Below are 55453 nucleotides of genomic sequence, written 5' to 3' on the forward strand. Positions count from 1 at the left end.
GTCGCTCACACATCCTGTGTCCATCTGAGAAATCTGTGGGAGCGGGCTTGCCCGCGAAGAGGCCCTAAAGGCCGGCAGCTTAATCCCTGAGACAATCCGGTCAAGTGCTTAAATATCGACCGATCAGCGCCAGACCGCTCGCCAGCACCAGCCAGGTCACCAGCCGCACGAAGGCTTCGCGGGACAATCGCATGGTCAGTCGACGTCCAATCCACAGCCCCAGCGCCATAGCCGGCAACAGGCACAGCGCTAGCATCAACAAAGGTAGCTCGGCATACACCCCGGCGATGGTGAACAGACTCAAACGCACCACCGTGCTGCAACTGATCAGCGCACTTTGCGTGGCCCGCGCCGCGTCCTTGGGCAGTCGGCTGTTGAGGTAGATCGCATACAGAAAGCCGCCACTGCCGAACAACGCTCCGAACAGCCCGCCCACCGTACCCATCGGCAATGCCCACCCGGCGGACAACTGCGCCGGTCGCGCCTTGATCCACAAGCTATAAACCGCGTAGGCACTGATGAACAGCCCCATCAGCAGCAACAGCAGATCGGACTTGAGGTTAAGCAGGAAAATCACCCCCAGCGTGCAGCCCACCGCCATGCACGGCAGCAGCCGCAGCAACTCCGGTTTCGCCACATCCCGCCGCGACGGCAGCAGATTGCCGAACGCCGCGACGAAATCCAGCAGCACCAGCAACGGCACGATCTTCGACAACGGCATGAACAGAATCAGAATCGGCCCCGCCACCAGCGCCGTGCCGAAACCGGCAATCCCGAACACGATGTAGGCCAGCGCGATGGCCAGTCCGATCACCACCCAGCCCTGCGCGCCCCACGACCATTCGCTCAACAACCCCGCCACGCTCATTCGCTCGCTTCCTTTATAAGCCTGCGATGACTTTAGCCAGCGCCGAGGGTTGCGACTAATATCATCGAAACCGCCAAGCCATCTCGAAAAGGCATGCCTCGTGCTTTCAACCCGTCAATTGCGCTACTTCGTGGAAATCGCCGAGAGCGGCAGCTTCAGTGCCGCGGCCGAGCGCCTGTTCATTGCCCAGTCAGCGTTGAGCCGACAGATCAAGGACATGGAAACCCGCCTGCAAACGCCGCTGTTCGAACGCACCGCGCGCCAGCCTCGGCTCACCGCCGCTGGCGAAGCGCTCCTGCCCCGGGCGAGAAACCTGCTGAATGAATTGAACAAGGCCAGCACTTTGGCCACGGAAATTGGCCAAGGGCAGCGCGGTACTTTGCGAGTGTGCCACTCGAGTACCGTGCCGATCAGTGGCCGGTTGTTGCGCGACATGAGCACTTATCTGGAGCAGCAACCCGGGGTTTCGCTGGACATCGGCACGCTCTCCTCGGAGGCGCAACTTGAAGAACTGGCCGAGGGCCGGCTCGACATCGGCCTTCTGCGCCTGCCGGTGCTGCGCCAGCGCGAGGGCATTCAGATTGTGCCGCTCTACACCGACCGTTTGCTGCTTGCAGTGCCGGCGGATCATCGACTGGCGTTGGCGGAGGCGGTCGATCTGGCGCAATTGAAGGACGAAGCGTTCATCTCCATCCCGCATCCGCAGCGCGGCGGGCTGAGTTATTTGTGCGCCGACCTGTGCATGCGTCACGGTTTCTTCCCCCAGGCTGCTCGGGTGATGTCGCGCAAGACTACGCAATTGCAGTTGATCCAGGCCGGCTTCGGCATCGCTCTGCTGCCGAAATCGATGCAGGACATCGCGCCTGCGGGTGTGAGATTTCTGCCGCTGACCGGCGATTGCCAAAGCACTGTCGCCCTCGCATCTCGGCAAAATCCCACACCTCTGGTGCAACACTTCCTCCAGACATTCACCGGCGAATGCCTTTAAACTGCGCCCCATGATTAAAGATCCCTTTGCAAGACTCGGCCTCGACCGCGAAGTCCTGACCGTCAGCCAGCTCAACGGCCGCGCGCGGGTGTTGCTCGAAGACGTGTTCAGCAACATCTGGGTCGAAGGCGAAATCTCCAACCTCGCCCGCCCGGCGTCCGGCCACGTGTATTTCACGCTCAAGGACAGCGGCGCGCAGGTGCGTTGCGCACTGTTCCGGCAGAATGCGGCGCGGGTGCGTCAGGCGCTGAAGGACGGCCTGGCGGTCAAAGTGCGCGGCAAGGTCTCGCTGTTCGAAGGGCGTGGCGACTATCAGCTGATCCTCGACACCGTGGAGCCTGCCGGCGACGGTGCCCTGCGCCTTGCTTTCGATGCCCTGAAGGAAAAGCTCAGCGCCGAAGGCCTGTTCAGTGCCGAGCGCAAGGTGCCGCTGCCGGCCCATCCGCAGCGCATCGGCATCATCAGTTCGCCGACCGGCGCGGTAATCCGCGACATTATCAGCGTGTTCCGCCGCCGCGCGCCGCAAGTACAACTGACGCTGATTCCCACCGCCGTTCAGGGCCGCGAAGCCACCGCGCAGATCGTCCGCGCCCTGAAACTGGCGGATGCCCGTGGCTTCGACGCGCTGATCCTGGCCCGTGGCGGCGGCTCGCTGGAAGACCTCTGGTGCTTCAACGAAGAAGCCGTGGCCCGGGCGGTGGATGCCTGCGTGACGCCGATCGTCAGCGCGGTCGGCCATGAAACCGATGTGTCGATCAGTGACTTCGTGGCGGACGTGCGCGCCCCTACACCGTCCGCCGCTGCTGAACTGCTTGCCCCGGATTCCAGCCACCTCATCCGTCAGGTCGAAAGCCTGCATCGCCGACTGGTGATGCGCATGCGTGACCGCCTGATGCGCGATCGCCTGCGCCTTGAAGGCATGACCCGCCGCTTGCGCCATCCTGGCGAGCGTTTGCGCCAGCAGGCACAGCGTCTGGATGACCTGGACATGCGCATGCGCCGCGCCTTCGAGCGCCAGCTCAATACCCGTCGCGAACGCTTGATCCGCCTGGAAACCCGCCTCGCCGGGCAACATCCGGGACGCCAACTGGCCCTGTTGCGCCAGCGCCTCGACAGTCTTGCCGAGCGCCTGCCTCGCGCGATCAACGAAGGCCTGAAACGCCGTCGCCTGCAGTTGCAAAGCCAGATGCAGACCCTGCACGTGGTCAGCCCGCTGGCGACTCTTGGTCGCGGCTACAGCATTCTGCTGGATGAGCGCGGCAACGCGATCCGCAACGCCGCGCAAACTCACACCGGTCAGCGCCTTAAGGCCAGACTGGGCGAAGGCGAACTGCAAGTGCGCGTCGAGGACAATCACCTGACGCCCGTCACTCTCTCTTTACTGGACTGATCCATGCCGCGTTTTCTCGCTCCGCTGCTGTTGCTGTGCCTGAGCTTCAACGCCCACGCCGACAGTTACATCACCCGCCTGCTGAACAAACCGGTGCCGGGCGGCGTGGCGGTCGTCGATCTGGGGACAGCTGCGCAAGCGCCGAAAGCCACGTATCAAGGCAAACCGGTGCTGGTGGTCAAGGAACAGAATAACTGGCTGGCGATTGTCGGCATTCCGCTGACCGTCAAACCCGGCATTCAGCAGATCAGCAGTGGTGGCCGTAACCTCAATTTCAGTGTCGGCAACAAGAAATACCCGGAACAGCACATCACCCTGAAGAACACCCAGCAGGTCAATCCGAACCCGGCCAACCTCAAGCGTATCGAGGGCGAGCTGGCCGAACAGATCAAGGCCTACCGCAGTTTCAGCCCGAACACGCCGAGCAACCTGCTGCTGGACAAACCGGTCAACGGGCCGCTGTCGAGCAAGTTCGGCGTGCGCCGTTTCTTCAACGGTGAAGAGCGTAATCCGCACGCAGGTCTGGACTTCGCGGTGCCGGCCGGCACGCCGATCAAGACTCCGGCAGCGGGCAAGGTGATCCTGATCGGCAACTACTTCTTCAATGGCAACACCGTGTTCGTCGACCACGGCCAGGGCTTCATCAGCATGTTCTGCCATATGTCGAAGATTGATGTGCAGAACGGCCAGCAACTGGCGCGCGGCGCGGTGGTGGGCAAGGTGGGCGCTACAGGTCGAGCGACCGGGCCGCACATGCACTGGAACGTCAGCCTGAACGATGCGCGGGTCGATCCGGCGATTTTCATTGGGGCTTTCCAGCCTTGATTTCAGGCTGAAGCCCTTCCAACAGGAATTGCGCACGACGAATGGTCCGCGCAATCCCCACCAACAATTAGTGCCATATCAAGAATAAAATCTCGGAAAAAACCGCTTTCCGGGTATTCCTCTCAATTTTTTTCGACTGCTTGCCATCCTCATCCCCCGCGGTTAGGGTTGAAGGCATGAAAACCTCTCACACCCTCATTCAGCTTCGCCAGCACCGCAGCCTGTGCCTCGTCAGCGCACGACTGCCGGGCTGAATCGCTGCACCTCGTCCCACGCTTTTCCAAGAACGTTCGTTCCACCGGCAGGCCGCCTCTTTTCGGCCCAGACAACAAGGAATTTCCCGATGAGCATGCTCAAAGACCCGTCTTCGAAATACCGCGCGTTTCCAGTGATCAACCTGCCGGATCGCACGTGGCCGTCGAAAACCATCGATGCCGCGCCGATCTGGTGCAGCTCCGACCTGCGTGATGGCAACCAGTCGTTGATCGAGCCAATGGACGCGGTGAAAAAGCTGCGCTTCTGGAAAACCCTGGTGCAGGTGGGCGTGAAGGAAATCGAAGCGTCGTTCCCGGCCGCTTCGCAAACCGACTTCGACTTCGTGCGTACCCTGATCGAAGACGGCCACATCCCGGACGACACCACCATCCAGGTGCTGACCCAGGGCCGTGAAGACCTGATCGAGCGCACCTTCGAATCCCTGCGCGGGGCGAAGAAAGCGATTGTTCACCTGTACAACGCCACCTCCCCTTCTTTCCGTCGCATCGTCTTCAACCAGGACAAGGACGGCATCAAGGCCATCGCCGTGAACGCCGCCAAGCTGTTCGTCAAATACGCCGCCATGCAGCCGGACACCGAGTGGACCTTCGAGTACTCGCCGGAAACCTTCAGCGCCACCGAGCTGGAGTTCGCCAAGGAAGTCTGTGACGCGGTGATCGAGGTCTGGAACCCGACGCCTGAGCACAAGATCATCCTCAACCTGCCGGCCACCGTTGAATGCGCGACCCCGAACGTCTACGCCGACCAGATCGAGTGGTTCCACCGCAACATCAACCGTCGTGACAGCGTGATCATCAGCCTGCACACCCACAACGACCGTGGCACCGGCGTGGCTGCCACCGAACTGGGCCTGATGGCCGGCGCCGATCGCGTCGAAGGCTGCCTGTTCGGCAACGGCGAGCGTACCGGCAACGTCGACCTCGTGACTGTGGCACTGAACATGTACACCCAGGGCATCAATCCTGAGCTGGACTTTTCCGACATCGACGGCGTGCGCAAAGTCGTCGAAGAGTGCAACCAGATCCAGGTTCACCCGCGTCACCCGTACGTCGGCGACCTGGTGCACACAGCGTTCTCCGGCTCCCACCAGGACGCGATCCGCAAGGGCTTCGCCCAGCAGAAACCGGACACCCTGTGGGAAGTACCGTACCTGCCGATCGACCCGGCCGACATCGGTCGCAGCTACGAGGCGGTGATCCGCGTCAACAGCCAGTCGGGCAAGGGCGGCATCGCCTACCTGCTGGAGCAGGAATACGGCATCAGCCTGCCGCGTCGCATGCAGATCGAATTCAGCCAGGTCGTGCAGCGTGAAACCGATCGCCTGGGCCTGGAGATGACCGCGCAGCAAATCCACGCGCTGCTGCACAGCGAATACCTGCAAGCCAACACCCCGTACGCGCTGGTCAGCCATCGCCTGCAGGAAGAAAACGGTAACAGCGCCGTCGAAGTGGAAGTGGCGAGCAAAGGTCAGGGCGAAACCAACCTGCACTGGCGTGGCAAGGGCAACGGTGCGCTGGAAGCACTGGTGGCCGGTCTGCCGATCCCGGTTGAGATCATGGACTACAACGAACATGCCATCGGCGCGGGCACTAACGCCAAGGCGGCAGCCTACATCGAGCTGCGTGTGAACGGCGAACGTGCGGTGCACGGCGTGGGCATCGATGAAAACATCACCACCGCCAGCTTCAAGGCACTGTTCAGCGCGCTGAACCGCTCGCTGAGCCAGCCGGAAGCTAAAGCGGCGTAACTGACCGCTGCAATGCAAAAGGCCCCGGAGTGCGAACTCCGGGGCCTTTTTATTTTCTATCTGATCGTTCCCACGCTCTGCGTGTGAATGCAGCTCGTGACGCTCTGCGTCACTGGGACGCGGAGCGTCCCTTGAGGCATTCCCACGCGGACGGTTCGACGCCTCGACGTGGGAACGATCTAGGTGATCTGGGCTATCAGGTGAACTCGAAGGTGTCCGCATCCAGATTCGCCGGAAACCGCTCGCGGTAAGCCGCCAGCGAAGCCGCTTCCAGAACCACCTTGAACACCCCGTCAGCCTCCCCCGCCGCCAGCAACGTCTCGCCCTGAAAATCCAGCACCTGACTGTCGCCGGTATAGGCAAAGCCCTTGCCATCGGTGCCAACCCGGTTGACCGCCGCTACATAGCACAGGTTTTCGATGGCCCGGGCCGGCAGCAACCGGTTCCAGTGCTGACGCCGCGCGCCCGGCCAGTTGGCGGTATACAGCAGCAGGTCAGTGTCCTGCGCATCACGGCTCCACACCGGGAAGCGCAAGTCGTAGCAAATCAGCGGACGCACCCGCCAACCCTTGAGTTCGAACTGCACCTGGCGTTCGCCGGGGGTGTAGTGATTGTGCTCGCCCGCCATGCGGAACAGGTGACGCTTGTCGTAATGCAGCACTTCGCCGTCCGGCCGCGCCCACAGCAAGCGGTTGCGGTGACTGCCGTCAGCGGCCTGGATGATCACGCTGCCGGTGACGACCGCGTTCAGCTTCGCCGCCTGGGCCCGCAGCCATTTGCTGGTCGGGCCGTTTTCGGCTTCGGCCAGGGTTTCGGATTCCATGGAAAATCCGGTGGTGAACATTTCCGGCAGGATGATCAGATCGGCACCCAGCGCCTGCTCCAGCAACGCGTCGAAATGCTCGAGATTGGCCTGTCGATCATGCCAGGCCAGGCTGGTCTGGATCAGCGCCAGATTCAGATCAGGCAACGCACTCAGATCACGCATAATTTTGCCGCCGCTTCCCGCAGCGTCTCCTCACGTTTGGCAAAGCACAGGCGCACCAGGCGCTGGCCTTCGGGTGGATGCTGGTAAAACCCCGACACCGGAATACTTGCCACGCCGTGCTCGCGGGTCATCCACATCGCCATCTCGACATCGTTCAGGTCAGGGCGAATCTGCGAGTAATCGACCAGTTGGAAATAAGTGCCGGTGACCCGGGTGAAGCTGAATCGCGACGGCGCCAGCAGATCACAGAACAGATCGCGCTTGGCCTGATAGAACCCCGGCAGCTCTTCGACATGTTCCGGATGCTCGGCCATGTAATCGGCCAAGGCGTACTGTAACGGTGTCACACCGCAGAAACTGACGTACTGGTGCACCTTGCGCAGCTCCGCCGTCAGGGCCGGCGGCGCCACGACGTAACCGGTTTTCCAGCCGGTGACGTGATAGGTCTTGCCGAACGAGCTGACCACGAAGGCGCGCTGATACAGCTCTTCATGGGCCAGCACGCTGACATGCGGCACGCCGTCGAACACCAGATGCTCATAGACTTCATCGCTGATCACATAGATGTCGCGATCACGGATCAACGCCGCCAGTTGATCCAGCTCGGCACGGCTGATCAGCGCACCGCTCGGGTTGTGCGGGGTGTTGAGGATGATCATGCGCGTGCGTGGGCTCAGGGCTGCGCTGAGCTTTTCGAAGTCGATGGAGAAATCTTTCAGCCCAAGCTGCACATGCACGCAGCGCCCACCGGCCAGTTCCACCGACGGCTCGTAGCTGTCGTAGGCCGGGTCGAACACGATGACTTCGTCGCCGCTGTGGATAACCGCCTGAATGGCACAGAAAATCGCCTGGGTCGCGCCGGGAGTAACGGTCACTTCATTGTCGGCATCGACGTTGGCGCCATAACTGCGGGCAATCTTCGCCGCAATCTGCTGGCGCAGCGCCGGCAGGCCAGTCATGGGCGAATACTGGTTATGGCCGCTGGCAATGTGTCGACCGACTGCGTCGCGCAGTGCCTGCGGGCCGTCGAAATCGGGAAAACCCTGGGAAAGGTTGATCGCTCCGGTCTGCGCCGCGAGCTGAGACATCTGCGTGAAAATAGTGATGCCGACATTCGGCAGCTTGCTGGTGATCATCGGGGTTCCCTGCTCTGCCCCGGCTCTGACGACGGCGCGGGAGAGCCCGAGGATAGCCCATCCGGCGTCCATAAAAAAAGGGCGCCAAACGGCGCCCTTCTCTCTGTTCGCAGCGACCTTACTTCTTGTCACGGCGCTTCTTGCTGGCCTTCTTGTTGTGCGACATCAAGCGACGCTTCTTGTTGACCTGGCGGTCGGTCAGCGTGTTCTTGTTGCCTTCGTACGGGTTCTCGCCGCCCTTGAACTCGATACGGATCGGCGTACCGACCAGTTTGAGTACACGGCGGTAAGTGTTTTCCAGATAGCGTACGTACGACTTCGGCACTTTCTCGATCTGGTTACCGTGGATCACGATGATCGGCGGGTTCGCCCCACCCAGGTGAGCGTAACGCAGCTTGATCCGGCGGCTGTTGACCATCGGCGGCTGGTGCTCGCTGACCGCGTCTTCGAGAATCTGCGTCAGGCGGCTGGTCGGCCAGCGGGTGACCGCGGACTTGAACGAGTTCTGCACCGAGGCGTAGAGGTTGCCCACGCCAGTACCGTGCAGTGCCGAGATGAAGTGGATATCGGCGAAGTCAACGAAGAACAACCGACGCTGTAGCTCGACCTTCACGAAGTCGCGCTCGCTCGGGGTCATGCCGTCCCACTTGTTGATCGCGATCACCAGCGCACGACCTGCTTCAAGGGCGAAGCCCAGCAGGTTGAGGTCGTGATCGACTACGCCTTCGCGGGCGTCCATCACGAAGATCACCACGTTGGCGTCTTTGATCGCCTGCAGGGTTTTGACCACGGAGAACTTTTCGACTTCTTCGTGGATCTTGCCGCGCTTGCGCACACCGGCGGTGTCGATCAGCGTGTACTTCTCGTCGTTACGCTCGAACGGGATGTAGATACTGTCGCGGGTGGTGCCGGGCTGGTCGTAGACGATTACCCGGTCTTCACCGAGCATGCGGTTGACCAGGGTCGACTTGCCGACGTTCGGACGGCCGATGATGGCAATCTTGATCCCGTCTTTTTCGCTCGGGCCAGGAATGCGCTTGGCTTCCTCGCCTTCGGCGACCACTTCTTCCTCTTCACCTTCCGCCGGCTCGTCATCATCGCGCGGGAAGTCGCTCAGGGCGGTTTCCAGCAGTTGAGTGATGCCGCGACCGTGGGCACCGGCGATCGGGATCGCATGGCCCATACCCAGCGGGGCGAATTCGGCGCGGGCCATTTCCGGGTCGATGTTGTCGACCTTGTTGGCCACCACGTGGGAGCGCTTGTTACGTTTGCGCAAGTGTTCGGCGATCATCTGGTCGGCGGCGGTGAAACCGGCCTTGGCATCTACCAGGAACAGAACCACATCCGCTTCTTCGATGGCCAGCAGCGACTGCTCGGCCATTTTTTCGTCCATACCATGCTCGTCACCGGAGATACCGCCGGTGTCGATCAGAATGTAGGAACGCCCTTGCCACTTGGCCTCACCGTACTGGCGATCACGGGTCAGACCGGACAAGTCGCCGACGATGGCGTCACGAGTCCTGGTCAGGCGGTTGAACAAGGTGGACTTGCCGACGTTCGGTCGGCCCACCAAGGCGATTACGGGAACCATGCGGCTCTCCACTTCGTTATTTCAGAAAATACAAAAGCCGCTGCGAGGCAGCGGCTGGTGCTCGGGGCAACACCCGTGGGTGCTGCAAACCCTGCAGAAGCAAGGCCGCCTGGGGAATTAACCCCAAGCATAGTTGTTACTTGATGGTCAGGGCTTCCAGTTTGCCGCTGTTGCCATACACATAAATCGTGTCACCCACCACCAGCGGACGGGCACGCAGGCCGTCGCTGTCGATGCGTTCGCGGCCGACGAAACGACCGTCCACCTGACTCAGCAGGTGCAGGTAACCTTCCAGGTCACCGACTGCAACGTAGCTGGAGAACACTTCCGGCGCCGACAGTTGACGACGGGCCAGCGAGTCGTTGCTCCACAGTGCAGTAGTGGAACGCTCGTCGACGCCTTCAACGGTGCCCGACGACAGGCTTACGTAGACGTTGCCGAAACCCTGGGCAACACCGGCGTAGCTCGACGCGTCGCGCTGCCAGAGTTGACGGCCGCTTTCCAGATCCAGTGCCGCAACGCGACCCTGATAGCTGGCGACGTACAGGGTACCGCCGGACAGCAGCAGACCGCCGTCGATGTCGACCACGCGCTCCAGTTCCGAACGACCTTGTGGAATCGCGATTCGCTGTTCCCAGACCGGCACGCCGTTGGAAATGTCGAGCGCGACCACTTTACCGGTCGACAGGCCAGCCACCGCGAGGCGGTTGGTGACGATCGGTGCGCTGGTGCCGCGCAGGGTCAGTACGGCCGGCGTGCTGTCATACACCCAACGCTGGTTGCCGGTGGACGCGTCCAGACCGATCAGACGATCGTCCTGGGTCTGAACCACCACCACGTCACCGTTGTTGGCCGGTGGCGCGAGGACTTCGCTGTTGACGCGCGAGCGCCACTTCTCTTCACCGTTGATGGCGTCGAGGGCAACGACTTCACCGCGCAGGGTGCCGACCATGACCAGACCGTAACCCACGCCAACGGCGCCGGACACAGGCAGTTCGAGGTCTTTCTTCCATTTCACGTCGCCGTTGCCGCGATCCAGGCCCATCACGATACCGGTCACGTCGGCCGCGTAGATGGTGTCACCGTCGATCGCCGGCACCAGCATGTTGTAGGTTTCGCCCTGACCGTCACCGATCGAGCGGCTCCACTGCTTGTGCAGGACTACTTCTTCCTTGAAGTCGGTCAGCTCGGCCGGTGGCAGTTCTTTTTTGCTGTTGCTGCTGCAACCCGCGGCCAGAATGGCCAGAGCCAGCAATGCTGCATGCTTCCAACGGATCACGTCACGCATCCCCTTTGGCCAGGTCGTCCAGCTTGATTTGAAGGCCACCGACCGCCGCTTCATCCGACAGTGCCGCCTTGGCTTTTTGATACGCCGCGTTCGCTTCGTCGGTACGGCCCAGCTGCACCAGCAGGTCGCCCTTGAGTTCTTCGCGAGTGGCCAGGAACGACTTGTCGGCATCGCCTTCGAGCAGTTTCAGGGCTTCATCGGCCTTGTTCTGTGCGCCCAGTACCTGCGCCAGACGCTGACGGGCGATCTCGCCCAGCGCCGGGTTGGCCGGTTTGGCAACGATGGCCTTGAGTTCGGTCGCCGCGTCGTCCAGCTTGCCGCTGTCGACCGCGACCTTGGCCACGAACAGGCTGCCGTACTGCGCGTAGGCAGAACCGCCGAATTCGCTGTTGAGCTTGCCGGCCAGATCCGCAACGCGCGCGGCGTCAGGCTTGCCGTCCGGGGTCAGCGTGGTTTCCAGCAATTGCTGATAGAGCACCGAGGCGCCTTGCGACTGGTTGCTCTGATACTTGTGATAAGCCTGCCAGCCGAACACGATGACCAGCGCCAACAGGCCGCCGGTGACCAGAGGTTTGCCGTTGCGTGTCCACCAGTCCTTCAAATCCGCCAACTGTTCGTCTTCGGTACTCGACACCCCAATACTCCTTAATCGCTAAATCGGCTGTTTGGACAGCTTCAACCCTGCACGACGCAGGTGGCCAGGTGTGCAGCGAGCGCATCCCAGGCAATGCTTTGTTGTTCGCCCTGGCCACGCAGGGGTTTGAAACCTACCACTTGCTGGGCCATTTCGTCGTCACCCAGGATCAGTGCGTACAGCGCACCGCTCTTGTCGGCTTTCTTGAACTGGCTCTTGAAGCTGCCGGCGCCGGCATTGACTTGCAGGCGCAGGTTGGGCAGTTGGTCGCGTACACGCTCGGCCAGGGCCAGACCGGCCAGCTCTGCTTCTTCGCCGAAGGCGCAGAGATAGACGTCGACCTGACGGGAGATTTCTTCCGGGATCTGCTCCAGGGTTTCCAGTAGCAGTACCAGACGCTCGATGCCCATGGCGAAACCGACGCCCGGGGTCGGCTTGCCGCCCATCTGCTCGACCAGACCGTCATAGCGCCCACCCGCGCAGACGGTGCCCTGGGCGCCGAGCTTGTCGGTGACCCATTCGAATACGGTTTTGCTGTAGTAATCCAGACCACGCACCAGCTTCGGGTTGAGCACGTAAGGAATGCCGACGGCATCCAGACGGGCCTTCAGGCCTTCGAAGTGGGCACGGGATTCGTCATCCAGGTAATCCGCCATTTTCGGCGCATCGACCAGCACGGCCTGGGTGTCGGCATTTTTGGTGTCGAGCACGCGCAGCGGGTTGGTCTTCAGGCGACGCTGGCTGTCTTCGTCCAGTTTGTCGTGGTGCGCCGAGAGGTACTCGACCAGCGCTTCACGATACCGGCCGCGGGACTCGCTGGTGCCGAGGCTGTTGAGCTCGAGCTTGACCGCATCGCGAATGCCCAGCTCGCCCCACAGGCGCCAGGTCATGATGATCAGTTCGGCGTCGATGTCCGGACCGTCGAGGTTGAACACCTCCAGACCGATCTGGTGGAACTGGCGATAACGGCCTTTCTGCGGACGCTCGTGACGGAACATCGGGCCGATGTACCAGAGTTTCTGCACCTGGCCACCGCCGGTGATGCCGTGCTCGAGCACTGCACGTACGCACGCGGCCGTGCCTTCCGGACGCAGGGTCAGGGAGTCGCCGTTGCGGTCTTCGAAGGTGTACATCTCTTTTTCGACGATGTCGGTCACTTCACCGATCGAGCGCTTGAACAGCTCGGTGAACTCGACGATCGGCATGCGGATCTGCTTGTAACCGTAGTTATCCAGCAGGCGCGAAACGGTGCCTTCGAAATAGCGCCATACCGGCGTCTGTTCCGGCAGGATGTCGTTCATGCCACGAATGGCTTGCAGAGACTTGCTCACAGAAATTCCTTAATTCGTTCGATCAGCCGCGCGCGATAACCGCTGCGTCAGCTTCGACCTTCTCGGCCGCTTTCTCGCGGATCAGCTTTTCCAGCTCGTCCACCAGATTGTCATTCGTCAGTTTCTGCGACGGCTTGCCGTCGATGTAAATCAGGTTTGGCGTGCCGCCGGTCAAGCCGATATGGGCCTCCTTGGCTTCGCCGGGGCCGTTGACCACGCAACCGATCACCGCGACATCCAGCGGCACCAGCAGGTCTTCAAGGCGTCCTTCCAGCTCGTTCATGGTCTTGACCACATCGAAGTTCTGCCGCGAGCAGCTCGGGCAGGCGATGAAGTTGATGCCACGGGAACGCAGATGCAAAGACTTGAGAATGTCGTAACCGACCTTCACTTCCTCGACCGGGTCGGCCGCCAGCGAGATGCGGATAGTATCGCCAATCCCCTCGGCGAGCAGCATACCTAGGCCTACGGCGGATTTCACTGTACCGGAGCGCAATCCACCGGCTTCGGTGATGCCCAGGTGCAGCGGCTGGACGATTTCCTTGGCCAGCAGACGGTAGGCTTCGACGGCCATGAACACGTCGGAAGCCTTCACACTGACCTTGAAGTCCTGGAAATTCAGGCGTTCGAGGTGTTCGACGTGACGCAGGGCGGACTCGACCAGCGCAGCCGGGGTCGGCTCGCCGTATTTCTTCTGCAGGTCTTTTTCCAGGGAACCGGCGTTGACGCCGATGCGGATCGGAATCCCGCGGTCGCGGGCGGCATCGACCACCGCACGCACGCGGTCTTCGCGACCGATGTTGCCCGGGTTGATGCGCAGGCAGTCCACACCCAGTTCGGCCACGCGCAGCGCGATCTTGTAGTCGAAATGGATGTCGGCAACCAACGGCACCTTGACCAGTTGCTTGATCTTGCCGAACGCCTCGGCGGCGTCCATGTCCGGTACCGAAACGCGGACGATATCGACGCCGGCGGCTTCCAGACGATTGATCTGTGCGACGGTGGCAGCGACGTCATTGGTGTCGCTGTTGGTCATGCTCTGCACAGCGATAGGGGCATCGCCGCCCACGGGCACATTACCGACCCAGATCTTGCGCGATTCGCGACGTTTGATTGGAGATTCGCCGTGCATGACTTATTGACCCAACTTCAGGCGAGCGGTCTCGCCACTGGTGAACGGAGCGACATCGACCGGCTGGCCGTTGTAGCTGACCTGCGCGCCACGGGCAACGCCCAGACGCACGGCAAACGGAGGCTTGCCAACGACAGACAGGCTGTCGCCCTTACGCTTGAGGCCGCTGTACAACACTTTGCCGCTGCCATCGGTCACTTGAGTCCAGCAATCGGCGATGAACTGCACCTGAACCTGCCCCTGACCTGCGGCCGGAGCAACGGGCGCTGTCGGCGCGGGTGCAGCGACGGCCGGAGCTGCCGGGGCAGCAACGGTCGGTGCAGGCGTGGCCGGAGCGGCAGGTGCCGGATTTGCAGGAGCAGCAACCACAGGCGCTGGCGTATGAGCCGGTGCAGCCGGAGTAGCGGCTGGCGCTGCGGGTGCAGGAGCAACCGGGGCGTTGGCTGGCGCTGCGGTCTCGGTTTCGGCACCGCTCGATTCAGCCGTGGTTTCCGATTGAGGCAGCGCCAGAGCGGTCGAGCCCTCGGCTTCGCCTTCCGCGACGGCCTGGTCTTCCGGCTCGTCCAGCGGATGAATCTGGGTCGTGCCGTCGGCGCCTTCGACTTCGACGTGCTCCGGGGCCAAGCCAATCAGGTCCTTGGTGCGCTGCGAAGTCTGATCCTGCCACCAGACGAAACCACCGCCGATGACCGCAATCAGCAGCAACAGGCTGACGATACGCAAAATAGTGTGGGAAACCCGCACCGGCTCTTCGATACGGCCCAGCGCGTGGACATTGCTGCCCTGGGAGTCGGTGCCGGTGGACTGGTCGAATTGCTGGACCAGAACGGTCTGGTCCATACCGAGCAATTTGGCGTAGGCGCGAATGTAGCCGCGAGCGAAGGTATGCCCGGGCAACTTGTCGAATGCGCCGGCTTCAAGATTGCTCAGGGAAGTCACGGTGAGGTTGAGCTTGAGGGCCACTTCGGCCAGCGACCAGCCATTGCTTTCGCGGGCCTGGCGCAGGGTCTCACCGGGGTTAACGCGATTCGCTGCTACAACTTCGGGATGCGCCGCTTTCATCATTGCTCCGACAGGTATTGCTGATATTCCGGCGTACCGGGATAGAGTCGTTTTAATTGCAGGCCCGCACTGGCGGCCTTGTCGCGATCTTCAAATACTTTTGCCAACCGAACGGCGAGTAACAGACTACGTGCATTTTGCTCGGAGAGCTGGCTGAAACGGTCGTAATAGTCACGCGCGGGCACATAATGCCTGTCTTCGAATGACAACTCAGCCATTTCCAGCAATGCCCGTGGCTGCTGGCGGTTCAAACGCAGCGCCTTTTCCAGCTGCTGCTGCGCCAGATCACGCTGACCGAGCTTTGCCGCCGTCATGCCGAGGTTCTCGAATACCCGCGAACGCTCAGGATACAGGGTATCGGCGGCCGCCTGTTCAAAACGCTCGTAGGCTTCCTTGTAACGCTGTTCTTCGTAGAGAAAACTGCCGTAGTTGTTGAGGATGCGCGCATCGGCGGGACGGGAGGACAAAGCCTTGCGGAAGTGTTCATCAGCAAGCGCAGGCTCCATTTCGGCCTGGAACACCAGGCCCAGCGCGGCGTTGGCGTCGGGATCCGACCCGTCCAGCTCCAGGGCTTTCTTCAGTGGAACCTTGGCCCGTTCGGTCATACCCTGCTGCAAGTATCCCAATCCCAGCTGCACGTAGGCAGCTCGCGCTTCGTCACGGCCCTTGCTGGTCTTCATCGGGTTGTAGTCGCCCGACAGGACACAACCAGCACACAGGCTGGCCAACAGCAACAGCAGCGCAAAGCGCAGGGACATAGAGATCCTCTCTTAGTTAGTGTTCGCGGCGTTCTGTGCCAGATCGCTGTCGGCGCTCAATTCGCGCACGGCGATGTAACGTTCGCTGCGACGGGTGCGATCCAGCACCTGCCCTACCAATTGACCACAAGCCGCGTCGATGTCTTCACCACGGGTGGTGCGCACGGTGACGTTGAAACCGGCCTGGTGAAGCTGATCCTGGAACCGGCGGATGGCGTTGTTGCTCGGCCGCTCGTACCCGGAATGCGGGAACGGGTTGAACGGAATCAGGTTGATCTTGCACGGAATATCCTTGAGCAGCTCGATCATTTCCACGGCGTGCTCAAGTTTGTCGTTGACGTCCTTGAGCAAGGTGTACTCGATGGTCAGCACACGTTTCTCGCCAAGGGCGGACATGTAGCGCTGGCACGACTCGAGCAGCATCTTAAGCGGATATTTCTTGTTGATCGGCACCAATTGGTTACGCAATGCGTCATTCGGTGCGTGCAGGGACAACGCCAGGGATACGTCGATGTGCTTGGCCAGCTCATCGATCATCGGCACCACACCCGACGTGGACAGGGTCACGCGGCGCTTGGAGATCCCGTAGCCCAGGTCATCCATCATCAGATGCATGGCGGCCACGACGTTGTCGAAGTTCAGCAGCGGTTCGCCCATGCCCATCATCACCACGTTGGTGATGGCGCGGTCGATGGTAGCCGGAACACTGCCGAAGGATTTGTTGGCAATCCACACCTGACCGATGACTTCGGCGGCGGTGAGGTTGCTGTTGAAGCCTTGCTTGCCGGTGGAGCAGAAACTGCAGTCCAGGGCACAGCCTGCCTGGGACGAAACGCACAGAGTGCCGCGTTTGCCCTGGGGAATGTAAACGGTCTCGACGCAGCTGCCGGACGCCACGCGCACCACCCACTTGCGGGTGCCGTCGCTGGAAATGTCCTCGCTGACCACTTCTGGACCACGGACCTCGGCAACAGCCTTGAGCTTTTCGCGCAAAGCCTTGCTGACGTTCGTCATGGCGTCGAAATCATCGACGCCAAAGTGGTGAATCCATTTCATTACCTGACCGGCACGGAAACGCTTCTCCCCGATTGAGTCGAAGAATTTTTCCATTTCCGGCTGGGTCAGACCCAGCAGGTTGGTTTTAACAGTCGATATCGTCATGGATTCACCTTCACTCTTAAGCCAATGCTTAGCGAGTGGTTACTTCAGTAGCTGCGAAGAAGTAAGCGATTTCGCGAGCAGCAGCAGCTTCGGAGTCCGAACCGTGAACGGCGTTGGCGTCGATCGATTCAGCGAAGTCAGCACGGATGGTGCCTGGAGCAGCTTCTTTAGGGTTGGTAGCGCCCATCAGCTCACGGTTGCGAGCGATGGCGTTTTCGCCTTCCAGAACCTGAACGACAACTGGACCCGAAGTCATGAAGGCAACCAGGTCGCCGAAGAAACCACGAGCGCTGTGCTCAGCGTAGAAGCCTTCGGCTTCGGCTTTGGACAGTTGCTTCAGTTTCGAAGCTACAACGCGCAGGCCAGCGTCTTCGAAGCGAGTGGTGATCTTGCCGATCACGTTTTTAGCAACGGCGTCAGGCTTGATGATGGAGAAAGTACGTTGAACAGCCATGGTGTAACTCCAGAAACGGTAATTTGCGAAAAATTAAACCCGCGAATTATACGCGGGTTCTTGGGTATTGCCTAACCTGCGAGGAAGATCAGTCCAATTCATCGGCCCAGAGAGTCTGAACCGCCTCCAATACCTTCTCGCCAACACGACCAGAGGTATTGTCGAAGTCCGGCAGCTCTTTGATCCACTGCTGCAACTCGACGAAATTGACAGAATACGGATCTACACCCGGCTTGGCCTCAGCCAGCTCTTCTGCAATACGTTGAACATCATTCCAACCGTAGCTCATGACAGTCTTACCAGTCAGTGCGGCGCTTCGGCCGCATGGTTAAGCGAATATTTCGGAATCTCGACGGTGATGTCTTCTTCACCGACGATCGCCTGACAAGCCAGGCGCGACTGGGCTTCCAGACCCCAGGCACGATCCAGGAAATCTTCCTCCAACTCGTCGGCCTCTTCCAGCGAGTCAAAACCCTCGCGAATGATGCAGTGACAAGTGGTGCAGGCGCAGACGCCGCCGCAGGCGCTTTCCATCTCGATGTGGTGTTCGTGAGCCAGCTCGAGGATCGACGTGCCGGGTGCAGCGTCAACGACCATGCCTTCAGGGCAGAACTTCTCGTGGGGCAGAAAAATGACCTGCGGCATCAGATATCCTCGATTTCATTCAGATTGCGCCCGGACAGAGCGGCCTTCACCGTCTGATCCATACGACGGGCTGCAAAAGCATCGGTCACTTGCGACAGACGCTTGGTCTGCTGCTCGATGGCGTAACCATCGGTGCCTTTCATCAGTTCGGTCAGTTCCTGCACTTGCAACTCGATGACCATGCGCTCTTCAGCGTCGAGCAAACGCTCGCCATCCGCCTCAAGAGCGCCCTGCACCGCTTCGATCAGGCGCTGGGCATCGACTTGTTGCTCGCGAAGAACGCGGGCGACCTTGTCGTCATTGGCGTGCTGGAACGAATCTTTCAGCATCTTGGCGATTTCGCCATCGGTCAGGCCATAGGACGGCTTGACCTGAATGCTCGCCTCAACGCCCGAACCCAATTCACGGGCAGAGACGCTGAGCAGACCGTCGGCATCGACCTGGAAGGTCACGCGAATTTTCGCTGCACCGGCCACCATCGCCGGGATGCCGCGCAATTCGAAGCGCGCCAGGGAACGGCAGTCGGAGATCAACTCACGCTCGCCCTGTAACACGTGGATCGCCATGGCCGACTGGCCGTCTTTGTAAGTGGTGAAGTCCTGGGCGCGAGCGACGGGGATGGTGGTGTTGCGCGGAATCACCTTCTCCATCAGGCCGCCCATGGTTTCCAGCCCCAGGGACAGCGGGATCACGTCGAGCAGCAGCAGTTCGCCGCCATCGCGTTTGTTGCCGGCCAGGGTATCGGCCTGGATCGCAGCACCGATGGCCACCACTTGATCCGGGTCGATTTCAGTCAAAGGCTGACGACCGAAGGCTTCGGCGACGGCTTCGCGAACACGTGGAACGCGGGTCGAACCACCGACCATGACCACGGCGTGCACATCTTCCAGCTCGACGCCGGAATCGCGCACGGCGCGGCGACAGGCTTTCAGGCTGCGGGCGACCATTGGCTCGATCAGCGCATCGAAGGCTTCGCGAGTCAGCTGAGCCTTCCAGTCGCCGTAAGCAACTTCAACACTGTCAGAATCCGTCAGGGCTTCTTTAGCGGCGCAGGCAGCTTGCAGCAGGCTGCGCTGTGCGCCCGGATCGAGGTCGGCGGACAAACCGGCGCTCTCGATGATCCAGCCGGCAATCGCGTGATCGAAATCATCGCCGCCCAGCGCGCTATCGCCGCCAGTGGCCAGGACTTCGAAGACACCGCCAGTCAGGCGCAGAATCGAAATATCGAAGGTGCCGCCGCCCAGATCGTAAATGGCGACCAGGCCTTCGGCATGCTGATCCAAACCGTATGCCACGGCCGCAGCGGTCGGCTCGTTGAGCAGACGCAACACGTTCAGACCGGCAAGTTTCGCCGCGTCCTTGGTAGCCTGGCGCTGAGCATCGTCGAAATACGCCGGAACGGTGATCACCGCGCCCACCAGCTCACCGCCAAGGGTGGCTTCAGCGCGCTGACGCAATACTTTCAGGATATCGGCGGACACTTCGACCGGGCTTTTCGGGCCCTGCACGGTGTCGATGAATGGCATGTGCGATTCGCCGCCGACAAAGCGGTACGGCAGCTGATCGCCCAATTGCTTGACGTCGGACAGGCCACGACCCATCAGGCGCTTGACCGACAGCACGGTATTCAGGGGATCGGAGGATGCGGCCAACTTGGCCGACTCGCCGACTTCGACGCGATCGGCGTGATAACGCACGGCGGAAGGCAGGATGACCCGCCCTTCGGCATCGGCCAGCGGCTCGGAAAGACCACTGCGCAACGCAGCGACCAGCGAGTTGGTAGTACCCAAGTCGATTCCCACAGCCAGACGACGCTGGTGCGGTTGAGGACTTTGGCCGGGTTCGGCGATCTGCAGTAGGGCCATCGTGATCAGGACTTATCTGTATATCAGGCGTGCGACCGGAGCGGCACTGGGTTAATCGTCGAGGCGCTCTTCTAACTGGCGCACTTCGTAGGTGAGCTTGTCGAGGAACTGCATGCGCCGCATCAGGCGTTCGGCCTGTTCGCGTTGCGCTGCATCATCCCAACAGGCTGCGAAGCTTTCGTTGAGCTCTTCCTGGGCGGTTTTCAGGCGACGCTTGAAAGCCGCGACACCGTCCAGGTCGGCACTGTCCTGCAGATCTTCGAGCTCTTCGCGCCATTGCATCTGCTGCAGAAGAAACTCGGGATCGTGGACGGTGACTTCCATCGGCACTTCATGCCCGCTGATGGTCAGCAGGTAGCGTGCACGCTGGGCCGGACTCTTGAGTGTCTGGTAGGCATCATTGAGCCGAGCAGACTGCTCCAGCGCCGACCGCTGCTCGCGCTCGGAAGCATCGGCAAAGCGGTCAGGATGAACACCGCGCGCCAGCTCACGATAGCGCGTGGCCAACTGCTCGAGATCCAGACGAAAGCCCGGTTGCAGCTCGAATAAAGCGAAATGACAAGGAATACCCACGACAAGCCTCAGATGTTGAAGCTTTCGCCGCAGCCACATTCACCGCGTACGTTGGGATTGTTGAACTTGAAGCCTTCGTTCAATCCTTCCTTGACGAAGTCGAGCTCGGTGCCGTCGAGGTAGGCCAGGCTTTTCGGGTCGATGATCACTTTCTCGCCGTGACTTTCGAACACCTGATCTTCTGCAACCACCTCGTCGACAAACTCCAGCACGTAGGCAAGGCCGGAACAGCCTGTGGTGCGAACACCCAGACGAATCCCTTCACCCTTGCCGCGCCCGTCGAGGGAGCGCCGCACGTGTCGAGCAGCCGCTTCTGTCATGCTGATAGCCATCGTTGACTCCTTACTCGTCGCCAAATCTTGAAAGTCAGATCAAGCCTTTCTTCTGCTTGTAATCGCGAACGGCCGCCTTGATGGCGTCTTCAGCGAGAACCGAGCAGTGGATTTTCACTGGCGGCAGGGCCAGTTCTTCGGCCAGCTGAGTGTTCTTGATGGTTTCAGCTTCGTCCAGGGTCTTGCCCTTCATCCACTCGGTAGCGAGGGAGCTGGAGGCGATAGCCGAACCGCAGCCGTAGGTCTTGAACTTGGCATCTTCGATAACGCCCTGATCGTTGACCTTGATTTGCAGACGCATCACGTCGCCGCACGCCGGAGCGCCGACCATGCCGGTGCCGACATCAGGATCTTCCGCGTTCATCTTGCCGACGTTGCGCGGGTTTTCGTAGTGGTCGATGACCTTTTCGCTGTAAGCCATGATTCTCAATCCTCACTCATCAGGGCCGCTCTTGAGACCCTGCAACTGCGCTGCGTAAACCGCCGCGTCGCTACAGGATCTGTATCCGGCGGCTTCTATATTTAGTGTGCCGCCCACTCGATCTTCGAGATATCGACGCCGTCTTTGTACATGTCCCACAGCGGCGACAGAGCGCGCAGCTTGGTAACGGCCTCGCAGACTTTCTGCGCGGCGTAGTCGATTTCTTCTTCGGTGGTGAAACGGCCGAAGGTGAAACGGATCGAGCTGTGTGCCAGTTCGTCGTTGCGGCCCAGGGCGCGCAGTACGTACGAAGGCTCAAGCGACGCCGAGGTGCAGGCCGAACCGGACGAAACCGCCAGATCCTTGAGCGCCATGATCAGCGACTCGCCTTCAACGTAGTTGAAGCTCAGGTTCAGGTTGTGCGGAACGCGGGCGGTCAGGCTGCCGTTGACGTACAGCTCTTCCAGGTGCTCGACCTGCTTGTAGAAACGGTCGCTCAACGCTTTGATACGGACGTTTTCGGCAGCCATGTCTTCCTTGGCCACACGGAACGCTTCGCCCATGCCAACGATCTGGTGGGTTGCCAGGGTGCCGGAACGCATGCCGCGCTCGTGACCGCCACCGTGCATGGTCGCTTCGATGCGCACACGCGGCTTGCGGCTGACGTACAGCGCGCCGATGCCTTTGGGGCCGTAGGTCTTGTGGGCGGAGAAAGACATCATGTCGACTTTCAGTTTCTGCAGGTCGATTTCGACCTTGCCGGTGGACTGAGCGGCGTCGACGTGGAACAGGATGCCTTTGGAACGAAGCAGCTCACCGATGGCGGCGATATCGTTGACGGTGCCGATTTCGTTGTTCACGTGCATTACCGACACCAGGATGGTGTCTTCGCGCAGCGCGGCTTCGATCATGGCCGGGGTGATCAGGCCATCTTCGGTCGGATCGAGGTAGGTGACTTCGAAACCTTCACGCTCCAGTTGGCGCATGGTGTCGAGGACAGCCTTGTGTTCGATCTTGGAGGTGATCAGGTGCTTGCCCTTGGAGGCGTAGAAATGTGCCGCACCCTTGATTGCCAGGTTGTCGGACTCGGTGGCACCGGAGGTCCAGACGATTTCACGCGGGTCGGCGTTGACCAGATCGGCCACCTGACGACGGGCGTTTTCGACGGACTCTTCGGCTTTCCAGCCGAACACGTGGGAACGGGACGCCGGGTTACCGAAGTTTCCGTCGACCAGCAGGCATTCACTCATTTTTTGCGCAACGCGCGGATCGACCGGGGTGGTCGCAGAGTAATCAAGGTAAATCGGCAATTTCATGGACTATCTCCTAAATCAGGCTGGCTGGCGTGCCGCTAGCTCTCTGGCTGTCATTCGACGGCGGACGCTTCAATCTTGTCCAGGCGCGGCGCCTTGCCATTGCAACGACGCTGATCCTGACGCTGGGCCACTTCCTGCACCTCACGGCGAGTTACGAGGTCGGCCAAGCTGATACCGCTGAGAAATTCGTGAATCTGCAGGCTCAGGTCGCACCACAGGTGATGGGTCAGGCAGGTGTCACCGGAGTGGCAGTCGCCCTGGCCCTGGCATTTTGTTGCATCGACCGATTCGTTCACCGCATCGATCACCTGAGCCACCTGGATGCCCTGCATGTCGCGGGACAACTGGTAGCCACCGCCCGGACCGCGAACGCTGGAAACCAGGTTACTGCGGCGCAGCTTGGCGAAAAGCTGTTCGAGATAGGACAGGGAGATGCCTTGGCGCTCGGAGATATCGGCCAGGGACACCGGCCCGTGTTGCGCGTGCAACGCCAGGTCAAGCATGGCGGTCACGGCGTATCGGCCTTTTGTAGTCAGTCGCATGGACAATTACCACGGAGTTCGGAATGGGCGGGAGTATGCAATTCCCGAGCATTTAAGTCAACTATAAGACCTAGTGCTTTAGTCGGGTTTACCCGCAAAAGAGCGCGCGAATGATAGCAGGGTCTGCGGCCTAATGGCACACCGGTCGGCAGCAGCCCTGCAAGTGCGTCAGTGGAGCTTGGATTCGTCCTTGCCCTTGACGCAGGCGAAGTCTTCTTCACGCAGCTCGGGCAGATCTTTCGCACAGTAATTACTGCCCAGATCCTTCAGCGCGCCGCACATCCCCTCCAGACGTCCGTCCACCGCTTGCAGGTGATCGAGCAACTGGCCGATGGCACGCGCCACCGGATCGGGCATGTCCTCGCTGACACCATAGGCATCGAAGCCGATCTTCTCGGCCATCGCCTTGCGCTTGGCGTCAGCCTCATCATCGGATTTGACGATGATCCGGCCCGGAATCCCCACCACAGTGGCACCCGGTGGCACTTCTTTGGTGACGACAGCATTGGACCCGACCTTGGCGCCAGCACCCACAGTGAACGGGCCGAGCACCTTCGCACCTGCCCCCACCACAACGCCATCACCGAGGGTCGGATGACGCTTGCCCTTGTTCCAGCTGGTACCGCCCAGGGTCACGCCCTGATAGATCGTCACGTCATCGCCGATTTCAGCGGTTTCACCAATCACGATACCCATGCCATGGTCGATGAAGAAGCGTCGACCGACCTTGGCCCCCGGATGGATCTCGATCCCGGTCAGCCAGCGACCGAAGTTCGACACCAGCCGCGCCAGCCATTTCAGATCATTGCGCCAGAGCATCCCGGCCAGTCGATGAATCCAGATCGCATGCATGCCGGGGTAGCAGGTCAGGACTTCAAAAGCGTTACGCGCCGCCGGGTCTCGGTGGAATACGCTCTGGATATCTTCACGCAAACGCTCGAACATCATTAATCCTTCCGCTTAAGAAGCTCGCCACGGGCCGCTTTCTGGGTTTCCGTGAGGATGCCTCGCAAAATATTCATTTCCGCCCGGCTGACCGAGCTGCGTCCGTACAACCGGCGCAGGCGCGCCATCAAGTGCCGCGGCTTTTCCGGATCAAGGAATTCGATGGCCACCAGGGTCTGCTCCAGGTGCTCATAGAACCGCTCCAGCTCATCCATGGTCGCAAGCTCTGCGCTTTTCACGGAGGCCACTTCTTCCTTCTCGATCTTGCTCGGCTGGCCTTGTGCAGCCAGCCACGCCATGCGCACTTCATAACTCAACACCTGCACCGCCGCCCCGAGGTTCAGCGAGCTGAATTCAGGATCGGAGGGGATGTGCACGTGATAGTGACATCGCTGCAGCTCGTCATTGGTCAGGCCGGAATCTTCACGACCGAACACCAGCGCGATCTCCGCGCCCTGCCCGGCCTCCTCGACCACTTTGGTCCCGCACTCGCGCGGATCCAGCAATGGCCAGGGAATGCGCCGGTCACGGGCACTGGTGCCGAGCACCAGATTGCAACCGACCAGGGCGTCTTCCAAGGTGGCGACGACTTGCGCGTTTTCAAGGATGTCACCGGCACCGGAAGCGCGGGCATCGGCTTCGTGATGCGGAAAGACGCGCGGATCAACCAGCACCAAGCGCGACAGACCCATGTTTTTCATGGCGCGCGCGGTCCCGCCGATGTTTCCCGGATGGCTGGTGTTGACCAGGACGACACGAATATTTTGCAGCACGGCGGGCGCTCTCGGACTCGGCAAAGGGGTGCAAATCTTACAGAACAGCCTACCGTTAAGCTATGAAAGCGAACAGCGACCTTCACCTGAAGAAAAGTTCTGATAGAATGCGCGGCTTTCTTTAACAACCTTAGGTGACACATCCATGCAGCCCATGCTGAATATCGCGCTGCGCGCCGCCCGCAGCGCCAGTGAACTGATCTTCCGCTCCATCGAGCGCCTGGATACCATCAAGGTCGACGAAAAAGACGCCAAGGATTACGTATCCGAGGTCGATCGCGCCGCCGAACAGAAAATCATCGACGCCCTGCGCAAGGCTTACCCGAATCACTCGATCATGGGTGAAGAGACCGGCCTGCACGCCGGCACCGGCATCGAAGGCGAAGAATACCTGTGGATCATCGATCCATTGGACGGCACCACCAACTTCCTGCGCGGCATTCCTCACTTCGCTGTCAGCATTGCCTGCAAATACCGTGGTCGCCTGGAACACGCCGTTGTTCTGGATCCGGTTCGCCAGGAAGAATTCACCGCCAGCCGTGGTCGCGGCGCTCAACTGAACGGTCGTCGCCTGCGTGTCAGCGGTCGTACCAGCCTGGACGGCGCTCTGCTCGGTACCGGTTTCCCGTTCCGTGACGACCAGATGGACAACCTCGACAACTACCTGGGCATGTTCCGCGCCCTGGTTGGCCAGACTGCCGGCATCCGCCGCGCCGGTTCGGCAAGCCTGGACCTGGCTTACGTAGCCGCCGGCCGTTTCGACGCGTTCTGGGAGTCGGGCCTGTCGGAGTGGGACATGGCCGCTGGCGCCCTGCTGATTCAGGAAGCAGGCGGCCTGGTGAGCGACTTCACCGGCGGTCACGACTTCCTTGAAAAAGGCCACGTCGTTGCCGGCAACACCAAATGCTTCAAGGCAGTTCTGACGGCGATCCAGCCGCACCTGCCGGCCTCGCTGAAGCGCTAAGCGTTTCGCGAAACCAAAAAAAACACCCTTCGGGGTGTTTTTTTATGGGCATGAAAAAGCACCCCGAAGGGTGCTTTTTTTATAAGCCATCAACCAATCACTGGCCTGGCTCGTTCTGCGACAGGATCAGCTTGCCTTCCTTGTCGACCGGAATCTGGTTGCCCGGATCACGATCCATCCGCACCTTGCCTTCCTTCCCATCCAGCGAATACCGGACGTCGTAGCCCACAACCTTGTCGCTGATGTCATTCACCGTGTTACAGCGAGTCTGAGTCGTGGTGTAGGTATCACGCTCCTGCATACCCTCCTGAACCTTGTTGCCGGCGTAACCACCACCGACCGCACCGGCCACGGTGGCAATCTTCTTGCCGGTGCCGCCGCCGATCTGATTACCCAGCAGACCACCTGCCAGCGCACCGACCACGGTGCCGGCGATCTGGTGCTGATCTTTCACCGGCGCCTGCCGGGTCACCGTCACATCCTTGCACACTTCACGTGGAGTCTTGATCTGTGTTTTGACCGGCTCTACGGCCAGCACTTGCGCATACTCAGGGCCGCTTTTAACCAGGCTGTAGGTGGCAACAGCACCCCCGGCAGTCACACCGACAGCACCCAATACCGCACCAACCAGCAACGACTTGTTCACATGAACCTCCTGACCATCACATGCGGGAACGCGCCCGCGCTTCTCCCAGCCTTGGAGCAAAAAAAAAGACGCGAGTTCAACTCGCGTCTTTTTTGACTGACCGCCGGAAAATCGATGGCCGTTATGGACGGTCGTCGACTTCCTTCTCGGTGTTGGCCGGAGGAATGAGATCTTCAGTGCTCAGGTTCAGCCAGATCAACACCACGTTCGCGATGTAGATCGACGAGTAGGTACCCGCCAGAACACCGATAAACAGGGCGATGGAGAAGCCGAACAGGTTATCGCCACCAAAGAACAGCAGCGCCGCGATCGCCAGCAGGGTGGAGATCGACGTCGCCATGGTCCGCAGCAAGGTCTGAGTCGTCGAGATGTTGATGTTCTCGATCAGCGAAGCCTTGCGCAGGACACGGAAGTTCTCACGCACCCGGTCGAATACGACGATGGTGTCGTTGAGCGAGTAGCCGATGATCGCCAGCACCGCCGCCAACACCGTCAGGTCGAAGGTGATCTGGAAAAACGACAGGATACCGATGGTCACGATCACGTCGTGGATCAGCGATACGATGGCGCCGACCGCGAACTTCCACTGAAAGCGGAAAGCCAGGTAGATCAGGATGCCGCCGAGTGCCAGCAGCATGCCGAGGCCGCCCTGGTCACGCAGCTCTTCACCGACCTGCGGGCCGACGAACTCGACACGCTTGACGGTAGCGGGGTTATCGCCACCGACCTTTTGCAGCGCTTCTGCAACCTGATGCCCCAGTTGCGGGTCTTCACCCGGCATACGCACCAGCAGGTCGGTGGTTGCACCGAAGTTCTGCACGACGGCCTCGTGGTAACCCGAGGTCACCAGTTGCTCGCGCACCTTGGTGACGTCAGCCGGACGCTCGTAGGTCAGCTCGATGAGCGTACCACCGGTGAAGTCCAGCCCCCAGTTCATGCCCTTGTGGAACACACTGAAGATTGCCAGCAAGGTCAGAAATACGGTGACGCCGAACGCAAAGTTGCGGACGCCCATGAAGTTGATTGTACGTAACATGGCAGCCCCTTAAATCCACAACTTCTTGAAGTCACGTCCGCCAAAGATCAGGTTGACCATTGCGCGGGTCACCATGATGGCCGTGAACATCGAGGTAAAGATCCCGAGGGACATGGTCACTGCAAAGCCTTTCACCGGGCCGGTGCCCATGGCGAAGAGGATGCCGCCGACCAGCAAGGTGGTCAGGTTGGCGTCGAGAATCGCAGTGAATGCCCGGCCGAAGCCTTCGTTGATTGCACGTTGCACGGTCATGCCGGCGGCGATCTCTTCACGAATCCGCGAGAAGATCAGCACGTTGGCATCGACCGCCATACCCATGGTCAACACGATACCGGCGATACCCGGCAGGGTCAGCGTAGCCCCCAGCAGCGACATCAGCGCCAGCAGCAACACCATGTTCACCGCCAGTGCAACGGTGGCGATCAGGCCGAAGAAGCGGTAGATGGCGATGATGAACAGCGAGACGAACAACATGCCCCACAGCGATGCATCGATACCCTTGGTGATGTTGTCCGCACCCAGGCTCGGGCCGATGGTGCGTTCTTCAGCAAAGTACATCGGAGCAGCCAGACCACCGGCACGCAGCAACAGCGCCAGTTCGGACGACTCGCCCTGGCCGTTCAGGCCGGTGATACGGAACTGCGCACCCAGCGGCGACTGAATGGTCGCCAGGCTGATGATTTTCTTCTCTTCCTTGAAGGTCTGCACCGGCACGTCTTTTTCGACGCCGTCGACCACTTGCTTGACGTAAGTAGTGACCGGGCGCTGTTCGATGAAGATCACCGCCATGCTGCGACCGACGTTGCTGCGGGTCGCGCGGTTCATCAGATCACCACCGTGACCATCCAGGCGGATGTTCACTTCAGGCGTACCGTGCTGCGAATCAAAACCGGCCTTGGCGTCAGTCACCTGGTCACCGGTGATGATCAGGCCACGCTCGATCTGCGCAGGAGGACGCTTGCCTTCACGGAATTCGAAGGTCTCGGAAGTGGCTTTCGAAGCGCCCGGCTCTGCAGCCAGACGAAACTCCAGGTTGGCCGTCTTGCCGAGGATACGCTTGGCTTCGGCAGTGTCCTGCACGCCCGGCAGCTCAACCACGATACGGTTGGCGCCCTGACGCTGGACGATCGGTTCGGCAACACCCAGCTCGTTGACGCGGTTACGGACCGTGGTCAGGTTCTGCTTGATGGAGTATTCACGGATTTCCGCCAGCTTGGCCGGGGTCATCGCCAGACGCAGCACCGGTTGACCATTGAGATCGGCCGGCACAATGTCGAAATCGTTGAAATTCTTGCGGATCAGCGCACGGGCCTGTTCGCGGGAATCAGCATCGCTGAAGCCCAGCTGAATGGCGCCATTGAGTTGCGGCAGGCTGCGATAACGCAGTTTCTCTTTGCGCAGCAGGCTCTTGACGTCGCCTTCGTAGACTTTCAGGCGGGCGTCGAGGGCTTTGTCCATGTCCACTTCCAGCAGGAAGTGCACACCACCGGACAAGTCCAGACCCAGCTTCATCGGATGCGCAGCCAGGTTGCGCAACCATTGCGGGGTGGTTTGTGCCAGGTTCAGCGCGACGACGTAGTCATCACCCAATGCCTTGCGAACAACGTCTTTTGCCGGCAGCTGGTCTTCAGCCTTGGTCAGACGGATCAGACCGCCCTTGCCGTTCGCAGCCAGGCTCGAAGCCTTGACGTTGATCCCGGATTCCTTGAGCGCGGTGCTCACGCGATCCAGATCGGCCTGATTGACCTGCAGGGCCGTGCTGGCGCCGCTGATCTGAATGGCCGGGTCATCGGGGTATAGATTCGGAGCGGAATAAATCAGACCGATCGCCAGCACCGCCAGGATCAGAATGTATTTCCACAGAGGATATTTGTTCAGCATCACGCCGCCCGTTATGAACGCGGGGCGCCTTGCGCGCCCCGTCGATTGAGTAGAAGTTGGAACCTTAGATCGCTTTCAGCGTGCCTTTTGGCAGCGTGGCGGCGATGGCGCCCTTCTGGAACTTCATTTCCACGGTGTCGGAAACTTCCAGAACCACGAAGTCATCGGCCACTTTGGTGATCTTGCCGGCGATGCCGCCGGTGGTGACCACTTCGTCGCCCTTCTGCAGGCTGCTCAGCAGGTTCTTCTGCTCTTTGGCGCGCTTGGCCTGTGGACGCCAGATCATCAGGTAGAAGATGACCAGGAAGCCGACCAGGAAAATCCACTCGAAGCCGCCGCCCATAGGCGCTGCAGCCGGTGCAGCCGCGTCAGCCATGGCATTAGAGATAAAAAAGCTCATTTAGCACTCCAGTTGCAAATGTTGAATCTTGGGGTCAGAAAACTCAGTCCAAAGGCGGAACGGGAAGCCCGCGTTTGGCGTAGAAGGCATCGACAAAGGCGGCCAATGTACCCTGTTGAATAGCCTCGCGCAAACCAGCCATCAGCACCTGATAATGGCGCAAATTGTGGATGGTATTGAGCATGCTGCCGAGCATTTCGCCGCACTTGTCCAGATGATGCAGATAAGCGCGGGAGAAGTTCTGGCAGGTATAGCAATCGCAGGTCGGATCCAGTGGCGAATCATCATGGCGATGGAACGCGTTACGGATCTTCAGCACGCCTGTATCAATGAACAGATGCCCGTTGCGGGCATTACGGGTTGGCATCACGCAATCGAACATGTCCACACCGCGGCGCACACCCTCAACCAGATCTTCCGGTTTGCCAACGCCCATAAGGTAACGAGGTTTGTCAGCCGGCATCATGCCCGGCAGATAGTCCAGCACCTTGATCATTTCGTGCTTGGGTTCGCCCACCGACAGACCGCCGATGGCCAGGCCGTCGAAGCCGATCTTGTCCAGGCCTTCCAGCGAGCGCATGCGCAGGTCCTGGTGCATGCCGCCCTGAACGATGCCGAACAGTGCCGCCGTGTTGTCGCCATGGGCATTCTTCGAACGCTGGGCCCAGCGCAGCGACAGTTCCATGGACACACGGGCCACGTCTTCGTCAGCCGGATACGGGGTGCATTCGTCGAAGATCATCACGATGTCCGAGCCCAGGTCGCGCTGGACCTGCATCGACTCTTCCGGGCCCATGAACACTTTCGAGCCGTCGACCGGGGAGGCGAAGGTCACGCCTTCCTCCTTGATCTTGCGCATGGCGCCAAGGCTGAACACCTGGAAACCGCCGGAGTCGGTCAGGATCGGGCCTTTCCACTGCATGAAATCGTGCAGGTCGCCGTGCTCCTTGATCACTTCGGTACCCGGGCGCAGCCACAGGTGGAAAGTGTTGCCCAGAATGATCTCCGCGCCGGTGGCGACGATGTCACGCGGCAACATGCCCTTGACCGTGCCGTAGGTGCCCACCGGCATGAAGGCCGGGGTCTCGACGGTGCCACGGGGGAAGGTCAGACGACCACGACGAGCCTTGCCATCGGTGGCAAGCAACTCGAAAGACATACGACAGGTGCGACTCATGCTGTTTCCTCTGGGCCGCGCGGCGCGGGATTACGGGTGATGAACATCGCATCACCGTAGCTGAAAAAGCGGTATCCGTTGTCCACGGCGGCTTTGTAGGCGGCCATGGTTTCCGGATAACCGGCGAACGCCGAAACCAGCATCAACAGCGTGGACTCGGGCAAATGGAAATTGGTGACCAGGGCGTCGACCACATGGAACGGCCGGCCCGGGTAGATAAAAATGTCGGTGTCACCGCTGAACGGCTTGAGCACACCATCGCGGGCGGCGCTTTCCAGGGAACGCACGCTGGTGGTGCCGACAGCAATCACTCGACCGCCACGCTCACGGCAAGCGGCGACGGCATCGACCACATCCTGACCGACTTCCAGCCACTCGGTGTGCATGTGGTGATCTTCGATCTTCTCCACGCGCACCGGCTGGAAGGTGCCGGCGCCGACGTGCAGCGTGACGAACGCCATCTCGACGCCCTTGGCGGAGATCGCTTCCATCAGCGTCTGATCGAAATGCAGCCCGGCAGTCGGCGCCGCCACCGCGCCGAGCTTCTCGGCATACACGGTCTGATAGCGCTCGCGATCCGAACCTTCGTCCGGGCGATCTATATAAGGAGGCAACGGCATGTGCCCGACGCGATCGAGCAGCGGCAGCACTTCTTCGGCAAATCCCAGCTCGAACAGCGCATCGTGACGCGCCAGCATCTCGGCTTCGCCGCCGCCGTCGATCAGGATCTTCGAGCCCGGTTTCGGCGACTTGCTGGAACGCACATGAGCCAGCACGCGGTGGGTATCGAGCACGCGCTCGACAAGGATTTCCAGCTTGCCGCCGGACGCCTTCTGCCCGAAAAGCCGCGCCGGAATCACCCGGGTATTGTTGAACACCATCAGATCGCCGGGGCGCAAATGCTCCAGCAGATCAGTGAATTGACGGTGTGCCAGGGCGCCGCTGACCCCATCCAGGGTCAACAGGCGACTACCGCGACGCTCGGCCAAAGGATGGCGGGCAATCAGCGAATCAGGAAGCTCGAAGGTAAAGTCAGCAACGCGCATGATGGGGTTCGTCTAGCAGGGCCGGAAAGTCTAGCGGAAATATCGAAAATTGACCATGAAACGTGATTGACCAACGGTAGGCACCTCTCTATACTTCGCCGCCATTGAGCCCTGATGGCGGAATTGGTAGACGCGGCGGATTCAAAATCCGTTTTCGAAAGGAGTGGGAGTTCGAGTCTCCCTCGGGGCACCAAAATTAGAAAAGGTCTTGCTTAGCAAGGCCTTTTTTTTCGTCTGTCGGAAAGTGCCGCCGGCCCTCCGGCGAGATCTCACACAGGTTCACCGCATGGAAACGTCACTGGAAACCGTCGCCCTGTTCTCCCTCAAACTCGCGTACGAGGAAGAAGGCCTGAGCCCGATCCTGCGCGATGACATGGTCATGGGTGACTATCAGAAAGACGTGTTCGAACTGCTGGTGCGCCGGGGTGATGTCGAGACGATCCAGTTCAAGATGAACGAGTGCCTGGCGCTGGCGATGGATGCGTTGGGTGGCGTCGAGAAACCGTTGGGGCGGGAACTGCACAAGTTGTCGACCGACTTCAGTCAGGCGCAATCGCTGGAGCAACTGGATCAGCCGCTCCTCGCGCTCAAGGGTTATTTGAAGGACATTCTTTAAGCTACGCAGATGAAGAAAGTGGCGCGCAGCTTCTATTTTGATATCTTGCCGTCCACTCGCCAGAGGCCGGTCAACCGCCTCTGTTATCGCGCACTCGGGAATAAACCAAAATGGATGCTGTGTTGTGCTTGCTGGTGATGGCTGGAACCTGGTTATGGGTGGTGAAGCAACGGGGTGAGTGGAACCTGTTGCTGGCCAACCTTGCCGGCGCCGGCAGCGGCGTGGTTACCGGCATTGTGTTCACGCTGATTTACGACGCAGTCATTGGTACGTCGATGGCGACACCCAATCTGAATCGCAGTCTGGTGGTGTTCCTCACCAGCGCGGGCGTTCTGGCGGGGGTATGGCTGTGGATTGCCAATCGCCGTCAACCCGAACATCCGGTTGCACGTCAGTTGCTCGGCGCGGTGTGTGGCCTGGTCGCCGGCATGGCGACCCTGCTGTTTCTGGCGGTGAATTATTTCCCCCACACGTGACAGGACGGCGTGACTGCTTTGCAGTCAGCGCCGAGCCTTCAACACCCGAATATCCGTCGCAAACCCATCCGCGCCGACAATTTTCTTCCAGCCCACATACTGGAACTCGCCCCGCTCATCGATGTAATCGCCCTTCTCCACCGATCTGCCGCCGACGATCGCCACGCGCTTTTCCTCACCACACCCGCCATCCGACGGCCGCACGGTGTAGATCACATACGGCTTCACATATTGCGTGGCACGAAAATATTGGCCGCAGACTTCATCGACGGTAATCAGCATGGTTTTCAGGCGCGCTTCGCCGTCCATGTCTTCGTGAAGTTTGAGGAAGGAGATTTCGCCGACATCGCTGTAGCCGAGTGAACGGGCGCGTTGGTATTCGGGGGAGTTCTGGTGGGCGATGCGGCCTTGCTCCGCGGCCTGGTTCATTCTGTCGGCGAACTCGGCTTTGCCACGGGCAATCATCGCATCGGCCTCGGCCGCCACGTTTTCGCATTGAGCGAATTCCCGGGAGGCGAGGTACTGGGGCGGCAGGTTCGGGCGGTGCTCATTCATGCTCCCTTGGCTGTTCTCCAGATCGCCCATCACCTCAAAGGCACCGGGCACGCGACCGCTTTGGACGTCGGCCATTTTTTCCTGCATGCGCTGACAGTTGGCGAGGTAATACTTCCAGCTGTTTTCCGGGTGCTCTTTCCAGGCGGCGAATGCCGGAGTCATGGCGCTGGCGAAAGTGATTGCGCACAGCAGGCGTAGAGCAGGGGCGACTATTGACATGAGTAGTCCATTACAGGAATCAGGAAAGTGGCGCGAAGCTACTATTTTGCTATCTTGCCGTCCAGTGTCGGCCCGGGAGCCATGGGCCTGACGAAACTGATTCAAAAGGAGGGGTGCGATGGATGCAGCGTTTTGTCTTTTAGCCTGGGTGGCCATGTGGGTGTGGGTGGTCAAACATCGTGGCACCTGGAACCTGTTCCTCGCCAACCTGCTGGGCGCTGCCAGCGGCATGCTGGTAGGTCTGGTGGTCTCGGAGTTCTACATCGGTCTGTTCGGGTCGAGCCGTCCGCACGTAACCGGTCTGACGACCACATTGCTGGAAATGATGACGACCGCCGCCGCGCTGGTCGGCGTATGGATGCTGGTCGCCCGACGCTCGCAAGTCGAGCCCCTGATTGCGCGGCAGCTGCTGGCAGGCCTTTGCGGCACAGTGGCCGGCATTACCGCTCTGGCGTTTTTTGCGCTCAAGTGATCTGTATCGACACGGCGTGTGAAGGTTCTTGTGGCGCCAGAAATCTATTTTGATATCTTGCCGCCCATCTTTCAGTGCTCGTTATCGGAACGGCGCTGATATCCGGCTTCAGCAGGTTTAAGGAAAGGATCGAATGGAGTTTCTGCGTTTTCTGGCATTTGTCGCGGCCTGGGGTTTCATGTGGCGCTGGGTGGTGAAAAACCGCGGCAGCTGGAATCTGTTTTACGCCAACCTGGTCGGTGTCGCGGGCGGTTTCATTGTTTCGATGGTTGTGCTGGCGATCACTTTTTCATTGTTCCCTTCGGCGCATCGCTACGAAGCCGCGCAGACTGAAAACGTCGTGGCGCAGCGGGAAGCCGAGCCGACCTCGTTGCTGCCGGAAGCCGAGGCGGTTGCGAGCCCTGCTGCGCTGAAAGATGCTCCGGTGTTTGCCGCTATCGAGCCGGACAACAAGCCCTCTCCAGCGGATTCCGCGTTGCTGCCGAATTACGCCAGTCGCGCGCCGAAGACGATGTCGGTGCAAACCGTGATCGACCAGAGTGACGATGAGGGGCGCAAGGCCCTGACGGCGCTGAGCAAAAAACTGCGCGCCGACGCCCAGGGCGACAAATCGATGCTCGCGTATGTCATGTGCAGCCCGTTCGTGACCAGCACATTGCGCTTCCCCGCGTCTGCCCGCTTTGCCGACAGCAAAAGCCTGACACCGCAACGCTTCAAGGATCAGGTTTACACCTTCAGCAACACCGTCACCGCGCGGAACATGAATGGCGACGATGTGAAGTACCGCTTCGACTGCTCCGTACAGGAACAGCCAAGCGTCGACGCGACACCTGCCGAATGGCGCCTGTTGGCGTTGAAGCTGGAAAAAACAGGCTCTTAAGCCTGGTTTAAGGGTTCGAGGCGCTGGCTGCGCTATCATCGCCGGCCTGTGCGCCTTGAGCTTTTCCCCCGATGCCTCCGACACCTGATGACCTGAGCCCGTTGCCCGCTGTTCTGGCCGGGCCGTTGCTGCGACGGCTCGAACCGACGCGCATCGTTCTTTGGCTGGTCGGCAGCCGCGAGCTGTCGTTGACCTTGCGTCTGCAAGGCGTAGGGAACATTCCTCTCGATAGCGGGAAATGCAACGTCATTCCGGTAGGCACCCGGGCGTTTGTTCACCTGATTGACGTTCCGCTGGAAACCGCCCTGCCCTGCGACACCCGCATCGACTACGACCTGTTGATCGATGGCCAGCAGCCCATCGCCGACTGGGCGCCACACCTGCTCTACGACAACGCCACCAGCCCGAACTTCGTCCTGCGCTCGCGCATCGACCAGTTGCTCCATGGATCCTGCCGCAAGCCCCATCACCCGGCCGCCGACGGCCTGCTCTGTGTTGACCGGTTGCTGGCCGCCGAAACCGATCCGCAGCAACGTCCCGCCCTGTTGATGATGAGCGGTGATCAGGTTTACGCCGACGATGTGGCCGGTCCGATGTTGCGGGCGATTCATGCCTTGATCGAGCGCCTCGGTCTGTTCGGTGAACACCTCGAAGGCGCAGTAGTCAGCGACAGCGAGAAACTCTACGAACACCCCGCCAGTTACTACCACCGTGCGGATCTGCTGCCTGCACTCGAGAGCAACGAGACACTGCGCGAGCGTTTCTTCGGCGGGGCGCGCAAGCCGATTTTCACCAGCAGCAGCGCCGACAATCACCTCGTGACGTTTGCCGAAGTCATGGCGATGTATTTGCTGGTGTGGTCGCCAACACCCTGGACACTGGTCAATCCGCAGCCGCCGGCACTGACACCGGAACGCCTCAAACGCTACGCCCTCGAGCGGACCCGCATCGACGATTTCAAGGTCGGCCTCGGCCAGGTGGCCCGGGCATTGGCGCATCTGCCGAGCCTGATGATCTTCGATGACCACGACATCACCGATGACTGGAACCTGTCCGCGCAATGGGAGGAAACGGCCTACGGCCACCCGTTCTCCAAGCGCATCATCGGCAACGCGCTGATCGCCTACATGCTGTGTCAGGGCTGGGGCAACAATCCGGATGCATTCGGCGCAGTGCTGGAGAAAACCCGAGGCCTGAGCGCCAGCGGTGACGACGCCTATCTCGACACAACCGCGCAGGACGAATTGATCGATGAACTGCTGCGCTTTCAGCAATGGCATTTCGTAATGCCAACCAGCCCGGCGCTGGTGGTACTCGACACCCGAACCCGACGCTGGCGCAGCGAAATGGCGCTCAAGCAACCGTCGGGTCTGCTGGACTGGGAAGCCTTGAGCGAACTGCAGCAGGAACTGCTCGACCACCCTTCGGCGATCATCGTTTCGCCGGCACCGATCTTTGGCGTGAAGCTGATCGAAACCGTGCAGCGAGTGTTCAGCTGGTGCGGTTATCCACTGCTGGTGGACGCGGAAAACTGGATGGCCCATCGCGGCGCAGCTCAGGTGATCCTGAACATTTTCCGACACTCACGTACACCGGGCAGTTACGTGGTGCTGTCAGGCGACGTGCATTATTCGTTCGTCTACGAAGTCCTGATCCGAAACCGCAAGGCCGGCCCGCGCATCTGGCAAATCACCAGCAGCGGCATCAAAAACGAGTTCCCGCCGACCCTGCTGGAATGGTTCGACCGCCTCAACCGCTGGCTCTACTCACCACGCTCGCCGCTCAACTGGCTGACCAAACGCCGCCGCATGCGCATCGTTCCGTATGTGCCGGAACACGCCGAAGCGGGTGAACGGCTGTGGAATTCTGCGGGGATTGGTCAGGTGTTTTTCAATCAACAGGGGCAACCGAAAGACATCATCCAGCACAACGCGAACGGCGCACCGAAGACCCGGATGCTGGCGCCGGATTTGTCGGACTACCCTGATTAGAAAAATCTCACGTAGACAGTGAGAAGGATGGCAGGCTCGCCGGAATCAGCTTACAGAAGACCCAGAAACGTCTCGATGAGACTTCGGTGATACTCAGTACGCCGCAGACAGCCCGTCTGTGGCACAACCACGGGCAGGAATCGTCTTGTCATCCTGTACTCGTTTCTGAACGTTCTTTGCATCAAGCGAGGTGTGAAATGGACACTATCAACTACACCACAGCTCGTGCGTACTTGGCTGAAACCATGGATCGCGTGAATGAAGACTGCGCCCCACTTCTGGTAACCCGTCAAAAAGGCGAGCCTGTAGTGATGATGTCTCTGGCCGAATATAACGCGCTGGAAGAAACGGCTTATCTGCTGCGCTCTCCGGCCAATGCCGAGCGCTTGATCAAATCGATTGGCGAAATGCGCGCTGGAAAAGCCAAAGTCAGGCAACTGATTGAAGAATGAAAATCCAGTTCACGCCAACGGTCTGGGAAGACAACTTATGGCTTCAGCAAAACGATAAGACCGGTCTCAAACGAATCAATCTTCTGATCAAAGCGATCCAGCGCCAACCCTTTGAAGGCTTGGGCAAACCGGAGCCGCTCAAGCACAACATGAGCGGCTTCTGGTCACGGCGGATAACTGCCGAGCATCGCTTGGTCTATGCGATCGTAGACGGCGAAATCTGCGTCATAAATTGCAGATTTCACTACTGACCGAGGGATGAGACATGGCTCAGGGAACGGCCCACCCCTCTGACAATCATCCCCACCTCCCGCTCATCAATCGTCAGCGGCGGCAGCAACCGGATCGTCTTGCCGCGAGTAACGTTGATCAGTAGTCCATGATCCCGTGCCGCAATCAATGTCAGGTCGCGGATCGGCTGCTTGAGTTCGATACCGATCATCAGCCCTTGCCCGCGAATCGCCAGCACATTCGGATTGTCCGCCAGCTCTGCACGCAAGCGGGTCAGCAGGCGCTCGCCCTGGACTCTGGCATTTTCCAGCAGGCCCTGTTCCTCGATGATCTCGAGCACGGTGCAGCCCACCCGGCACGCCAGTGGATTGCCGCCGAAGGTGCTGCCATGGCTGCCGGGGGTGAACAGATCGGCCGCCCGACCCCGTGCCAGACAGGCGCCGATTGGCACGCCGTTGCCCAGGCCTTTGGCGAGGGTCATGACGTCGGGAACGATGCCTTCGTGCTGGAACGCGAACCAGCGACCGGTGCGGCCGATGCCGGTCTGGATCTCGTCGAGCATCAGCAGCCAGGCGTGACGGTTGCACAATTCACGCAGGGCCTTGAGGTAGCCGGGCGGCGCCAGTTGCACGCCGCTTTCACCCTGAATCGGCTCGACCAGAATCGCCACGATTCGCTGGCCATGCTTGCGCTGTACCTGCTCCAGCGCCTCAAGATCGCCGAACGGAACCTTGACGAAATCCCCGGGCAAGTCATTGAAACCCAGGCGCACCGCCGGGCCATCGCTGGCGGACAAGGTGCCGAGAGTACGACCATGAAATGCGTTGGCCATGACCACCACCAGCGGCTGTTCGATACCTTTGCGCCAGCCGTACAGACGCGCCAGTTTCAGCGCGGTTTCGTTGGCCTCGGCACCGGAGTTATTGAAAAACGCTCGCTCCATCCCCGCCAGCTGCGTCAGCTTCTGCGCCAGCGATTGTTGCCAGTCGATGCTGTAGAGGTTGGAGGTGTGCAGCAGCAATCCCGCCTGCTCGCTGATCGCCGACACGATGCGTGGGTGCGAGTGGCCGACATTGGTCACCGCCACGCCCGCCACCGCGTCCAGATACTCGCGGCCCGCCTGATCCCAGAGTCGGGTGCCCAGGCCTTTGATGAAGCTCAATTCCAGCGGTTGATAGGTGTTCATCAGGGCGGCGGTCATGTCGGCAAACTCCAGCGAGGTGAGAGGTGCTGGCAGTATGGTTATCCATCTGAACTGGATAAACTCGGCAAAACTTCAATCATTTAAAAGCCTGGTTTGATAATGGATCTGTTCCAGTCGATGAGCGTGTACGTCAAGGTTGTGGAGTCCGGCAGCATGACGGCGGCCGCCTTGCAGTGCGAAATGTCCACGACCATGGTGGGCAATCACCTGCGGGCGCTGGAGCAACGGCTCGGTGTGCAATTGCTGCAACGCACCACCCGCCGCCAGCGGCTGACCGAGTTCGGCAGCGTTTACTACCAGCGCTGCCTGGAAGTGCTCGGCCTGGTCGCCGACTCCGAACGCCTCGCTGAACAGACGCTGGATGAACCGCGCGGCATTCTGCGGGTTACTGCGCCGCTGACCTTTGGCGTCGAACGCCTGGCCCCGGCGCTCAGTGAGTTTTCCCTGCAATGTCCGCAGGTCAAACTCGACGTGATCCTGACCAACCGCCGCCCTGATCTGCTGGAAAGCGGTCTCGACGTGGCCTTCCGACTGGGCCACTTCGACCAGTCCAACCTGATCGCCCGCCCGCTGATCGACTACACCCTGACCGTCTGCGCCTCCCCGGAATACGTGGCCCGACGCGGCATGCCGCTCACGCCTGAGGAACTGCGTCAGCACGACTGTCTGTCCTTCGCCTACCCCGCCGGCGATGACTGGCAATCGGTGGAAAAACAGTGGCGCCTTAGCGGCCCCGACGGAGAAATCATGGTCGACGTCAAAGGCCCGATGCTGATCAACAGCTCCGCCGGCCTGCATCAGGCCGCGCGCACCGGCATGGGCATCGTGATGCTGCCGGACGCACTGGTGGAACAGGACCTGCGCGACGGCAGACTGGTCGTCGTGATGCCTGACTACCAGCCGCCGAACCGCCCGATGCATCTGCTTTACGCGCCGGATCGCTATCGGCTGCCGAAACTGCGTCGCTTCGTCGAATTCGCCATGCAGATGTGGGGCAGACCCTGATCGGATTGAAAAGCCGACGATCATTTTGACAGAGGCTATGATTCAGCTCTCCTTTCCAGCATGGATGCTGCGCAATGCTCACGATTCTGCAAAACACTCCGCTACGGGTTTACCTGATTTTTCTGCTGGTGGTTTATTTCGGCATCAAGTCGTTTTCTCCCCGACGCGAGAGCCGTGCCTCGATGCTGATAACACCCCCGGCGTTTTTGGCGTGGTCGCTGTATTCCCTGAACCTGTCGATCAACCCGGCCTTGTTTTTCAGCACCTGGCTCGGCGCGCTGTTGCTGGGCGGTCTCTCGGCCTGGCTGGTTTTCTCCCGGCGGGGCGTGGTGCTCGACGACTCTGCGACAGGGCTGATCATGCCGGGCACCACAAAAATCCTGATCATGTACCTGATGTTCTTTTCCGCGAACTACTACTTCAATTATCAGCATGACGTGCATCCGGAGCGTTCCGCGTCCCCGGACATGCTGCTGCTCAAAGCCTGCATTGCGGGCTTCATGTGCGGCCTGATCGGCACCCGTTCTCTAAAGCTCTACTGGACGCTGCGTGGCCTGACATCCCGGCGACTACCCGAGAACGCTGTCGCCAATGAATGAGACAAGGCACGCGCGGTGCCTGGTTGCCCTTCACAAATCATCCGGACAAATAATCGGCACCACCGGCCCCTTGCTCCGTGACAACGCCGCCGCGCTCCCCTAAATTAGTCGGCCTGAAAAAGCCCCCAGCGCTTTCTCGTCTCATCTCAAGTTAAAAAAGTAGTGAAATTTCAATGTCCGATTTCAACACCGCTGAATCCGTAGTCACTCTGTCGTCCAAAGCGGAATACGAAAACTCCATCAATCTTTCACAACACATCCCACAGGCGAAGATCATCAGCGAGATGGTGCTGGACGCGTTCCAGTCGAGCCGCGAGAGCGATCAGATCCGCGAACTGCGCGCCGCGATCCGTCAGGCCCACGACCGCTTCGATGACGACCAGGCCTATGAGCTGATGGGCGAACTCAAGCGCCTGAAGGACGCCGAAGCCGCCGACATCGCCGCCCTCGAAGACCTCAGCAGCAAATTCCCGATCAGCCGCATCCTGTCCAGCTTCAAAGACGATCCGGCGTTCCAGGAAATCGTCTACGGCCTGGCCCTCAAGGTGCTGAACCAGACCCATCAGGCGATCAGCAACCCGAGCGGCGGCAAGAGCAAGGCCGCACGCGCCAAGAAAGACGTCGAGGTGTTCAGCATCAGCAAGGACGGCATCAGCGTGACCCTGCCGCTGCGCACACCGCGTTCGCGCCTGAGCGTAGATCGCGAGGCGCTGGAGTTCCTCGGCTTCACCTTCGTCGGTGAAGGCGAAGAGGCGGAAATCGAAGGCGAAACCTTCGTCGACAACGCCGGCACCGAGCACGCGATCAACCGCAAGAACATCATCACCGCGCTGCAACAGCAGACCGCGTTCGACGGTTACAGCATCGCCGCCCAGTAATACCGGCGCTGACGAAAAAGCCCCGCTCTGAACTTCAGGCGGGGCTTTTTGTTGTCCGGTGATCGGCGTTATGCCGACGGATGCACGGCGGCAATCATATCGACTTCGATGGCTGCGTTTTTCGGCAACTGATAGACGCCGACGGTGGTGCGGGTATGGCGCCCGACATCGCCCAACACATAACTGAACACGTCCGAGGCGCCGTTGGCGACTTCGCTGAGGTCGACGAAATCCGGCGTGGACTTCACGTACACCGTGACCCGTAACAACGACCTGACCTTGTCCAGCGAACCGACCGCATCGACGATAAAGGCCAGACAACGCATCGCGCTGATGCTCGCCGCGGCCTGCGCATCCTTGAGCGTCAACTCCTGCCCCACCCGCCCCGGATACTGAATCTTGCCCTCGGTGCGCGGCACCATGCCACTGATGTAAATCTCATCGTGATGACGGATCAACGGCGCGTAATTGCCGCCCACCGTGTTCTCGCCATTGATGTCGTAATTCAGCTCTTTTGCCAGGGCAATGAAGCGCTCGTCGCAGGTCATCCTCTCAGTCATTTCGCCCAGCCTCTTGATCGATGCATGTAGTTGGATCCGAATCTAGGGCTTTTGCCTACCGACCGCAACCTGTCGATTTCTAGCTAGTCGTTTCGGGGGAATGGCTGATTACCCCACCCTTTTGGGAGAGAGTCCGTTCGCGACAAAGGGCGTCGTTTCTCCATCATCCGAGCAACAAAAAACCCCGCTCATCTCTCGATGAACGGGGTTTCTCTTACAACGTTCGAACCTTACGGCGCGTACGTCAGCAGCAGCTCGGTCGGCACCTTGAAGTCCAGGGACATCATGACGCTCAGCGCGGTGATGGTGAAGATCGAGAACACGAACAGCTTGCGTGCCCAGACCGTGTCATCCACCGCCTTGTAGCCGGTCCAGGCCATGTACAGCCAGTACATGCCCATGGCCGCGGCGACGGCGAGGTAGCTCATGCCGGCGTAACCGCTGAAGGTCAGCATCAAGGTCGCCACGAGGAAGGCCAGGATGTAGAGCAGGATGTGCTTCTTGGCCACCTGGATCCCACGCTTCACTGGCAGCACCGGAATCGATGCGGCCAGGTAATCGTTGAAGCGGAAGATCGCGATGGCGTAGGAATGCGGCATCTGCCACAGGCTGAACATCACCAGCAGGGTCAGCGCGGCCATGTCGAAGCTGTTGGTCACGGCCACGTAACCGATCACCGGCGGCATGGCGCCCGACAGACTGCCCACCAGCGTGCCGTGAACCGACTTGCGCTTGAGGTACAGGCTGTAGAAGCCGACGTAGATGATGAAGCCGATCACGGCGAACAATGCGGCCAACGGGTTGGCCACCTTGTACAGCAACGCAACGCCGGCGACACCCAGGACGGTTGCATAGACCAGGGCCAGTTTCAGGGAGATCAAGCCCTGGACCAGCACCCGGTTCTTGGTGCGTTCCATCTTCAGGTCGATGTCGCGGTCGATGCAGTTGTTGAACACGCAACCGGAGGCCACGACCAGGGAAGTGCCGATCATGGCTGCCAGAAACACGGCCAGATCGACATGCCCTTTCGAGGCCAGGAAGAACCCGCCTGCCACAGAAAGCACGTTACCGAAAATGATCCCCGGTTTGGTGATTTGGATAAAGTGCTTGAGCGACATCGGGTTTACCTCACTTCGCCATCATGTAGGTGTGGATGCTGAACATGATCCACAGCGACAGACCGACCAGCAGCACGATCACGATGGCCGTAAAGACGAACGCAATCACGTTGTTACGTTGAGCGATGGAACGGTCCAGGTGCAGGAAGTAATACAGGTGAACGATCACCTGGATCACCGCGAACAGCAGGACGATTGCCAGCGTCGTCGACTTCGGCAGGGTCGGGAACATCACCAGGCCGAACGGGATGACGGTCAGGATTACCGACAGGATGAAGCCGATGGCGTACGACTTTACGCTGCCGTGGCCAGCATCATGGCTGTCATGGGAGTGTGCATTAGCCATTACAGGGTCCCCATCAGGTAAACAACGGTGAATACGCAGATCCACACCACGTCCAGGAAGTGCCAGAACAGGCTCAGGCAGCTCAGACGGGTCTTGTTGGTCGCCGTCAGGCCGTGCTTGTTGACCTGGTACATCATGATGCCCATCCAGATCAGACCGGCGGACACGTGCAGACCGTGGGTACCGACCAGCGTAAAGAACGCCGACAGGAAGCCCGAACGGCTAGGACCGAAGCCCTCGGAGATCAGCAGGTGGAACTCGTTGATCTCCATGGCGATGAAGCCTGCGCCGAGCAGGAAGGTCATGAACAACCAGCCCAGAACCTGCTGCTTTTTACCCTTGTACAACGCCAGCATGGCGAAGCCGTAGGTGATCGAACTGAACAACAGCAGAGCGGTTTCGCCCAGCACGTATGGCAGTTCGAAGATGTCGTGGCCCGACGGGCCACCGGCGACGTTGTTTACCAGTACCGCGTACACCGCGAAGATCGACGCAAACAGAATGCAGTCGGTCATCAGGTAGAGCCAGAAACCGTATACGGTCATCTCGCCCGAGTCGTGGTGATGGTCATCGTGCCCATGGTCATGACCATGGGCGTGTCCAGCATTGGTCACTAAGTTCGACATTGTTTAAGCCTGTTCCAACTTGGTTTCAACACGGGTTGCGGAAGCAGGGATCTTCCCGGCCGCTACCAGACGCTTGTGCTGCTCGGCTTCGATGCGCTCGATCACGTCGACCGGCACCATGTAGCCCTGATCGTCACGTGCTGCGTGGATCACGAAGTAGATGACAGTGCCGGCCAGGCTGGCGATCGCCAACCACCAGATGTGCCAGATCATCGCGAAACCGAACACGGTCAGCAGTGCGCCCATCACCACGCCAGTGGCGGTGTTGTTCGGCATGTGGATCGGTTCGTACTTGGCCGGAGCCTTGTACGCGGTACCGTTTTCCTTGGCCTCGGTGAACGGATCGATGCAGTCTGCTTTTGGCAGTACAGCGAAGTTGTAGAACGGAGGTGGCGACGAGGTCGACCATTCCAGGGTATGGGCATTCCACGGGTCACCGTGTTCGCACATGTTTTCCGGTTTCTTGCGGTCACGCACCGACACGTACAGCTGGATCAGCTGGCAGGCGATACCGACAGCGATCATCACCGCACCGAACATGGCAACGTACAGGTACGGTACCCACTCAGGGTTGGTGGTGGCGTTCAGACGACGGGTCATGCCCATGAAGCCCAGAGCGTAGAGCGGCATGAACGCGACGAAGAAGCCCGAGATCCAGAACCAGAACGCTGCTTTACCCCAGCCTTCGTGCAGCTTGAAGCCGAACGCTTTCGGGAAGTAGAAGCCGAAACCTGCGATGTAGCCGAATACCGCGCCGCCGATGATCACGTTGTGGAAGTGCGCGATCACGAACAGGCTGTTGTGCAGAACGAAGTCAGCACCCGGGATGGCCAGCAGTACGCCGGTCATGCCGCCGATGGCGAAGGTCACCATGAAGCCCAGGGTCCACAGAACCTGGCTGGTGAAGCGCAGACGGCCCTGGTAGATGGTGAACAGCCAGTTGAACAGTTTCACACCCGTCGGGATGGAAATCAGCATCGTCGCCAGACCGAAGAAGGCGTTGACGCTGGCACCCGAACCCATGGTGAAGAAGTGGTGCAGCCAAACCATGAAGCCCAGTACCGAGATCGCGCCCGAGGCGTAGATCATCGAGTGATGGCCGAACAGTTTCTTGCCGGTGAAGGCCGAGATGACTTCCGAGAAAATGCCGAACGCCGGCAGGATCAGGATGTAAACCTCAGGGTGGCCCCATGCCCAGAACAGGTTGACGTACATCATCGGATTGCCACCAAGTTCATTGGTGAAAATGTGGAAATCCATGTAACGGTCAAGGGTCAGCAGTGCCAGGGTAGCGGTCAGGATCGGGAACGAAGCCACGATCAGAACGTTTGCCCAGGTGCAGGTCCAGGTGAAGATCGGCATGTCCATCAGTTTCATGCCAGGGGTACGCATTTTCAGCACGGTCGCGAGGAAGTTGACCCCGGTTAGCGTTGTACCCAGACCCGATAGCTGTAGCGCCCAGATGTAGTAGTCCATCCCCACGCCAGGGCTGTATTGCAGACCCGACAGCGGTGGATAGGCAACCCAGCCGGTCTTGGCGAATTCGCCGACGCCCAGGGACAGGTTGATCAGCACGACGCCGGACACCAGCAGCCAGAAGCTCAGGGAGTTCAGGAACGGGAACGCAACGTCACGTGCGCCGATCTGCAGCGGCACTGCAAGGTTCATCAGGCCGGTGAAGAATGGCATCGCCATGAAGATGATCATGATCACACCGTGAGCGGTGAAGATCTGGTCATAGTGTTCAGGTGGCAGGTAGCCAGGCGAACCCTCGGTGGCCATGGCCAGCTGGGTACGCATCATGATGGCGTCGGCAAAACCGCGCAGCAGCATGACCATGGCGACGATGATGTACATCACGCCGATTTTCTTGTGGTCGACCGACGTCAGCCACTCGGTCCACAGGTAAGTCCACTTCTTGAAGTAGGTGATTGCAGCGAACAACGCCAGACCACCGAGCGCGATCATCGAGATGGTGACCATCACGATCGGCTCGTGGAAAGGGATCGCTTCCCAACTTAATTTACCAAACATCGTTTACTCCTCTGCCCCGGCAGCTGAATGCGAATTCGAGTCCATATCCGTTGCCGCCACTTCTTTCTCTTTCTTCTCGTGCTTCAGCGGCTTGCCCGGTTTCATGCCTTCGTACTTGTCGACGATGGTCTGGAACAGGTTCGGCGTGACCGAGGAGTAGAGCTCGACTGGATTGTTCTGGCTTGGCTTGGCAAGGGCTGCGTATTCAGCGGCTTCAAGCTGTTTAGGTGCCTTTTTGACTTCACTTACCCAGGCGTCGAAATCTTCCTGAGAAGTTGCGATCGCTTTGAATTTCATACCGGTGAAACCAGCGCCGCTGTAGTTGGCGGAGATACCGTCCATTTCAGCGTTGCGGTCAGCGATCAGGTGCAGCTTGGTGGTCATGCCCGCCATCGCATAGATCTGGCCGCCCAGGCCCGGGATGAAGAACGAGTTCATCACCGCGTCCGAAGTGATCCGGAAGTTAACCGGGGTATGCGCCGGGAACACGATCTTGTTGACCGTGGCAATGCCTTGTTCCGGGTAGATGAACAGCCACTTCCAGTCCAGCGCGACCACTTCGATGGTCACCGGCTTGACGTCGGATTCGATCGGACGATACGGATCCAGCGAGTGGGTCGACTTGTAGGTGATGTAACCCAGGGCAATGATGATCAGGACCGGGATGGTCCAGACTGCCACTTCGATCTTGGTCGAGTGCGACCATTTCGGGGTGTAGACGGCGTTCTTGTTCGAGGCGCGGTACTTCCAGGCGAACAGGAAGGTCATGACGATGACCGGCACAACGACCAACAGCATCAGCAGCGTGGCGGTGATGATCAGGTTGCGCTGTTCCAGGCCGACCTGGCCCGTTGGATTGAGCAAGGTCATGTTGCAGCCTCCCAGCAACAACGTGCCGAGCAGCGGCACTAGGCCTAGTAATCTGGGGTACCTGTTTTTACTCATCTCACGACCTCTAAAGCAGCTTGCGCAATGCAGTTGGGTTTTGATCGCCAACACTTCACCCTGCCAAGGGTTGGCATTTTCTTTGGATTGAATAAGGGCTGCCCGTCGCGCGTCAGACGCTCGACAAAACCTGGGACAGCGGTCAGTTCTTATTCGAATTCGTGGTCAAAGGCCTTGTTACAGACCAATTCCATTTGGTGCGGAAAGTTGGAAGGCACCGACACCTGGGTGTCTCGCAAGCCTCTCGGCTGCCCGACACCCGACTTCCTGCTCGCCTCCTTAATAAAGGCTGAACAGTGCCGGGAATTCAGTGCGGGCGATTGTAGATAGGTAGCGCCCTATACACCATGTCTTATCCCGAAATAATTTTTATCGCTCAGAGCAACAATCCATCAACGTTTTTGCAAAAGTGACCCATGTTATCGAAATCGATTCTCAACAAAAACACCAAAAAGTGTACGTCTATCCGCATCAGTTCAGACAGCTCCGTGGGCTTTTTCCCACCGCGCGATTCGCGCAAAGCCCGATATCCCAAGGCTTTTGGCCATCTGTCAGAGTCTGTTAAAACTGCCTGATCCGGCACCCCCGTGCAAAGAACGAAAAACGCCGGAACAGACCAATCCTTTTTTGTAACAGCACTCCAATCCGGGCCGGTGAAACGCGCTGCGACACGGCGCGTGTGACAACATGTCGCACACCTGTCGCACCCTTCCTTGCTGTTCGTCACGGTGTTTTCACACAGACCCTGAAATGCCAAACGCCCCGATTTGCGTCACCGCAAATCGAGGCGTTTGTATTATCGGCGCAGGCGCCGAAAAGTTGATTCAGCGCAATGCTTTTCGGTTACGCGAGGTCAGCAGCGGCACCAGGATCACCACCAGCACGAAGGCCAACAGCGCCCATTGAGCGAGCGACAGGCCGAGAATCGGCGGGTACGGCGTCGAGCAGAAACCGTCGACCTGGAAGCCCAGCGGGAAGATCTTCGCCAGCGGCAGGTCATCGACGATCGGCTGCAACACATCGATGCCGCAGCTCACCGCCGGATAGAACTGGGTATACACGTGATGCCCGGCGACACCGGCCCCGGCGATGGCACAAATCACCACCAGCACCTCGAACACGGTGATGCTGCGTCGGGTGCGCATGGCCGCGCCGATGAACGCGAACAGCGCGATCAGCAGCAACGCATAACGCTGCAGGATGCACAGCGGGCACGGCGCCTCGCCGAGCACGACCTGCATGTACAGCGCACCGCCGATCAGCGCCAGGCAGATGATGCCCAGCAACACCAGATAGCGCCGCTCACGTCCCAATCGAATCGTTTCCTCGCTCATCGCGTTTCCCTTTCATGTCCATGGTTCAGCTGGCCGGCGGCTGCGCTTGCAGTTGCGCCATCAGGCTGATGTTGTCTTCGATATGCCAATTGGCCGCGATGCGACCGTTGTCGATCTGATAGATATCGGTTGCCCGGAAGTCTACACGCTGGCCCTGCCCTTTGAGAGCCTTGAACGTGCCGGTGAAATGCCCGCGAAAGTGCAGATGCACCACCACGCGATCCCCGGCGACGATCATTTGCTCGATCTCGCAGCTCAAGTCCGGCACCGCCGTGCGAAAGAACTTCGACGCCAGCAGCGGCCCGGTCGGCCCCTGCACCCGGCCTTCCGGCGGGGTCTTGTCGACGAACTGCGGCGACAGGGCGGCGGTGGCCAACGCCTCTTCGCCCGTGTTCCAGAAACTGCCGTAACGCCGCGCCGCCAGCTCCATCGCATCGCGCTGGGCCTTGGGCAGGCTCTGATCGACGATCAGGGTCTGGGGTTCGATCAAGGCGGATTCGGCGAACGCGAACGGACTGGACAGCAAGGCAACCGACAGGCCCAACGTGGCCAGGCTGAAACGACGGGAAGAGGCGAAGTGCGACATGGGGGCGATCCTGATCATGTAAACGAACGAGCGCCTATCATCAGCATCGGGGAATAAACGATAAACCGGTTAAGAAACGATTAACCTTTAAACAGAATTTAAGAATCAAGTCAGCGGCGCCCCCATCGCGGGCAAGCCCGCTCCCACAGGTTCGGCGTCGCTCACAGATGCTGTGTACGACATAAATCCTGTGGGAGCGGGCTTGCCCGCGATAGAGGCGACTCGGTCCTGGATTATTCCAGAGCAGCAGCCGGCCCGAAGAACTCATACCGGCTCTGCTTCTCAGGCACACCCAGCGCCTTCAGGTGTCGCTTGATCGCCCCCATGAAACCTTTCGGCCCAAGGAAGTAAGCGTCCACATCACGCTCCGCCGGCAGCCACTTGCCCAGTTGCTCCTCGCTCAACAACCCGACCTTGTCCGCCGCTGGGCTCACGCCGTCATCTTCGGCGTAGCAATAAAAACGCTTGAGCTGCGGATGACGCGCGGCCAGACCATCGATCCAGTCACGGAACGCATGCACGCTGCCATTGCGCGCGCAGTGAATGAAATGCACCGGACGCTCGGTTTCCAGCGCCGCTTCCAGCATCGCCAGCGTCGGAGTGATGCCGACGCCGCCGCTGATCAGTACCAGCGGTTTGTCGCTGGCGGTCAGGGTGAACTCGCCCGATGGCGGGAACAGCTGGATGCTGGCACCGACATGAAGCTGATCGTGCAGGTAATTGGAGGCACGGCCGCCCGGTTCGCGTTTGACGCTGATACGGTACTGACCTTTGTTGGCCAAGGCCGACAGCGAATAGTTGCGACGGATCTCTTCGCCGTCGAGGATCAGCTTCATGCCGATGTACTGGCCTGGTTCGGCCGCCAGGATCGGGCCCTTGTCCGCCGGCTCGAAGTAGAAAGAGGTGATTTCCGCGCTCTCCTCGACCTTGGCCGCGACGATGAACTCCCGCGCCCCGCGCCAGCCGCCGACAGCCTGTTCTTTCTGGTCGTAGATGGCGGTTTCGGCACCGATGAGAATCTCGGCCAGCTGACCGTAGGCTGCGCCCCAGGCGCTCATCACCTCCGGGGTGGCGATTTCTTCGCCGAGCACTTCGCAGATGGCGCGCAGCAGGCAGGTTCCGACGATCGGGTAATGCTCCGGCAGGATCTGCAACGCCACGTGCTTGTTGATGATTTTCGCCACCAGATCGCCCAACTGGTCGAGTTGATCGATGTGGCGCGCATACATCAACACACCGTTCGCCAGAGCGCGAGGCTGGTCACCGCTGGCCTGGTGGGCCTGGTTGAACAGCGGGCGGACTTCCGGATACTCGGAGAGCATCATGCGGTAGAAATGGGTGATCAGCGCTTCGCCGCCGCTTTCCAGCAGAGGCACGGTGGATTTGATGATTGCACGATCCTGAACGCTAAGCATAAGGGTGACTCCTGAGCTTTCTCTAAAAGTGCCTTAGCTATTCCAGTATTCGTGCCAACTATTTTGTTCATATAAATCAATAGCTTGAAAATCATGTAGTCAGATCGACACAAGCACCTCTATAGTCGCTTGGACTACAACGTGTCTCTTTGACTACAGGCCTATGTCCGCCAAATCACTGCTCACCGCCCTGCTCCCACTGGTCTCCGACCTGTCCCGCGAACTGCCCGAAGGCGAGCGCTACCGGCGCCTGCTGGAAGCCATGCGCGCCCTGCTGCCCTGCGATGCCGCCGCCCTGTTGCGCCTCGACGGCGAGTGGCTGGTGCCGCTGGCTGTGGACGGATTGAGTACCGACACCCTCGGCCGCCGGTTCAAGGTCAGCGAACATCCGCGCTTTGAAGTGCTGCTGGCCGGCGAAGGGCCGACCCGTTTCGCCGCCGACAGCGATCTGCCCGATCCGTACGACGGACTGGTCGACGGCCTCGACGATCATCTTGAAGTTCACGATTGCCTCGGCTGTCCGTTGTTCGTCGATGAAAAGCTGTGGGGGCTGATCACCCTCGACGCCCTCGATCCGGAGCGCTTCGAACCGATCGAACTCGACGCCCTGCAAGCCTTCGCCAGTCTCGCATCGGCCACTGTGAATGCCGCTGAACGCATCGAGCGTCTGGCGATTCGCGCTGAAGACGAACACCAGCGCGCCGAGGTTTATCGTCAGGCCAGCGGTCAGCAAAACCGTGAAATGATCGGCCAGAGCAAGGCCCACAAACGGCTGGTGGAAGAAATCAATCTGGTCGGCGGCAGCGACCTGACCGTGCTGATCACTGGGGAAACCGGGGTCGGCAAGGAACTGGTGGCCCAGGCCATTCACGCCGCTTCCAAGCGCGCCGACAAACCGATCATCAGCCTCAACTGCGCGGCGCTGCCGGACACGCTCGTCGAAAGTGAACTGTTCGGCCACGTGCGCGGCGCCTTCACCGGTGCCACCAGCGACCGGCGCGGCAAGTTCGAACTGGCCAATGGCGGCACGCTGTTTCTCGATGAAGTCGGCGAGTTGTCGCTGACCGTCCAGGCCAAGCTGTTGCGGGTGTTGCAGAGTGGTCAGTTGCAGCGCCTGGGTTCGGACAAGGAGCATCAGGTCGACGTGCGCCTGATCGCTGCGACCAACCGTGATCTGGCCGAAGAAGTGCGCAGCGGCCGCTACCGAGCCGACTTTTACCATCGCCTCAGCGTTTACCCGTTGCGGGTGCCGGCGCTGCGTGACCGGGGTCGCGATGTGCTGTTGCTGAGCGGTTACTTCCTGGAACAGAACCGCTCGCGCATGGGCCTCAATAGTCTGCGCCTGAGCAGCGACGCCCAGGAAGCGCTGCTGGCCTACACCTGGCCGGGCAACGTGCGGGAACTGGAGCACTTGATCGGACGCAGCGCGCTGAAGGCGCTGGGCAACTGCAAGGTGCGACCGAAGATTCTCAGTTTGAGCGCGATGGACCTCGATCTGCCGCGCGAGGTTGTGGATAACTCGCCGGCGCCGTCCGAAGCGACTGCCGCTCTGCCATTGATCAGCGGCGACCTGCGCAGCGCCACCGAGCAGTATCAGCGGCAGTTGATCAGTGCAGCGCTTGAGCGCAATCAGGACAACTGGGCCAGTGCCGCCCGTGAACTGGGGCTGGACCGGGCGAATCTGGGGCGGATGGCGAAGCGGTTGGGGATGAAATAAAAGTCCCGCCGTCGGATTGGCGCCGGAATCCCTAAAGCCTGCCGGTTACAAGTCGATAACCCGGCATCGATACCTGCTGGCGATCCGTGCGATCGCCGCTCACCTTTTTCCACAGAAGGTTTTTATGTCTTCCAACAAAGCCCGCGCAGATTCACTTTCGCTTCTGCTGTTTACCTTGCGCAGCGGCAAGCTGATGGCGATCAACCTGCTGAAGGTCAGTGAAATCATCCCCTGCCCGCCGCTGACCAAGCTGCCGGAGTCGCACCCGCACGTCAAAGGCATCGCCACTTTGCGCGGTGCTTCGCTGTCGGTGATCGACCTGAGCCGCGCCATCGGCGAGCGGCCGCTGGAAGATCCGAACGGCGGCTGCCTGATCGTCACCGACGTCAGCCGTTCGAAACAGGGTCTGCATGTGCAGGCGGTGAGCAAGATCGTGCATTGCCTGACCACTGACATCAAACCGCCGCCGTTCGGTTCCGGCGGTTCGCGCGCCTACATCACTGGCGTGACCTCGGTGGACGGCACGCTGGTGCAGGTGCTGGACATCGAAAAAGTCATCCACGGCATCGCCCCGGCGCAGATCGAAATGGCCCCGACCGAGCTGAGCATGGAAGACGCCGAAGTGCTGGGCAACGCGCGGATTCTGGTGGTGGACGACAGCCAGGTCGCGCTGCAGCAATCGGTGCACACCCTGCGCAACCTCGGCCTGCAATGCCACACTGCGCGCAGCGCCAAGGAAGCCATCGACTGCCTGCTGGACCTGCAAGGCACGGCGCAGCAGATCAACCTGATCGTCTCCGACATCGAAATGTCCGAGATGGACGGCTACGCCTTCACTCGTACCCTGCGCGAGACCCCGGACTTCGCCCACCTCTACGTGCTGCTGCACACCTCACTCGACAGCGCGATGAACAGCGAAAAGGCCCGCCTCGCCGGCGCCAACGGTGTGCTGACCAAGTTCTCCTCGCCGGAGCTGACCCACTGCCTGATCGAAGCGGCCAAATTCGTCGCCGCTCAGGGCCACTGAGTCTTGGGCGAGACGTTCTGCTTCCTGATGCGGCGCGACCTGAGCCAGGACGTGCCGGCCATCGAATGGCCGAACGGCATCGAACTCGCCACCTACAGCGCCGAACGTGCAGCCGCCGTGCATGAGCTGATGCAGTTCGGCTACCGCGAAAGCGGTGGTCGGGTGCCAGCGCCGGACGTCTGGCAACAGCAGTTTGAAAACGACCCGGAATACGATCCGGCACTGTGTTTCATCGCCAGCGATGCCGAAGGCGTCATTGGCGTGGCGCAATGCTGGACCAGTGCCTACATCAAGAATCTGGTGGTGCATCCTCGCGCTCAGGGTCGTGGATTGGGTCGGGCGTTGCTGCTTCATGCATTCAAGGTGTTTCAGGATCGGCGCGAAGGGTTTGTCGACCTGAAGGTGCTGGAGAGCAACCAGCGAGCACAGCGCTTGTACGAAAGGTCTGGAATGTACGTGGTTCGCCGGGAACTGGTGCCGGACTGACAGACCGCCATCGCTGGCAAGCCAGCTCCCACAGGTATTTGCGGCGCTCACAAAAACTGTGGGAGCGGGCTTGCCCGCGATGGCGGCCTCAAGACAACTTTTCCCGCTCAGGCATACTCCAACCCTGGCCTGAACCCAAGGATGCCCGAACCATGAAACGCCTCGCCCTCTCCGTACTTTGCCTCATCGCCCCGTTGGCACACGCCTCCAGCCCCGACGCCTGGGCGGCCTACGACAAAACCGTGCTCGCCAGTTGCACCAAGGCCAGCGGCCTGAAAAACGCCAAACCGGTCGGCAACGCCGCGCAATTCGATGACCGCGTCGGCTACACCGCGCTGTTGCTGCAAGGCCAATACCCGCAAAAACACATGAAGGGCCAGCAAGGCACCGAGTTGTGCCTGTACAACAAAAAGTCGAAAACCGCGTTCGTCACCGAATGGGACTCGATCCGCCCGACCGCCAAACCCTGAGCGAATGGCGCACAACTTGCTTCACTCCGGGCCTGTACGGCGGCTTTATGTCGCCGATTCACACCCTGATTGAAGATTGCCCGCTCAATGAATACAACCTTTTCCTGCGTAGGCTGCGGCAAATGCTGCACCGATCACCATGTGCCCCTGACCCTGGCCGAAGCCCGCATGTGGGCGGCTGACGGCGGTCAGGTGATCGTGCTGGTGGAGGCGTTTCTCGCCAACGGCCTCGGCCTGCCGGAGCAGCAGCGTGAACACGCTCAGCGGCGTTCGGCGGTAGTACGCAGCGGAATGTCCGACGCCCATGTGGCAATCACTTTCGCTGCCTACAACGTCGGCCCCTGCCGGAATCTTGACGAAGACAAGCTGTGCCGCATCTACGAGCGCCGGCCGCTGGTGTGCCGCATCTATCCCGCCGAAATCAATCCGCACATTGCGCTGAACCCCACCGCCAAGGACTGTCCGCCAGAGTCCTGGGAGCAAGGGCCGCAGTTGATCGTCGGCGGTGAGCTGGTGAATCAGGAACTGGTGACGCTGATCCAGCGCTCCCGTCAGGCCGATCGGGATGACATCCAGACCAAGGACGCGATCTGCGGCCTGCTCGGCATCCGCACCACCGCGCTCAAGGGCGACGGGTTTACCGCGTATCTGCCGAACATGGGCGCGTTTGCCTCGGTGATCGATCAGGTCACGGCGCAGCCATTGAGCGAAGTTTCCAGTGAATGGCTGTTCCATGTCTCCGGCGACGACATCGCCGGGCAAGTACGGGCGGCCGGAGCACACGTGGTGTCCGAACCGCCGCAGACCTACGCGTTCATCTCGTTGCGAGCAGCCTGAGCGCCCTGCCGCCGCCCCCAGAATTCCCGCGCCAGCGAACGCAAATCCCCCGCCAGCCCCGCCACATCCTGTGAGTTGAGCTGGCTCTGGCGCCCCTCATCCACCGTCAGCTCGCACGCCGTGCGAATACTGACGATATTGCGGTTGATGTCCTCACTCACCGCGCTCTGTTCTTCAACCGCC

At 60.2% G+C, this 55453-nt stretch carries 60 protein-coding genes and 1 tRNA gene (1 of these 61 cut by a window edge); 21 read left to right on the plus strand and 40 right to left on the minus strand.

Translation table 11 applies throughout. From position 1 onward, the window contains the following. Positions 1-100 precede the first annotated feature (100 nt). A complete protein-coding gene (locus tag ACTJK7_RS19700; protein WP_064383900.1) occupies positions 101-868 on the minus strand; it encodes a sulfite exporter TauE/SafE family protein in 768 nt (255 codons plus the stop codon). Between the two features lie 100 nt (positions 869-968). Between ACTJK7_RS19700 and ACTJK7_RS19705 the strand changes: the two genes are divergently transcribed. From ACTJK7_RS19705 to leuA, 4 genes are all read left to right on the plus strand, one after another. Beyond that, positions 969-1856, plus strand: a complete 888-nt coding sequence (locus ACTJK7_RS19705; RefSeq protein ID WP_108563178.1) for a LysR family transcriptional regulator — start codon at positions 969-971, stop codon at positions 1854-1856. A gap of 10 nt (positions 1857-1866) precedes the next feature. Further along, complete coding sequence (gene xseA, locus ACTJK7_RS19710; protein WP_064383902.1) at positions 1867-3246, plus strand: exodeoxyribonuclease VII large subunit; 1380 nt, start codon at positions 1867-1869, stop codon at positions 3244-3246. A 3-nt stretch (positions 3247-3249) separates the two neighbouring features. After that, positions 3250-4071 carry a peptidoglycan DD-metalloendopeptidase family protein gene (locus ACTJK7_RS19715; protein WP_064383903.1) on the plus strand — a complete coding sequence of 274 codons (822 nt, stop codon included), beginning with the start codon at positions 3250-3252 and terminating at the stop codon, positions 4069-4071. Between the two features lie 343 nt (positions 4072-4414). Next, positions 4415-6094 (plus strand): 2-isopropylmalate synthase, encoded by a 1680-nt coding sequence (gene leuA / locus ACTJK7_RS19720; RefSeq protein WP_108563179.1) that lies wholly within the window; start codon positions 4415-4417, stop codon positions 6092-6094. 196 nt (positions 6095-6290) lie between these two features. Here leuA and ACTJK7_RS19725 read toward each other — a convergent pair whose 3' ends face one another. The 21 genes from ACTJK7_RS19725 to trmJ form a co-directional block, all read right to left on the minus strand. Then, a complete protein-coding gene (locus ACTJK7_RS19725) occupies positions 6291-7082 on the minus strand; it encodes an amidohydrolase (RefSeq protein ID WP_108563180.1) in 792 nt (263 codons plus the stop codon). Further along, positions 7070-8218: a pyridoxal phosphate-dependent aminotransferase gene (locus tag ACTJK7_RS19730; RefSeq protein ID WP_108563181.1), complete on the minus strand. Its 1149-nt coding sequence runs from the start codon at positions 8216-8218 to the stop codon at positions 7070-7072. Before ACTJK7_RS19730 ends, ACTJK7_RS19725 begins: the two co-directional genes overlap by 13 nt. A gap of 118 nt (positions 8219-8336) precedes the next feature. Beyond that, complete coding sequence (gene der, locus ACTJK7_RS19735) at positions 8337-9809, minus strand: ribosome biogenesis GTPase Der (RefSeq protein ID WP_085684610.1); 1473 nt, start codon at positions 9807-9809, stop codon at positions 8337-8339. Positions 9810-9945: 136 nt separating this feature from the next. Further along, positions 9946-11097 (minus strand): outer membrane protein assembly factor BamB, encoded by a 1152-nt coding sequence (bamB, locus tag ACTJK7_RS19740; RefSeq protein ID WP_039765728.1) that lies wholly within the window; start codon positions 11095-11097, stop codon positions 9946-9948. Continuing rightward, entirely contained in the window at positions 11090-11731 is a 642-nt protein-coding gene (locus ACTJK7_RS19745) for a tetratricopeptide repeat protein (protein WP_011335807.1), read from the minus strand. The genes bamB and ACTJK7_RS19745 overlap by 8 nt, the downstream gene beginning before the upstream one ends. A gap of 41 nt (positions 11732-11772) precedes the next feature. After that, entirely contained in the window at positions 11773-13062 is a 1290-nt protein-coding gene (gene hisS, locus ACTJK7_RS19750) for a histidine--tRNA ligase (RefSeq protein ID WP_064383908.1), read from the minus strand. Positions 13063-13084: 22 nt separating this feature from the next. After that, the gene (ispG, locus tag ACTJK7_RS19755) at positions 13085-14194 is read right to left on the minus strand and encodes a flavodoxin-dependent (E)-4-hydroxy-3-methylbut-2-enyl-diphosphate synthase (RefSeq protein WP_007956680.1); all 1110 of its coding nucleotides are present in this window, start codon (positions 14192-14194) and stop codon (positions 13085-13087) included. Between the two features lie 3 nt (positions 14195-14197). Further along, the gene (locus tag ACTJK7_RS19760; RefSeq protein ID WP_440779903.1) at positions 14198-15256 is read right to left on the minus strand and encodes a RodZ domain-containing protein; all 1059 of its coding nucleotides are present in this window, start codon (positions 15254-15256) and stop codon (positions 14198-14200) included. Continuing rightward, positions 15256-16014, minus strand: a complete 759-nt coding sequence (pilW, locus tag ACTJK7_RS19765) for a type IV pilus biogenesis/stability protein PilW (protein WP_007956682.1) — start codon at positions 16012-16014, stop codon at positions 15256-15258. Before pilW ends, ACTJK7_RS19760 begins: the two co-directional genes overlap by 1 nt. Before the next feature lie 12 nt (positions 16015-16026). Beyond that, positions 16027-17175 carry a 23S rRNA (adenine(2503)-C(2))-methyltransferase RlmN gene (rlmN, locus tag ACTJK7_RS19770; protein ID WP_064383910.1) on the minus strand — a complete coding sequence of 383 codons (1149 nt, stop codon included), beginning with the start codon at positions 17173-17175 and terminating at the stop codon, positions 16027-16029. 28 nt (positions 17176-17203) lie between these two features. Further along, a complete protein-coding gene (gene ndk / locus ACTJK7_RS19775) occupies positions 17204-17629 on the minus strand; it encodes a nucleoside-diphosphate kinase (protein ID WP_039765715.1) in 426 nt (141 codons plus the stop codon). A gap of 88 nt (positions 17630-17717) precedes the next feature. After that, on the minus strand, positions 17718-17918 hold the full coding sequence (gene iscX, locus ACTJK7_RS19780) for a Fe-S cluster assembly protein IscX (protein ID WP_064383911.1): 201 nt from the start codon (positions 17916-17918) through the stop codon (positions 17718-17720). Positions 17919-17932: 14 nt separating this feature from the next. Then, on the minus strand, positions 17933-18274 hold the full coding sequence (gene fdx, locus ACTJK7_RS19785) for an ISC system 2Fe-2S type ferredoxin (RefSeq protein ID WP_007956685.1): 342 nt from the start codon (positions 18272-18274) through the stop codon (positions 17933-17935). Beyond that, complete coding sequence (hscA, locus tag ACTJK7_RS19790) at positions 18274-20139, minus strand: Fe-S protein assembly chaperone HscA (protein WP_064383912.1); 1866 nt, start codon at positions 20137-20139, stop codon at positions 18274-18276. Before hscA ends, fdx begins: the two co-directional genes overlap by 1 nt. A gap of 51 nt (positions 20140-20190) precedes the next feature. Beyond that, complete coding sequence (gene hscB, locus ACTJK7_RS19795; RefSeq protein ID WP_007956687.1) at positions 20191-20712, minus strand: co-chaperone HscB; 522 nt, start codon at positions 20710-20712, stop codon at positions 20191-20193. An 8-nt stretch (positions 20713-20720) separates the two neighbouring features. Further along, positions 20721-21044, minus strand: a complete 324-nt coding sequence (iscA, locus tag ACTJK7_RS19800; RefSeq protein ID WP_003227904.1) for an iron-sulfur cluster assembly protein IscA — start codon at positions 21042-21044, stop codon at positions 20721-20723. 34 nt (positions 21045-21078) lie between these two features. Further along, positions 21079-21465: a Fe-S cluster assembly scaffold IscU gene (gene iscU / locus ACTJK7_RS19805; protein WP_003227907.1), complete on the minus strand. Its 387-nt coding sequence runs from the start codon at positions 21463-21465 to the stop codon at positions 21079-21081. Between the two features lie 101 nt (positions 21466-21566). Further along, on the minus strand, positions 21567-22781 hold the full coding sequence (locus ACTJK7_RS19810) for an IscS subfamily cysteine desulfurase (RefSeq protein ID WP_007956689.1): 1215 nt from the start codon (positions 22779-22781) through the stop codon (positions 21567-21569). Between the two features lie 50 nt (positions 22782-22831). Continuing rightward, positions 22832-23323 carry a Fe-S cluster assembly transcriptional regulator IscR gene (gene iscR, locus ACTJK7_RS19815; protein ID WP_007956690.1) on the minus strand — a complete coding sequence of 164 codons (492 nt, stop codon included), beginning with the start codon at positions 23321-23323 and terminating at the stop codon, positions 22832-22834. Positions 23324-23491: 168 nt separating this feature from the next. Beyond that, a complete protein-coding gene (gene cysE / locus ACTJK7_RS19820) occupies positions 23492-24268 on the minus strand; it encodes a serine O-acetyltransferase (protein WP_007956691.1) in 777 nt (258 codons plus the stop codon). Positions 24269-24270: 2 nt separating this feature from the next. Next, entirely contained in the window at positions 24271-25041 is a 771-nt protein-coding gene (trmJ, locus tag ACTJK7_RS19825) for a tRNA (cytosine(32)/uridine(32)-2'-O)-methyltransferase TrmJ (protein WP_108563185.1), read from the minus strand. A gap of 145 nt (positions 25042-25186) precedes the next feature. Here trmJ and suhB point away from each other — a divergent pair, with 145 nt between their 5' ends. Next, a complete protein-coding gene (gene suhB / locus ACTJK7_RS19830) occupies positions 25187-26005 on the plus strand; it encodes a type III secretion system regulator SuhB (RefSeq protein ID WP_007941397.1) in 819 nt (272 codons plus the stop codon). Positions 26006-26102: 97 nt separating this feature from the next. Here suhB and ACTJK7_RS19835 read toward each other — a convergent pair whose 3' ends face one another. The 6 genes from ACTJK7_RS19835 to queA all read right to left on the minus strand — a co-directional run bounded on the left by ACTJK7_RS19835 (position 26103) and on the right by queA (position 32191). After that, entirely contained in the window at positions 26103-26651 is a 549-nt protein-coding gene (locus ACTJK7_RS19835) for a glycine zipper 2TM domain-containing protein (RefSeq protein WP_007956693.1), read from the minus strand. A gap of 121 nt (positions 26652-26772) precedes the next feature. Continuing rightward, positions 26773-27687, minus strand: a complete 915-nt coding sequence (gene secF, locus ACTJK7_RS19840) for a protein translocase subunit SecF (protein ID WP_064383915.1) — start codon at positions 27685-27687, stop codon at positions 26773-26775. A 9-nt stretch (positions 27688-27696) separates the two neighbouring features. Further along, the gene (secD, locus tag ACTJK7_RS19845; RefSeq protein WP_011335820.1) at positions 27697-29568 is read right to left on the minus strand and encodes a protein translocase subunit SecD; all 1872 of its coding nucleotides are present in this window, start codon (positions 29566-29568) and stop codon (positions 27697-27699) included. Positions 29569-29632: 64 nt separating this feature from the next. Beyond that, complete coding sequence (yajC, locus tag ACTJK7_RS19850) at positions 29633-29968, minus strand: preprotein translocase subunit YajC (RefSeq protein WP_007956696.1); 336 nt, start codon at positions 29966-29968, stop codon at positions 29633-29635. 43 nt (positions 29969-30011) lie between these two features. Further along, positions 30012-31127 carry a tRNA guanosine(34) transglycosylase Tgt gene (gene tgt / locus ACTJK7_RS19855; protein WP_161794909.1) on the minus strand — a complete coding sequence of 372 codons (1116 nt, stop codon included), beginning with the start codon at positions 31125-31127 and terminating at the stop codon, positions 30012-30014. 14 nt (positions 31128-31141) lie between these two features. After that, positions 31142-32191, minus strand: a complete 1050-nt coding sequence (queA, locus tag ACTJK7_RS19860) for a tRNA preQ1(34) S-adenosylmethionine ribosyltransferase-isomerase QueA (RefSeq protein ID WP_440779909.1) — start codon at positions 32189-32191, stop codon at positions 31142-31144. A gap of 108 nt (positions 32192-32299) precedes the next feature. On the opposite strand from queA, the gene ACTJK7_RS19865 reads away from it, so the two are divergent. The 3 genes from ACTJK7_RS19865 (at position 32300) to ACTJK7_RS19875 (ending at position 33283) form a co-directional block, all read left to right on the plus strand. After that, positions 32300-32384: transfer RNA gene (locus ACTJK7_RS19865), tRNA-Leu, on the plus strand. 93 nt (positions 32385-32477) lie between these two features. Further along, positions 32478-32807 carry a hypothetical protein gene (locus tag ACTJK7_RS19870; RefSeq protein WP_007956700.1) on the plus strand — a complete coding sequence of 110 codons (330 nt, stop codon included), beginning with the start codon at positions 32478-32480 and terminating at the stop codon, positions 32805-32807. Positions 32808-32917: 110 nt separating this feature from the next. After that, a complete protein-coding gene (locus ACTJK7_RS19875) occupies positions 32918-33283 on the plus strand; it encodes a hypothetical protein (protein WP_108563187.1) in 366 nt (121 codons plus the stop codon). Positions 33284-33307: 24 nt separating this feature from the next. Here the strand turns inward: ACTJK7_RS19875 and ACTJK7_RS19880 are convergent, their stop codons facing one another. Next, entirely contained in the window at positions 33308-34000 is a 693-nt protein-coding gene (locus ACTJK7_RS19880; protein ID WP_258399132.1) for a hypothetical protein, read from the minus strand. 175 nt (positions 34001-34175) lie between these two features. Here ACTJK7_RS19880 and ACTJK7_RS19885 point away from each other — a divergent pair, with 175 nt between their 5' ends. The 5 genes from ACTJK7_RS19885 (at position 34176) to ACTJK7_RS19905 (ending at position 38103) form a co-directional block, all read left to right on the plus strand. Then, positions 34176-34529, plus strand: a complete 354-nt coding sequence (locus ACTJK7_RS19885) for a hypothetical protein (RefSeq protein ID WP_064383933.1) — start codon at positions 34176-34178, stop codon at positions 34527-34529. A gap of 133 nt (positions 34530-34662) precedes the next feature. Further along, positions 34663-35409: a hypothetical protein gene (locus tag ACTJK7_RS19890; protein WP_440779910.1), complete on the plus strand. Its 747-nt coding sequence runs from the start codon at positions 34663-34665 to the stop codon at positions 35407-35409. Positions 35410-35480: 71 nt separating this feature from the next. Then, positions 35481-37400, plus strand: a complete 1920-nt coding sequence (locus ACTJK7_RS19895) for an alkaline phosphatase D family protein (RefSeq protein ID WP_440779911.1) — start codon at positions 35481-35483, stop codon at positions 37398-37400. Positions 37401-37597: 197 nt separating this feature from the next. Next, on the plus strand, positions 37598-37852 hold the full coding sequence (locus ACTJK7_RS19900) for a type II toxin-antitoxin system prevent-host-death family antitoxin (protein ID WP_064383936.1): 255 nt from the start codon (positions 37598-37600) through the stop codon (positions 37850-37852). Continuing rightward, positions 37849-38103: a Txe/YoeB family addiction module toxin gene (locus tag ACTJK7_RS19905; RefSeq protein WP_440779912.1), complete on the plus strand. Its 255-nt coding sequence runs from the start codon at positions 37849-37851 to the stop codon at positions 38101-38103. Before ACTJK7_RS19900 ends, ACTJK7_RS19905 begins: the two co-directional genes overlap by 4 nt. Here the strand turns inward: ACTJK7_RS19905 and ACTJK7_RS19910 are convergent. Beyond that, a complete protein-coding gene (locus ACTJK7_RS19910) occupies positions 38097-39284 on the minus strand; it encodes an aspartate aminotransferase family protein (RefSeq protein ID WP_440779913.1) in 1188 nt (395 codons plus the stop codon). The two genes, ACTJK7_RS19905 and ACTJK7_RS19910, sit on opposite strands and share 7 nt — an antisense overlap. 102 nt (positions 39285-39386) lie before the next feature. Here ACTJK7_RS19910 and ACTJK7_RS19915 point away from each other — a divergent pair, with 102 nt between their 5' ends. The 3 genes from ACTJK7_RS19915 to ACTJK7_RS19925 all read left to right on the plus strand — a co-directional run bounded on the left by ACTJK7_RS19915 (position 39387) and on the right by ACTJK7_RS19925 (position 41769). Continuing rightward, positions 39387-40292, plus strand: coding sequence for a LysR family transcriptional regulator (locus ACTJK7_RS19915; RefSeq protein ID WP_007956710.1), 906 nt, complete (start codon positions 39387-39389; stop codon positions 40290-40292). A 74-nt stretch (positions 40293-40366) separates the two neighbouring features. After that, complete coding sequence (locus tag ACTJK7_RS19920) at positions 40367-40891, plus strand: hypothetical protein (RefSeq protein ID WP_440779914.1); 525 nt, start codon at positions 40367-40369, stop codon at positions 40889-40891. A 173-nt stretch (positions 40892-41064) separates the two neighbouring features. After that, the gene (locus ACTJK7_RS19925; RefSeq protein ID WP_064383940.1) at positions 41065-41769 is read left to right on the plus strand and encodes a hypothetical protein; all 705 of its coding nucleotides are present in this window, start codon (positions 41065-41067) and stop codon (positions 41767-41769) included. Between the two features lie 68 nt (positions 41770-41837). On the opposite strand, the gene ACTJK7_RS19930 is transcribed toward ACTJK7_RS19925, so the two are convergent. From ACTJK7_RS19930 to hmpA, 9 genes are all read right to left on the minus strand, one after another. Further along, a complete protein-coding gene (locus ACTJK7_RS19930; RefSeq protein ID WP_007956714.1) occupies positions 41838-42329 on the minus strand; it encodes a RidA family protein in 492 nt (163 codons plus the stop codon). Between the two features lie 230 nt (positions 42330-42559). Further along, positions 42560-43447: a heme o synthase gene (gene cyoE / locus ACTJK7_RS19935; protein ID WP_085668163.1), complete on the minus strand. Its 888-nt coding sequence runs from the start codon at positions 43445-43447 to the stop codon at positions 42560-42562. Between the two features lie 10 nt (positions 43448-43457). Then, positions 43458-43793 (minus strand): cytochrome o ubiquinol oxidase subunit IV, encoded by a 336-nt coding sequence (gene cyoD, locus ACTJK7_RS19940; protein WP_007956718.1) that lies wholly within the window; start codon positions 43791-43793, stop codon positions 43458-43460. Continuing rightward, on the minus strand, positions 43793-44419 hold the full coding sequence (locus ACTJK7_RS19945) for a cytochrome o ubiquinol oxidase subunit III (protein ID WP_007956720.1): 627 nt from the start codon (positions 44417-44419) through the stop codon (positions 43793-43795). Before ACTJK7_RS19945 ends, cyoD begins: the two co-directional genes overlap by 1 nt. Positions 44420-44422: 3 nt before the next feature. Further along, entirely contained in the window at positions 44423-46453 is a 2031-nt protein-coding gene (cyoB, locus tag ACTJK7_RS19950) for a cytochrome o ubiquinol oxidase subunit I (RefSeq protein WP_064383941.1), read from the minus strand. 3 nt (positions 46454-46456) lie between these two features. After that, positions 46457-47398, minus strand: coding sequence for a ubiquinol oxidase subunit II (gene cyoA / locus ACTJK7_RS19955; protein WP_011335843.1), 942 nt, complete (start codon positions 47396-47398; stop codon positions 46457-46459). Between the two features lie 824 nt (positions 47399-48222). Further along, positions 48223-48732 (minus strand): disulfide bond formation protein B, encoded by a 510-nt coding sequence (locus ACTJK7_RS19960; protein ID WP_440779915.1) that lies wholly within the window; start codon positions 48730-48732, stop codon positions 48223-48225. Between the two features lie 25 nt (positions 48733-48757). Then, a complete protein-coding gene (locus tag ACTJK7_RS19965) occupies positions 48758-49318 on the minus strand; it encodes an ester cyclase (protein ID WP_011335845.1) in 561 nt (186 codons plus the stop codon). A gap of 233 nt (positions 49319-49551) precedes the next feature. Beyond that, entirely contained in the window at positions 49552-50733 is a 1182-nt protein-coding gene (hmpA, locus tag ACTJK7_RS19970; protein ID WP_440781097.1) for an NO-inducible flavohemoprotein, read from the minus strand. A 163-nt stretch (positions 50734-50896) separates the two neighbouring features. On the opposite strand from hmpA, the gene norR reads away from it, so the two are divergent. The 5 genes from norR to ACTJK7_RS19995 all read left to right on the plus strand — a co-directional run bounded on the left by norR (position 50897) and on the right by ACTJK7_RS19995 (position 55270). Continuing rightward, positions 50897-52450 carry a nitric oxide reductase transcriptional regulator NorR gene (gene norR / locus ACTJK7_RS19975; protein ID WP_108563197.1) on the plus strand — a complete coding sequence of 518 codons (1554 nt, stop codon included), beginning with the start codon at positions 50897-50899 and terminating at the stop codon, positions 52448-52450. Positions 52451-52574: 124 nt separating this feature from the next. Further along, positions 52575-53477: a chemotaxis protein CheV gene (locus tag ACTJK7_RS19980; RefSeq protein WP_007956731.1), complete on the plus strand. Its 903-nt coding sequence runs from the start codon at positions 52575-52577 to the stop codon at positions 53475-53477. Positions 53478-53504: 27 nt separating this feature from the next. After that, positions 53505-53963, plus strand: coding sequence for a GNAT family N-acetyltransferase (locus tag ACTJK7_RS19985; RefSeq protein WP_108563199.1), 459 nt, complete (start codon positions 53505-53507; stop codon positions 53961-53963). 152 nt (positions 53964-54115) lie between these two features. Continuing rightward, positions 54116-54433 carry a hypothetical protein gene (locus tag ACTJK7_RS19990; protein WP_007956738.1) on the plus strand — a complete coding sequence of 106 codons (318 nt, stop codon included), beginning with the start codon at positions 54116-54118 and terminating at the stop codon, positions 54431-54433. A gap of 87 nt (positions 54434-54520) precedes the next feature. Then, positions 54521-55270 (plus strand): YkgJ family cysteine cluster protein, encoded by a 750-nt coding sequence (locus ACTJK7_RS19995; protein ID WP_440781098.1) that lies wholly within the window; start codon positions 54521-54523, stop codon positions 55268-55270. Here the strand turns inward: ACTJK7_RS19995 and ACTJK7_RS20000 are convergent. Further along, a protein-coding gene (locus ACTJK7_RS20000; protein ID WP_419791393.1) for a methyl-accepting chemotaxis protein crosses the window boundary here: on the minus strand, positions 55240-55453 show its end. Its footprint extends 878 nt past the window's final position; 214 of the gene's 1092 nt are visible here — the last part of the coding sequence; the start codon falls outside the window, past its right edge — the gene reads right to left on this strand; its stop codon occupies positions 55240-55242. The genes ACTJK7_RS19995 and ACTJK7_RS20000 overlap by 31 nt on opposite strands.

The organism is Pseudomonas sp. 22085, from assembly GCF_052045815.1.
In the GTDB taxonomy this organism is placed as follows: Bacteria; Pseudomonadota; Gammaproteobacteria; order Pseudomonadales; family Pseudomonadaceae; genus Aquipseudomonas; species Aquipseudomonas glycinae.

Bases quoted from the DNA above. Each gene is read 5' to 3' on its own strand.
- ACTJK7_RS19700 (WP_064383900.1), bottom strand. From the start codon at position 868: ATGAGCGTGGCGGGGTTGTTGAGCGAATGGTCGTGGGGCGCGCAGGGC.
- xseA (WP_064383902.1), top strand. From the start codon at position 1,867: ATGATTAAAGATCCCTTTGCAAGACTCGGCCTCGACCGCGAAGTCCTG.
- ACTJK7_RS19715 (WP_064383903.1), top strand. From the start codon at position 3,250: ATGCCGCGTTTTCTCGCTCCGCTGCTGTTGCTGTGCCTGAGCTTCAAC.
- leuA (WP_108563179.1), top strand. From the start codon at position 4,415: ATGAGCATGCTCAAAGACCCGTCTTCGAAATACCGCGCGTTTCCAGTG.
- ACTJK7_RS19725 (WP_108563180.1), bottom strand. From the start codon at position 7,082: ATGCGTGATCTGAGTGCGTTGCCTGATCTGAATCTGGCGCTGATCCAG.
- ACTJK7_RS19730 (WP_108563181.1), bottom strand. From the start codon at position 8,218: ATGATCACCAGCAAGCTGCCGAATGTCGGCATCACTATTTTCACGCAG.
- der (WP_085684610.1), bottom strand. From the start codon at position 9,809: ATGGTTCCCGTAATCGCCTTGGTGGGCCGACCGAACGTCGGCAAGTCC.
- bamB (WP_039765728.1), bottom strand. From the start codon at position 11,097: ATGCGTGACGTGATCCGTTGGAAGCATGCAGCATTGCTGGCTCTGGCC.
- ispG (WP_007956680.1), bottom strand. From the start codon at position 14,194: ATGCACGGCGAATCTCCAATCAAACGTCGCGAATCGCGCAAGATCTGG.
- ACTJK7_RS19760 (WP_440779903.1), bottom strand. From the start codon at position 15,256: ATGAAAGCGGCGCATCCCGAAGTTGTAGCAGCGAATCGCGTTAACCCC.
- pilW (WP_007956682.1), bottom strand. From the start codon at position 16,014: ATGTCCCTGCGCTTTGCGCTGCTGTTGCTGTTGGCCAGCCTGTGTGCT.
- rlmN (WP_064383910.1), bottom strand. From the start codon at position 17,175: ATGACGATATCGACTGTTAAAACCAACCTGCTGGGTCTGACCCAGCCG.
- ndk (WP_039765715.1), bottom strand. From the start codon at position 17,629: ATGGCTGTTCAACGTACTTTCTCCATCATCAAGCCTGACGCCGTTGCT.
- iscX (WP_064383911.1), bottom strand. From the start codon at position 17,918: ATGAGCTACGGTTGGAATGATGTTCAACGTATTGCAGAAGAGCTGGCT.
- fdx (WP_007956685.1), bottom strand. From the start codon at position 18,274: ATGCCGCAGGTCATTTTTCTGCCCCACGAGAAGTTCTGCCCTGAAGGC.
- hscA (WP_064383912.1), bottom strand. From the start codon at position 20,139: ATGGCCCTACTGCAGATCGCCGAACCCGGCCAAAGTCCTCAACCGCAC.
- iscA (WP_003227904.1), bottom strand. From the start codon at position 21,044: ATGGCTATCAGCATGACAGAAGCGGCTGCTCGACACGTGCGGCGCTCC.
- iscU (WP_003227907.1), bottom strand. From the start codon at position 21,465: ATGGCTTACAGCGAAAAGGTCATCGACCACTACGAAAACCCGCGCAAC.
- ACTJK7_RS19810 (WP_007956689.1), bottom strand. From the start codon at position 22,781: ATGAAATTGCCGATTTACCTTGATTACTCTGCGACCACCCCGGTCGAT.
- iscR (WP_007956690.1), bottom strand. From the start codon at position 23,323: ATGCGACTGACTACAAAAGGCCGATACGCCGTGACCGCCATGCTTGAC.
- cysE (WP_007956691.1), bottom strand. From the start codon at position 24,268: ATGTTCGAGCGTTTGCGTGAAGATATCCAGAGCGTATTCCACCGAGAC.
- suhB (WP_007941397.1), top strand. From the start codon at position 25,187: ATGCAGCCCATGCTGAATATCGCGCTGCGCGCCGCCCGCAGCGCCAGT.
- secF (WP_064383915.1), bottom strand. From the start codon at position 27,687: ATGTTACGTACAATCAACTTCATGGGCGTCCGCAACTTTGCGTTCGGC.
- secD (WP_011335820.1), bottom strand. From the start codon at position 29,568: ATGCTGAACAAATATCCTCTGTGGAAATACATTCTGATCCTGGCGGTG.
- yajC (WP_007956696.1), bottom strand. From the start codon at position 29,968: ATGAGCTTTTTTATCTCTAATGCCATGGCTGACGCGGCTGCACCGGCT.
- tgt (WP_161794909.1), bottom strand. From the start codon at position 31,127: ATGTCTTTCGAGTTGCTTGCCACCGATGGCAAGGCTCGTCGTGGTCGT.
- queA (WP_440779909.1), bottom strand. From the start codon at position 32,191: ATGCGCGTTGCTGACTTTACCTTCGAGCTTCCTGATTCGCTGATTGCC.
- ACTJK7_RS19870 (WP_007956700.1), top strand. From the start codon at position 32,478: ATGGAAACGTCACTGGAAACCGTCGCCCTGTTCTCCCTCAAACTCGCG.
- ACTJK7_RS19875 (WP_108563187.1), top strand. From the start codon at position 32,918: ATGGATGCTGTGTTGTGCTTGCTGGTGATGGCTGGAACCTGGTTATGG.
- ACTJK7_RS19880 (WP_258399132.1), bottom strand. From the start codon at position 34,000: ATGACTCCGGCATTCGCCGCCTGGAAAGAGCACCCGGAAAACAGCTGG.
- ACTJK7_RS19885 (WP_064383933.1), top strand. From the start codon at position 34,176: ATGGATGCAGCGTTTTGTCTTTTAGCCTGGGTGGCCATGTGGGTGTGG.
- ACTJK7_RS19890 (WP_440779910.1), top strand. From the start codon at position 34,663: ATGGAGTTTCTGCGTTTTCTGGCATTTGTCGCGGCCTGGGGTTTCATG.
- ACTJK7_RS19895 (WP_440779911.1), top strand. From the start codon at position 35,481: ATGCCTCCGACACCTGATGACCTGAGCCCGTTGCCCGCTGTTCTGGCC.
- ACTJK7_RS19900 (WP_064383936.1), top strand. From the start codon at position 37,598: ATGGACACTATCAACTACACCACAGCTCGTGCGTACTTGGCTGAAACC.
- ACTJK7_RS19905 (WP_440779912.1), top strand. From the start codon at position 37,849: ATGAAAATCCAGTTCACGCCAACGGTCTGGGAAGACAACTTATGGCTT.
- ACTJK7_RS19910 (WP_440779913.1), bottom strand. From the start codon at position 39,284: ATGACCGCCGCCCTGATGAACACCTATCAACCGCTGGAATTGAGCTTC.
- ACTJK7_RS19915 (WP_007956710.1), top strand. From the start codon at position 39,387: ATGGATCTGTTCCAGTCGATGAGCGTGTACGTCAAGGTTGTGGAGTCC.
- ACTJK7_RS19920 (WP_440779914.1), top strand. From the start codon at position 40,367: ATGCTCACGATTCTGCAAAACACTCCGCTACGGGTTTACCTGATTTTT.
- ACTJK7_RS19925 (WP_064383940.1), top strand. From the start codon at position 41,065: ATGTCCGATTTCAACACCGCTGAATCCGTAGTCACTCTGTCGTCCAAA.
- ACTJK7_RS19930 (WP_007956714.1), bottom strand. From the start codon at position 42,329: ATGACTGAGAGGATGACCTGCGACGAGCGCTTCATTGCCCTGGCAAAA.
- cyoE (WP_085668163.1), bottom strand. From the start codon at position 43,447: ATGTCGCTCAAGCACTTTATCCAAATCACCAAACCGGGGATCATTTTC.
- cyoD (WP_007956718.1), bottom strand. From the start codon at position 43,793: ATGGCTAATGCACACTCCCATGACAGCCATGATGCTGGCCACGGCAGC.
- ACTJK7_RS19945 (WP_007956720.1), bottom strand. From the start codon at position 44,419: ATGTCGAACTTAGTGACCAATGCTGGACACGCCCATGGTCATGACCAT.
- cyoB (WP_064383941.1), bottom strand. From the start codon at position 46,453: ATGTTTGGTAAATTAAGTTGGGAAGCGATCCCTTTCCACGAGCCGATC.
- cyoA (WP_011335843.1), bottom strand. From the start codon at position 47,398: ATGAGTAAAAACAGGTACCCCAGATTACTAGGCCTAGTGCCGCTGCTC.
- ACTJK7_RS19960 (WP_440779915.1), bottom strand. From the start codon at position 48,732: ATGAGCGAGGAAACGATTCGATTGGGACGTGAGCGGCGCTATCTGGTG.
- ACTJK7_RS19965 (WP_011335845.1), bottom strand. From the start codon at position 49,318: ATGTCGCACTTCGCCTCTTCCCGTCGTTTCAGCCTGGCCACGTTGGGC.
- hmpA (WP_440781097.1), bottom strand. From the start codon at position 50,733: ATGCTTAGCGTTCAGGATCGTGCAATCATCAAATCCACCGTGCCTCTG.
- norR (WP_108563197.1), top strand. From the start codon at position 50,897: ATGTCCGCCAAATCACTGCTCACCGCCCTGCTCCCACTGGTCTCCGAC.
- ACTJK7_RS19980 (WP_007956731.1), top strand. From the start codon at position 52,575: ATGTCTTCCAACAAAGCCCGCGCAGATTCACTTTCGCTTCTGCTGTTT.
- ACTJK7_RS19985 (WP_108563199.1), top strand. From the start codon at position 53,505: ATGCGGCGCGACCTGAGCCAGGACGTGCCGGCCATCGAATGGCCGAAC.
- ACTJK7_RS19990 (WP_007956738.1), top strand. From the start codon at position 54,116: ATGAAACGCCTCGCCCTCTCCGTACTTTGCCTCATCGCCCCGTTGGCA.
- ACTJK7_RS19995 (WP_440781098.1), top strand. From the start codon at position 54,521: ATGAATACAACCTTTTCCTGCGTAGGCTGCGGCAAATGCTGCACCGAT.